Raw genomic sequence first — 57,671 nt, 5'->3', positions numbered from 1 at the left:
CAAAGGGGAGGTCACCAGTGTATGAAATGGTAGTACTCGACCAATCGTGGAATCAGGGAAATGTGAAGGAAGTGGACATATCGGGTCGGCAGAAGGAAGGCGGTGAACGTACGGGGGCATCTGAGGATTCCTACCAATACCCGGACAAGTTGCATTACGAATCCGTGGACACCTTAACAAAAAGCTCAACGGAACAATTACCGGACCCATCCTTTGACCAATTACCGGACGAATCCCGGACCATACTTAAACAAAAACAAAAGAGAAGAAGAGGAGAGGCGTCACCAGATCCTTTTACATTTTACAATCAAAACTTTTCAGCCTTAAGACCGGCTTCTCGTAAGGTCATTGCTAGCTGGTGTGATGCGAGTGATGCACGACTTGTGTTAGAAGCAATGCAGGTTGCTGTTATGCATGGAGGAAGAACCTTAAAATACATCGAGAGAATTTTAAACGAATGGTCCCGTGCTGGGCTGAGCGATTTGGATCAAGTACGGAGTTTTGTAAAAGAAAAAGAGTCGATGCAGGAGCGGAAATGGTCGGTCCCATTCTGGAAAAAAGTCCAGTCAGAAAACAAATCTGTGCTTCATAAATTAAAAGAGGAGATGTTGTCATGACAAAGGAAGAGGCGTTTGATGTACTAGATGCGATTCAGGAATTTTACCCAAGTGTTAAGCTCGGGGAAAGGAAGATAAGAGTATTCATACCGCAGCTGCTAAAGATGGATTATGAAGGTGTGATAAGCAACTTGAATGCCCACGTTATTAGTCACCAATACGCTCCAACGCTTACGGAAATAGCGGCATATCCAGTGGAGCCGAATGGGCATTTAGAGGAGCTGCGTGCTTGGCAGGAGGAGGCGGCAAAGGTCCCTGAAGAGACGAAGCGCCGTTTTCAGGAGGCATTAACTAAATTGGTGGAGGGATGTCGCCATGTCGATTGACAATTATGAGGCTGAAGTGGCGGTGCTTGGTTCCGTGCTGCTTGATGGAACGTTTTTTAAGGATCTGGGAGTGCAGGAGGAGCACTTCCATGATCCTCGGCATAAAGCGATTTATCGGGCAATGAAACGCGCATCGGATCAAGGGGAGTTCATCGACATGGTTGTTGTAACTACGAGGCTTGGAGATGCAATCGAACAGGTTGGAAACACCTCCTATTTGCTGGCAATGACGGAAACCGTGGCGAGTACGGCAGCTATCAAGCATCATGAGCGGCTTATTTTCGAAGCATACCGACTACGAAAATCACGGGAGGGTGTGATGCAGTATTTGCGAAATCCGTCTGATGAGGAACTAAACATGCTGATTGAGCAACTGAAGACCTTTCAAGAGACAGGGGCAGTTACCCAGGAAAAAGCTGTCTATGATTACCTGATGGAAATTGCCGATGATATGTTCCATCCAGACCGAGTACAGCAAGGATGCCTCACGTCGTATGAGCAGCTTGATAATATGACCGGTGGCTTGCAGCGTGGCGATCTATTGATTGTCGCAGCGAGGCCATCCGTTGGCAAGACAGCATTTGCACTGAACTTGGCTGCAGGGCACTCTAAGCAAGGTGGATCGACATCGATTTTCAGTTTAGAGATGGGGACGAAACAATTATTGCAGCGATTGTTATCTGCGGAAGGTGCTATCAATGGTCGGAAGTGGGGGACAGCATCGTTTTCTGAGGAAGATTATGAACGGGCAGTCCGGGCGATTGGTGTGATATCCAATTGGGATCTCGATGTCTATGACAAGAAGCGAACACTATTTGAAATACGCTCCGCTATCCGGAAAAAGCTCCACGATGATCCAGGGAGGAATCACCTTGTAATCATTGACTACCTGCAGTTAATTACGCCAGCAAAGCAGCGCGAACGAAGGGATCTCGAGGTCGGGGAAATCACTCGTGAGCTGAAGCTGTTGGCGATTGAGTTAAATATACCCATTCTACTAATCTCCCAACTATCCCGGAATGTCGAGTCGCGTCAAGATAAACGCCCACTCATGTCTGACTTACGCGAGTCGGGCAATATTGAACAGGATGCAGATGTTATTTTCTTTCTCTATCGTGAGGATTACTATGATCGGAATACAGAGAAGGGTAATCACATGGAAGTCATTATTTCCAAACACCGAAATGGGCCGACTGGAACGGTGGAGTTGGTGTTTGAGAAGGAATATGGATGGTTTGGAGAGGTGGGGTAGGTTGGATGAGTTGGATCCAGAGGGACAGGTTTCCCGTCCAAAAAGGCTTATCTTAGCGTTGGACCAAGGTGCCTGTCCCTGTTGGTCCACAGATTATTCCCATAGGGATGACGGAACACATGCTATACCAGTAGCACTATATGAATTAGAGCGATACATTGCGGTTGATAATCCAATGGTAACAGTAGAATCGGGACTTGTACATCCAGAGTTTAGCACTTATCCTACTATCGCTTTAAGAGAATTTTTATTTAATGCATTTGGTCATCGAGATTACCGGATGAATGGAACTATTATGTTGAAGCAATATAAGGATAAGTTAATACTTACCAATCCTGGAGAGTTTATCGGCGGGATTACACCTCAGAATATCTTTATCATCCACCAGTAGCAAGGAATAATCATTTAATGGAGTTGTTAGACAGATTAAAGTTGGTAAACCGTTCAAATTTAGAGGTATTAAGGATATTTCGCTCATTGTTAATTGAAGGAAAAGAACCACCGATTTATAGAGAAGTTGGTAGCAACATTGAACTCACTTTTATATCTTCACCTTTAAATAAGGACTTTTAAAATTTAATTAACCATATGACGCAGGAAAACAATCACGTTGACGTTGACCACTTGCTTATATTGCAATACCTAATAAGGCATGAAGAAATTGATACTGCAATAGCTGCTGAAGTTACGCAAAGAAGTATGGAGCAAGCACGTGAATTGCTAAGTAAGATGAAAAATGAATTTAACTTATTAGAATCAGTTGGTCGTGGTAAAGGGAGATACTTTACACTTTCACGTAGTGCTTATGAATTGTTAAAAGGTGACATGCAATATGAAAGGCAGCAGAGTTTAGACAAGGAAGCAGTGAAAATTCGTATATTGTCTATACTTAAAATAGATCGAAGTTTGACTAACAAGGAAATAAGGCAATTAACTGGTATGAACCGCAAGCAAGTACAACGTTTGATAAAAGAATTAGAACTTGATGATGTAAAGGTTGTAGGAAGAGGCGCTGGAACAAAATATATCTATGCTCCTTAAAATAGGGACAAAAAGGGACAAAATTGGGAATTCAATCCTTTATATTTAAAGTGCCAAGGGGTAAATAGGGACAAAAATAGGGACATTAAGAGAAAATTTTGGATGGTCATTGACTTAAGTCAATGGAGTGTAAAATTGTGAAGGTTATTAAGGTGCTGTGAAGAGCCTCATAATAAGTTAAATCAGGACTTTGAATCAATCAAATTGCGGTTATCCTCCATTTAAAGTAGAAAAAGCAAAGAAAAACGTGCTAGACTAAAACAAACTGTTTATTTACATCAAACAAAAACATAAAAGGATGAATAGCATGGAAACATCTTATATATACGAAATGCGTAAACCAGAAACAGAAGAAACAGGAAAACTCTATCCTGCCATATTCCTCATGCATGGAATGGGCAGCAATGAAAAGGATATTATGTCGCTGGTAAGTGGGCTAGAGAAGGATGCTTACATATTTGGCATTCGCGGTTCCATTACACAGCCACCTGGATTTGCTTACTTCACGATTGAGGGATTTGGAAAACCTCATCGTTCTGTATATGATGAAACAGTTCAGAATCTGGAAGCATTTATTGACAATGCTTTAAGCACATATGCAATTGACCAAGATAAGGTATTCCTTGGAGGCTTTAGCCAGGGGGCTATTCTATCCATGACTCTTGGTTTAACGATGGGTAGTAAGATTAAGGGGATAATAGTCTTTAGCGGTTACATTCCAGCATTTGTCGTAGAAGAGTATTCCAAAAAGGATGTATGCGATCTACATGTATTTATTTCCCATGGTCAAAAGGATCCGGTGTTTCCGCTCGCATGGGGTGAAGCGAATCGGGATTATTTCAACCGATTAGGTGCAACTGTTAGCTATCATGCTTATCCAGAGGGGCATACAATTTCGCTGGAAAATTACCATGACTTCCGAGCATGGTTAGATCAGCAACTATTAAACAAATAAATCCTGTAAAGTTGATATAGAGAAAGGGCTTAACTAGAAATTGCCCAGTTATAATAATTAGTAAATGATAAAACACCTTAATTATAGTTTAAGGTGTTTTTTGTATTTATGGAAAAAAACACATGTAAAAATTCTCGGGTCTCTCCCTAATTTTCTAAAGATAAAAGGGAAGATGTTAAGTTCAGATCAGCTTGGTAAATGGGACACTTAATTTGTGAATGATTTCACTTATGCTGACGGGTGCCACTCGACAAGTTCTGTTCTAAGCGTTCTAAACGTGAAAGCATTTAATCTTAATTATATAACCGAGGATGAGAATGATAGAGCCACGTTTCTTTAATCTTCCCGTCAATACTGTGCTTAGATTTAAAATAAGGGTTTGCAAGAAATAGGGCGATTAGGTATATTAAACATTAATAACAAAATATAATGAAAATAAAGAATAGGGAAAGGGGAATGAAAATGGATGTAAGGTACCCAATTGGAAAATTACAAGTACCCGAAAAGGTAACATTTGGAAATATTCAAGAATGGTTAATGCAAATCGAAACTTACACGACTCGATTAAGAGAAACGGTAGACTCATTAAGTGATGAGGAATTAAGTAAAACGTATCGTGACGGTAGCTGGACAGTTCGCGGGCTAGTTCATCATATTGCTGACTCTCAGTTGAACATGTATCAACGTTTGAAGCTGGCTTTAACAGATGAGAGTCCAACAGTCCCAGCTTTTGATGAAGAAAAGTGGGCTATTCAACCGGATACCAAGCTCCCTGTAGAATGTTCTATAAAAATGTTGGAAGGTATAAATGAGCGTATCGTATCTTTGGGTCAAAGTTTAACGGAAGAGCAATTAAATCGAGATTTTGTTCATCAGACAAACGGTAAAATAACAGTTGAAACAAAGGTTGCAAAATTAGCTTGGCATGAAGAACACCACTTAGCTCATATAAAAATCGCATTATCAAAATAGCATCATATATTAAGAATTGAAAACAAGAGTCAGTTCCTCCATTTCACTAACACTTTAGCGAAGTGAGGGACTGACCCTTTTCACTTTTCCAAGGGTTAGTCCCCCATGCTTCACTATATTTTAGTGAGTTCCTACATCCAAACAAAAAGGTATACGAAAAATCCTAGTAGGTATAAAATAGGAAAGTTAGCATTTGGGTGTAGGAAGGGTGATACATATGTTGAAAGCATATGCTTGGCTAACATTTTGTGTAATGGTGTGGGGAAGCAATTTTGTATTTGGAAAGATGTTAGTCCAAGATTTCTCCCCAGCTCTGTTAACGATGCTTAGACTTTTGTTTATTGTACTATTTTTAATTGGATTATCCTCATTCAAGAGACACCTTAAACGAGTTAATAAATCCGATTTACTCGCAATTTTTTTTCTGGGGGTTATTGGTGTTTTCATAAATCAGTGGTCTTTTTTTGCAGGATTACAAACAGCCGATCCAACAACATCTGCATTAATTTTGGCAACTACCCCTATTTTAACTAGCGTATTAGCTGCCATTTTTTTAAAAGAAAAATTAACCATTCGTATGTTAATTGGGTCTATTGTGGCAATCATAGGTATTTATTTTGTTGTAGCAAAAGGGGATTTATCTTCTTTACATATCGATAAAGGTCTATTATGGATTGTTATAACGATGATTACATTCGCCATTATGATTATCATGACGAGGCTTCTTTCTAATAGAATAGATCCACTTACCATTACGTTATATTCAAATGTGGTAGGATTAACGGTGTCGATTCCTTTTGCTTTTTTACTAGATACTCCCTTACAAATAAGTTCTAAGGCGTCGGATTGGTTATTTTTGATTGGTACTGCCGTTGTTGTACACGGTATCGCAACATTGGTTTGGAATAACAACATTAGACATGTGGATGCTTCCAAGGCTGCAATATTATCTAATTTAGAACCTTTTGTGGCAATGATAATGGGAGTGATATTGCTATACAAACCAATAACGGGAGCAGAAATTATCGGGGCATTATTTATCGTAGGTGGAGTAGTACTATCTACGTATCAGCGCAAAAAGCTAAATAGCCGATTTTGAGGACCACCGGGACAGGCAGAGACCACTTGAATACTCGCTTACTGAGCAAGGAGAAAAACTTTTACCGATTTTAGATGCCATGTATGAATGGGGCAAAGATTATATAGAGAATGTATTGGAAAAGGAAACAGATGACTTAGTTAATAAGTAGAGCCAGAGGAAAAAAGAGCCAGAGGGACAGGTTCATCGGCCCGGTAAACTTATCTTAGCAGTGGACTGAGGTGCCTGTCTCTGTGGTTCTCTAACCTGGTGGTGTAAAGGTTGTAGATTTTTAAAGCACTGACTCTTGAGGATATTCCAATATATGGACAAAAGGATAATATATCAAATGCATATATACAAACAAAAAAATAAAAGACTCCCTTAAACAAGATAATATCGCTGTTCTAGGGGAGTTCTTTAGGCGTTAAAGACAGAAAATCTGTATTAAAGTTATTTAATTAATTCATTATCGCAACAAGTCTTCCTGCTACTTCATGACGTTCTAATTTTAGAAGGCCTTCCCAAATTTCATCAAATGTTATTTCAGAGATGGTAGGGTCAATATCACCAGAAGCCATTAGCTTGTAAACTTCTGCAATATCATTGACATCGCCACCAACACTACCTTTTAATGTTGCGGCCTTTAGAATAAGAGGATCGGTGTTAATTGTTGATTCTAATTTACCCATGCCAACAAGGACAACTGTTCCGCCTGGAGCAATTACGTCAATAGCTCCCGCAGTAGTCGTACCAAATCCAGCATAGTCAACGATTAAGTCGGGTGCGATATCTGCCAATTCTTTAACATCTTCAAAAACCTCTTTAACACCAAGTTCTTTTGCAAGTTCACGTGCTTTGGGGCTAACGTCCACTGCATATACTTCAATACCTTTTACGACCGCAGCGCGTGCTGCAATTTGCCCAAGACCTCCAATACCAATGACACCAACCTTCATACCTGGTTTTGCACCACCAGTTTGAAACATAGCATGATAAGAAGTCATTCCAGCATCTGTACCAGCTGCAGCCTGTGCGAAAGTAATTCCTTCTGGCATAGGAACTAAGTCAACGGCAGGGGCAGATACTAGATCTGCGTAACCACCATCATAGCCATAACCAGGGCCTAATCCAATTTTACTTACAGGACAAACACCTACTCGATCGCCGACCTTATAATCGGTAACACCTGGGCCAACTTCTTTAATTACACCAGCAACTTCATGGCCCATAATAATTGGTGTATGCTCAATAATGTTCAACCATTTTTCATCACGTAATGCACCAACATCTGAGTGACATAGTCCAGCCGCCTTCACTTCAATTAATACACGGCCTTCTGTAGCTTTAGGGTCTGGTTTTTCTACCAGTTTCAATGGTTCATTTGTTGTAGTAAATTCCCAACCTTTCATTTCTAATCCCCCTTTTTATTTTACTCTTATATTATATTCTAGTTTGAGATTGCTAGCAATTTATCAGTTTATACAGATTAGAAAATAATAGATTAATCAATCTTTAACCTATTCATGTTATGTAGAACTGTACCACCTTAAGAGCAAAAATAAAAGAGACCTCATCGTTCCTTTTTAATTACTATTTCTAGGCGTAATACCTATTTTTTCGTTAAACATTATTTAAAGTAAGCATCCACTTCCCAACGTAATAATGCTTTTTATTCTCTTTAAAGCCCACTATTTGCATTCTAAACAAAAAGTACCACTATCTAGAATTATCGGTTAACAGCAAAATTAACATTTTTCAGAAGATATATAGAATTATTCCTTAACTTATGCTATTCTAATTTTTAACCTGCCAAAAAAGCTTTACTATAATAAATTTTTGACAAATAGGAGGAATAAAAATGAGGAAAAGGAAAGTTCTTACACTAATATCAATATTATTTGTAACACTTATGCTAGTAGCCTGTGGACAAGAATCAACTGTTGATTCTTCAGATACAAATGCTAACTCTGAAGCAGATCAAACAGAACTAGTACCAGTTGAAATTGGGATGTTGAAATTGACAAGTTCAGCTCCATTTTTTATTGCACTTGAAAAGGGTTTCTTTGAAGAAGAAGGAATTGATGCCCAGGTGAGCTGGTTTGAGGCGGCACAACCAATATCAGTAGCAACGGCTGGTGGAGACGTTGATGTTGGAGCAACAGGCATTACAGCAAGTCTATATAATATGGTTGCGGGTGGTGAAGAATTACTTATTGTTGCTGACAAAGGTAGAGAACAGGAAGGTTATTCATCCACTGCTTTATTGGTACATAGTGATTCGGATGTAGAAAGTATGGAAGAATTAAAAGGGAAAAAGATTGGGATTACCCAAACAGGATCAACCTTCCATTACATGGCTGGTAGATTACTAGAAGAGAATGGGTTAACTACGGATGATGTTGAATTAGTACCAGTCAACAGTATCCCGGGTCTAATGGAAACATTGGAAAGTAAACAGGTTGATGCGGTACTGTTAAATGAACCTAATATTACAAGAGTTCTAGAAGATGGATATGGCAAGGTGGTCACGCAAGTAGGTGACGTCATTGATTATCAGGTTTCAGGAGTATTTTTCTCTAAGTCTTTTGCAGAGGATACAGAAACGGCTACAAAACTACTAAAAGCATATGTGAGAGCAACCCAATATTATTATGATGCTGTTCTTACAAAAGAAGATGGGGAACTTGTACCAGGGGATAATTATGATGAGGTTATAAATATTATTGCAGAATATACCGATCAGGAACCGGCTATTATTGAACAGGGCTTGCCATATATGGACCGTAATGGAGAGTTACTTGCATCAGACATTCAAACACAAATCGATTGGTATGCAAAAGAAGAATTAATAGAATCATCCTTTGATGCCGGGGAAATTGTAAATACAGAATTATTTGAGAATGTACTGAATGAATTGGAGTAGTGACAACGATGAATATCGTCATTGAGAATGTGGGAAAGAAGTTTACTGATTCTAAAAAGAATGAAGTAACGGCGTTAGAGAATATAAATTTTTCTATTAAGGAAGAAGAATTTGTTGTGCTGGTAGGGCCGAGTGGATGCGGGAAATCAACGCTGTTGAACATTGTAGGCGGTTTAATGTCTCCAACTAGTGGTAGTGTTTACTTTGAAGGAATTGAGAAAAAGACTCCTAATTTAGGGATCGTTTTTCAAGAAATTGCTTTGTTACCATGGCGTACCGTTTACGAGAATGTAATTTACGGTCTCGAAGAAAGAGGAATAGGGAAAAAAGAGCAAAAAGAAATAGGAAATTATTATATTGATATGGTTGGTTTAAGTGAATTTAAGGATGCTTTTCCAAAACAATTATCGGGTGGCATGAAGCAGAGGGCTGGAATTGCCAGGGCACTTGCTGTTGAACCGGATTTATTATTGATGGACGAGCCCTTTTCAGCTTTAGATGCACAAACCAGGACCCTCATGCAGGAGGAGTTATTGACCATTTGGAATCGTACAAAATTAAGCACGCTTTATGTAACCCATAACATTCAAGAGGCAGTTTATTTAGCAGACCGGGTTATTGTATTATCCAGACATCCTGGCCAAATTAAACGTATTATTAACATTGATTTGCCCAAGACTGGCAGAAATGAAGATAAATATCGTGAAAAATCCAATCAATATGCAGATGAAATTTGGCAACTAATTCGTCATGATGCACAAGAGGCATTAAAGGAGTGAGCATGAATGGAAAAACATAAACAAGTCATTACGAATCGTGTTGCTTTTCTTGATAAAAAGGTACCATTCTATGCTTCCTTTTTAGGTATAGCGGGACTTCTTTTGCTATGGGAATTGATATCTAGATTGGGTATTGTTTCTCCGTTATTTCTTCCTTCTCCGTCCAGTATCATTATAACGGGATGGGAAATGCTTATAAGTGGTGAAATATATGGCAATCTTACTGCAAGTCTCTATCGAATCGTCATTGGATATGCCATTGGGGCAGCTTTCGGTATTCTAATTGGTCTGATTCTTGGCTTCTTTAAGTTGGCAGATGCCATCGGAACGCCGATTGTTTATTCTATTTACCCAATCCCGAAAATTGCCCTATTGCCATTATTTATTCTATGGCTAGGTATCGGCGAATTATCAAAGGTAACAATTATTGCATTAGGTGTATTTTTTCCAGTTGTCATTAATACATTTTCTGGTGTGAAAAATGTTGATCCCATGTTGGTTAAAGCTGCAGTAACGTTTGGGTCCAACCGAGTGAATGTTATTCGTAAAGTAATTTTACCTGGATCACTCCCTATGATATTTGCTGGCCTCAAGCTTGCTGCTGGAACATCATTACTTTTACTTGTATCAGCAGAAATGATTGCTGCTCAACAAGGTATCGGTTCCATGGTACTTCATTACGGTAACTTAATGATTACATCAAAACTTATGGTAGGGGTTTTAATCTTGTCTCTTCTAGGATTAACGTTTAATAGAGGTCTAAAGTGGCTGGAAACGAAGCTTATACCATGGAAATAGAATGAAGAGGCATCTGGGATAGAAACTTTTGGTCTAATCCTTAACTTTAAGGTACCTGTCTGGTCCTCGATTTTGGTGTCAGTCCCCCACTTCACTAAAGTGAAAGATGAGTGGGGGACTGATACCTTTTTTCTGCTCATCTTAGTAGTGGACCAAGGTACTAGCCCCTATTGGTCTAAGCCCGACTCCTTACAAGGGAAAAATCTTAAGCAATAAAGATTTTTCATATAAAGCTTAACTCAGGCTTAACGAAGGTTTGTTATAATAAAAACAACGATTCACTCCTTAACTGACTATCAGCATTATAGGAAAGTGGTGATTGTGTTGTTAAAGATAGGTTTAAAATGTTCATCTGATCCGGAACAATTGTATGATCGATTAAGATATAACCCGGATATTATAGAACTGCATTTAAATGAAGACGATCTGTTTGGAGAAAAAAGAAAACAATTAGAAAGTACGATCTCCATGTTATTGAGCCAGGGGCGTGATGTATACTTACACCACCCCACAAAATTTAATGGTCGACATTTAGATATTATCCACGAACAGAAAGAAGATTATCTTTTTTATCATTTATCTACTAGAATTCTTGCTGATATATGTATATCCTACTCTATCAAATGTGTAATTCATCCACACTATTTGCTGACTGCCACTTCTGCAATAAGGAAAGAGAATATGGATAATATGGTAAAGGAGATAAAACATATCTTGTCATATGGAAAAGATGTTTTCTTATGGGAAAATTCCATTAATGGTATTTTTAGTGCTCAAAACCCGAATTGGTTCGAGGACATGGTTAAGCCATTACATTTACCATTGGCATATGATATTAGCCACGCCTTTATCTCTTTCCAAGGTGATAATCGATTATTGTTAGAGCAGATACAAAAATTAGATTCCTATATTCAATATTTCCACGTTGTAGATAGCGAAGGAAAGGAACATGACGGATTAGCATTAGGAACGGGTAGGATTCATTGGGGGCCTATTCTTCCGTTTTTAACGAGCAGACCGTATATATACGAAATTAATCTTAGAGATCTAAAGGATGCAGCCGAAATGCATGAAAGTCATCTCTATTTAGTTCATCTATCAAAATATAGTGAGTATCAGAATGTGCCGGTAGAGAAAAAGTGAACAATGGAAACATGTAAGCGGATATTCCTCCTTAATTTTTAGAATCATGTAGGTGAAGCACCTTTTGGGTGTATGTTCATAGGATGATAAGTAACCTGGATTGATGAAGGAGGAGTAGCTCTAAATGGACTAATATGTTCGAAAGGTCTTCCAGTTGGTATGCAATTCATTGGAAATCATTTATCGGAACCACTGCTATTTCAAATAGGAAGTGCGTGGGAGAAAGTAATCCACCAGACATAAAATATAGAATCAGGGGGAGGAATGGAAAGTTCACCTTCCCATGATAAGTGGGCTGTTTCTTTTGCTTATTATTTTTGCTTAAAAACCAGAACCACTTCTACATAGAACTTAAATTTAGAGAGTACAATACCAAGCGTTTATCAAGGTATTGTACTCTTTATTTGTTTTGAACTAATAAAGGGACATTTTATTTTTTATACTTCGTCCTGGGACAAGGGACCTAATCCCTTGTCCCTCGAGGATATGATAGTATATGTAACTTTTTATGAGGATTTCTACAATATACATAGATTAATAAGATTAATCTCAAAAAATAGAAAAATATCATCATAAACCGAGATTTTTCTAATTTTTAAATGTTTAAACATATCGATATAATTAATAATGTCGTTTTGACAACAAATACATTTTTGCAGGGGGCTTATCATAAATGATTAAACAACAAAAGAAAAACACTTTTGTTAATAAGATGGTAATGGTTGTTTTAGTTGGAATCATTGCATTTGCATTAGCAGGTTGTAGTACAGATGAAGTAAATAGTGAATCTTCGGGTGAAACAAAACAGGAAATTACAGTTGCAGTGGTGCAGGACTATCCACCATTTGAATATAAAGTAGATGAAGAATTGACTGGTTTCGATGTCGAATTAGTCGAAGCAGTTGCTGAGGAAGCAGGTTTAACTGTTAACTGGAATATTATGAAGTTTGACGGTATTATCCCAGCGCTTCAAGCTAATCAAGTCGATGCAGCCGTATCCGCAATTGGAATAAGAGAGGACCGTTTAGAAGTAGTAGACTTCTCAGATCCATATTTTGAATCTGGTTTATCCTTAGTTACTTTAAAAGATAGTGCTATTGAAGACGAAGAAGACCTACAGGGAAAAACAATTGTTGCCAAACAAGGAACATCTAGTTTGGAACTAGCCAACGAACTTGCTGAAAAATATAATGGCGAGGTTACGAAACTCCAAGATGATGCCACCATGTATATGGAATTAGAAAACGGTAATGCCGATGTTGTCATCAATGATTATCCTAGTGTTGCGTATAAGATCAATCAAGACGGTGAAGCATCTCAACTTCGAATAGTTGGTGATAAGTATCCAAGTGAAGATTATGGAATTGCTATTTCAAAAGGTAGCGAAGGTTTAGTAGAAAAAATTAATACCGGACTCGGAGAGCTAAAAGATAGTGGTGAGTTTGACGAAATTTATAGCAAATATTTCTCAGAAGAATAATGTATATAACAATCTAATCGAATAAAAGGTGTGGCATAGTTTTGTCACACCTTTTCTAAAAGAAAGAGGGAAGTCACGCATGATGGAAACGATTAATATTATTCTTGAAGGATTACCCACTCTATTAAAAGGGATGGGATTGACAATAGAAATAACGGTCATATCACTTATTTTAGCAATGTTTATTGGACTAATACTAGGTGTGTTTAGTATAACAAAGAGTAAGATCCTACGAACAATTTCAACTGCCTTTGTTGATATCATTCGAGGAACACCATTACTCGTTCAAATACTATTCATTTATTTCGGTTTGCCAAGTGTAATGGATATTAACTTAACAGCATTTTCTGCGGGTGTAATAGCGATTACAGTCAATGCTGCAGCCTATTTAGTAGAAATTTTCCGTGCTGGAATCAATTCTATTGATAAAGGACAAATGGAAGCCGGAAGAACAATTGGTTTTTCTTATGGCCAAACTATGCGTTTAATTATATTACCTCAAGCAATCCGTCGCATGATTCCCGCATTCGTCAATCAATTTATTGTAAGCATTAAAGATACTTCACTACTTTCCGCGATAGGATTGGCTGAGCTTACGTTATCTGGCCAATCCATTTATGCAGCTAATTTCCGTGCTTTTGAAATATTATTTGCTGTTGGAGTTCTGTATTTCATCATTATTTATTCATTAAGCCTATTCTCACGTTGGCTTGAAAGGAGATTAGATGTAGCATGAAAATGATTGAAGTAAATAATCTAAAAAAGTCATTTGGTAAATTAGAGGTTCTTAAAGATATAAATATCGATGTTAACTCACAAGAAGTAGTTTGTGTGATTGGCCCTTCAGGTTCAGGAAAAAGTACACTTTTACGTTGTATGAATCTATTGGAAGAACCCACTGGTGGAGATATTCTTATTGAAGGAGATAATCTCACCGCACCTAAAACGAATATTAATGAATTACGCCAAAGAATGGGAATGGTATTCCAACAGTTTAATTTGTTTCCACACATGACGGTAATGGAAAATGTTACTCTTGGACCTAAAAGATTAAAAGGCAAATCACAATCAGAAGCAAAAGAATTAGGAACACAGCTACTTGATAAAGTTGGGTTAGTAGACAAGGCAGATGTATACCCGGACAACTTATCCGGCGGGCAAAAACAACGTGTAGCAATGGCTCGTGCTTTAGCCATGGAACCAAATATTATGTTGTTTGACGAGCCTACCTCAGCCTTAGACCCGGAAATGGTCGGAGAAGTACTACAGGTCATGAAGGATTTGGCTGAAGAAGGAATGACGATGACAATCGTGACTCATGAAATGGGCTTTGCAAAGGAAGTCGCCGATCGTGTTATCTTTATGGATGAAGGTTTTATCGTAGAACAAGGTACACCAGATGAACTATTTGGCAATCCGCAAAACGAAAGAACCCAAGCATTTTTATCAAAAGTATTGTAACTATTAAAATATTAAACCAAAAAGCTTAGAGGACCTCTAAGCTTTTTTAAAATTAGGATATTTTATAAAAGGTTGTGAAGTGATTATTTGAAGGACATGTAGATTCCTTTTGGAGAAGTAGCTATCAGCAGGGGGTAACCACATTCCCAAAAGTGAGACCTTGCCGATGAGCCTGTGTATTCTAGTAACATTTTGAAGTATTATTTTTCATGAGATATTTGTCAGCAAATTTTGGGATTTGTATTCTATGTAATCAGTCACCTTTTCAGATCTTTTAGAGAATCATAGTGATTGTGAATCAGATGGAAGTGAAAGAATAAACCATATAAATAGACCATTTTCCGGTAATCCAATTAGGAAAATGGTATTTTTATGTTTTTCTATATGAACGATTAACTAGAAAAAATTATAAAAAGTAAAGAGTAAATTAACACAATTTAAACTTATTATTAATATTGATTTGTTATTATTAAAAATACTGATAAATAAGTTTAATTAAAGCGCAACTTAGGTGGGGATTTGTATTAGCAAGGGTTGGAGGTTTTTTTATAATATATGTGATTGGTCTTTAAAACTCGCAACTATTAATTTAATGTGGGTATTTTGTACAATCTTAGGATTAAGTATTTTGGGGGTATTCCCTTCAACAATAGCAATGATCTCAGTTATACGTCGATGGACGCTGGGTGAGATTGATACGCCTATTATAAAGACATTTTGGATTTATTTTGTAAGTGAAATTAAAAAAGGTAACATTCTTGGATTGTTTCTATTGCTTATAGGACTGATAATATTTTTTAATATTAATTTTTATCATTCTTTTGAACACCCAATATTTGACTTAATTAGCATTATGTTTATACTATTTTCTGTTTTTTACGGTATTATTATACTTCACTTATTGCCAATTTACGCTAACTATAATTTTACAATAGTTAATTACATAAAGTTTTCCTTCATGACCGCAATTAAACACCCGATTGTATCTATCCTGATGGTTATCATACTAGCCATTATAAATATTTTACTAGTATATATACCTGGTCTAATTCTGTTTTTTGGTGTAAGTCTATCAGCAACTGCACTAACTGTAATAGCAAATCATTTTATCCATTTTAAAAAATGAGATTTATACATACAATTAATCTTTTATGGAGGAAGAATAAATGAATAATAATATAAATTCGTGTTGTTCAATAAGAAGAGATTCGACCCTAGAAAAGAAAAGGCCTTTGAATCACTTCAAAGAAAATACTATAAAAAGTGACTATAACCAAATGGTGCTCATAGAAGGTGGAACTTTTCTTATGGGAACTGAAGATAAGAATCAAAATAAACTTGATGGTGAGGGCCCGATTAGAAAAGTGACTGTGGATTCGTTTTATATGGATGCTCATGCTGTCACGAATAGAGAATTTGAAAAGTTCGTTAGGGAAACAAACTATAAAACGGAAGCAGAATTATTTGGAAACTCGTTTGTGTTCTATCAATTCGTAAGTCAGAATGTCCAGAGGGAAATTAAGCATAGAGTTCAACAGACGCCTTGGTGGCTGGTTGTGGAAAGTGCAAGCTGGTTCCAGCCTGAAGGAATAGATTCCAATATTGATGATCGAATGGATCATCCTGTTGTACATATATCCTGGAATGATGCTGTTGCTTATTGCAATTGGGCTGGTAAGAGACTTCCTACAGAAGCGGAATGGGAGTATGCGGCGAGAGGAGGGTTAGAACAAAACCTTTATCCATGGGGAAATGAACTTGTCCCAAACGGGAAACACCAATGTAATATTTGGCAAGGGGAATTTCCTGTTCAAAATGATGCTGAGGACGGTTACAGTGGTACTGCTCCAGTAAATAGTTATGAACCAAATGGATATGGCCTTTACAATATGTCTGGTAATGTGTGGGAATGGTGTACAGATTGGTTCACTAGAGATAGAAATATAAGAACCGATAGTATAAATCCAAAAGGACCTGAGCATGGAGAAATGCGAGTTATTCGTGGTGGGTCCTATCTCTGTCATGAATCCTATTGTAATCGCTATAGAGTGTCTGCAAGAACGGCTAATACACCAGATAGTTCTACTGGTAATATGGGATTTCGTTGTGTTAAAGATATTTAGTCATTAGTTAAATTGAGATATAACGAAAATAGTAATAATTTACATAATAATTACATATCTACACAAGAAAATTAATGTAGTACATATAGAATATTAAGAGTGGTGTGAAAAAAGTCTTTATTTATAAAAGAAAGTATAGAAAGGGATGACTGTTTAGAGTGGATAAAAACAAACCTAATATTGTTTTAATAATGAGTGATCAACATAGAAGCGATTGCTTAGGTTCCTATGGGAATCAAGACGTAGATACCCATCATATCGACCAATTGGCTGAAGATGGTGTGCTTTTTGAGAATAGTTTTTGCGCTTCCCCAGTATGTACACCATCTCGCTATTCCTTATTAACCAGTATGTATCCACATCAACATCAAGGATATACGAACGAATCAACCATTCCAAGTGGCATTGAAACTTTCCCAAGACTGTTGAAGAATAATGGTTACCAAACGAAGGTCGTTGGAAAAATGCATGTTACACCAACATACCTGGATGTTGGGTTTCATGAGATGATGTTGGCAGAACAAACAGAACCAGGAAGAGATCAGGATGATTATCATAGGTTTTTAAAAGAAAATGATCTAATTGATGAAGTAGATTTAATGGATCAAGTAGAAGAATACCGTAATCAAGCACCGAAACATTATTGGGAAACATTTGGAGCGTTAGAATCTAATTTACCAGAGGAATACTATTCAACTTCATGGATTGGGGAACAAGCTCTCCGTTCAATTGAGCAATGGCAAGATGACCAAAATCTTTTAATGGTTAGCTTTATTAAACCACATCACCCCTTTGATCCTCCTTTTCCATGGAGTGAAATGTATAATCCAGATGATTTGTCTTTATTACCGGGTTGGACTCAAGAATGTTTAGAGGATGACTTAAAGGTTCATCAAGGATATTTCCCTCATGAGGATCTAACAGAAATAAAACTTAAAAATGTTATGGCAAAATACTATGGGACTATCTCGCATATTGATCATTATGTCGGGAAAATAACGCAGCTACTTAAAGAAAAAGGAGTATATGATAATACTTTAATTATATATACAAGTGATCATGGTGAATATATGGGTTATCATCATCTACTATTAAAGAGCAATCACATGTACGATCCTCTTATGAAAGTACCTTTAATTATTAAATACCCTAATCAATATAACAAGGGGTCGAAATCAAGTATGTTAGTTAATAACATTGATATAGGTTCTACCATACTTGATGTAGCACAATGTCAAAATGGGAAGTATATGTCAGGTAAGAGCTTACTAAATGATTCTATCAACAGGGATTTTGTCTTTTCTGAAGATGGAAGAGGAAAGGAGTATATGGTACGCTCCGAGGAATTTAAGCTTTTGCTTAGAAAGGATCAAGAAAATAGCATGTTTTTTGATTTAGAAAAAGATCCATTGGAATTGAATAACTTATATGATTATCCTGAGTATCAAGAACAAATTAATGAATATAAAGATATATTAAGTCAATTTATTTTATTTGATTCCCCTTCTCCAGTACATCTGGATGAGAATGCGGCAAGATTAAAGGATAATACAAATACTGAACTAAGGGAATGGGTAAATAATAAAGCAAGTTTTCTAAAGAGTTAATAAGACTATTAAGGTTTTTAAGGAATTGGGAGGATATTCAATATGACAGATTTAAAACCAATATTAACCGGTGGAAATAAACCATACATAGAAGGTCATAGAGGTGCACCAACTCTTTGTCCAGAAAATACAATATCGGCTTTTAATAAAGCCGTTGAGGTAAAAGCCGATCTAATAGAAATAGATGTTCAGCTCTCCAAAGATAATGAAATTGTTGTTTTTCACGATGAGAAGTTAGATAAAAAGTCAGATGGTACAGGTTTTCTAAGGGACTACACTTTATCAGAACTACAAAGGCTGGATGTCGGTTCTTGGTTTTCTCCAGCTTTTACCGGAGAACGTATGCCTACTTTAGAAGAAGTATTAGATTGGGGTAAAGGGAAAATATGGTTGAGTATAGAGTTGAAAAATATTGAAAACTCGAAGCATTTATTAGTAAAAAAAGCTGTTGAATTAGTTCAATCCTATGCAATGGAGGAACAAGTTCAGATTATTTCCTTTAATCATGATATGTTGGCACAAGTAAGAAAGTACAGTAAAACAATTATGACTAGTGCTATTACACCTTGTAGACTTGTAGATCCGGTTAAATACTTAAAGTCTTTTGATGCTCAAGTTTTAAATGGACCTGGTGAGTACTTAACAAAAGAGCTAGTAGATGAGATTCATCATGCAGGTTTATATGTGAATGGCGGTATGGTGAATGATATCGAGCTGTGGAAAAAATTAGAAGGTTATGGTGTCGATTTAATGTGCACGAATTTACCAGAAACGATGAAGGGCGAATAGAATAAGAGAGTTGTAATAGCTAATAATATGGCTATCGCAACTCTCTTTTTTTAGTGGGTTGAGGTTCTTTTCTATAAGCTTGGATGCACATATTTTGAAATATTATTAATATTGTTTTTTATATTCCATGTAAACAAAATAAGCGAAAAACGCAATAGATTTAACATTTTTTACAAAATCACATTTATTTAGGAATATTTTTACAAATAAATATAATTACATTTAAACAAATTTAATAATAAATAAGTATCATGTTGAATAGACCAGTCAGAAAAGGAGGAACAACATGATTAATAATTAAGTTCTATTTTTTCGTGAACTTATAACTAGAACCATTAAATAATTTATAAAAGGGTGTGTATAAATGAATAAGAAAATTATATTAGCTTTAACAAGTATTGCAATGCTTGTATTATTGGCAGCCTGTGGAAATGCAGATGCGAATACAGCATCTGGAACTGAAGATAGTGGAAAAGTAACACTAACGATGTGGTATTGGGGTGACGAAAGTCCTGAAATAGAAGCTAAGGTAAATGAACAATTCGATAATGTTGAACTTAAAGTGGAAAAACTACCTTCTGGTGAAGATTTTAAAACACGTCTACAAACAACCTTAGCAGGTGGCGGAGAAGGACCTGATATTGTTGCGATGGACAGCTGGATTTCTGAATTTCTACCACATCATGATATGTTTGTTGATTTATATGATTATGGTGCGGAAGAACTTGAGGATACTTACCTAGAATGGAAATTAGAAATGGCTACTGCCAAAACTGACGATGGTGATAAACTAATTGCGCTTCCTATAGATATAGGTCCTATTGCATTATACTATCGAGCTGATTTATTTGAACAGGCTGGGCTTCCTAGTGAACCTGAAGACGTAGCAAAAGAGATTCAAAATTGGGATGATTACATAGCGGCATCCAAAAAAGTATATGAAGCAACTGGCGCAAAAATGTATACCATTGATGAGATCTATCGTAATGTTATTGGTCAATCAGACAAATTATACTTCGACGAGAATGATAATTTTATAGCTGATCAAGAGCATGTTAAGAATGCTTTTGACACTGCTGTAAGAGCATATCAAGAAGGATTAACATTTGTTAGTGAATCTGGTAGTGAAAAAAGAGCTGCTATGAATACTGGTGATGTGGGATCGTTAATTCATGCAATGTGGTTTAAAGGTGATGTCGTAAACTCTGCTCCTGATCATGCTGGGAATTGGAGAATCGCATTTCCTCCTGGTGGAGGTGGAAACCAAGGTGGATCTTTCATGGGAATTCTAAATTCTTCTGAACATCCAGAAGAAGCCTATGAAGTTCTTAAATGGTACTTAAATCCAGAAAACCAATTGGATAATTTAGTGAATCATGGCTTGTTCCCTTCAACACCTGAAGTATATGATGCACCAGAGATGCAGGTTGAGGAAGAATTCTTCGGTGGACAAGTAGTAAACGAAGTATTTGCTCAATCTGCTGAGGATGTAAAAATTGCATATCGTAGTCCTAATGATTCATTAGTAGAATCTTCCATCCTGGAACAGTTTCAATTAATTGTAAATGAAAATAAAGATCCGGAAAAAGCATGGAACGATGCGATTGATAGAGCAAAATCCCAACTTTCTAAATAAATCCAAATAATAATTTTTTTAAATTAAATTAAATATTTTTCTTACTGGTGCTCTTCGCTTCTTTAATAAACTATAAGGATTGTAAAGGGATGTCAAATCATTATCCTTAATAAATCTACGGTTATAGAAGCGAAGAGTAAATATTATTTATAGGAGGGTTTTAATGGAAGCTGGCAGATACGGTTTGAAAACCGATAAAAAATTGCAAACGCGGCGTGCTGAATCAACACTATGGAAAGATATAGTTCGTTCTAGAACTTTATATTTATTTATTTCTCCTTTTTATCTTTTATTCATTGTATTTGGCATTTTTCCCATTCTCTTCTCAATATTTCTTTCCTTTCATAGTTGGGATGGTATTGGAGACATGAGTTTTGTTGGATTGAATAATTTTACCTCGCTTTTTAGTGATGGTGTTTTTTGGAGATCTATTATTAATACGTTTATTATTTGGATCATCTCAGTTGTGCCTAGTATTATTTTGGGGTTAATCATTGCAAATTTAATCAATAGCCCTATTACTAGATTTAAAGATTTTTTTAAGGTTACATATTTCTTACCTAATGTAACTGCAGCTGTAGCAGTAGCCATTGTATTTTCTTCTGTATTTTCAACTCATTTTGGGTTAATAAACTTCTTTTTAGAATCAATAGGATTGGAAAGAATACGATGGTTGACCTCTTCTGTGGGAATTAAAGTAGTTATCGCCCTTATGGTAATTTGGGGAAGTGTTGGGTATAATTCAATTCTTTATTTAGCTGGTTTACAAAGAATACCGAAAGAGTTGTATGAGGCGGCTCAAATTGATGGTGCGAACTCGTTACAGATATTTACGAAAGTAACATTGCCATTAATGAAGCCTATTATACTATTTACAGTTATTATGTCTACCATTAGTGGATTACAAATATTTACAGAGCCTCAAATACTTGCAGAAGGTCGTCCTATTCAAGGTTCAATGACAATAGTCTTGTATTTATATGAACAATCATTTAAATTTAATCAATTTGGTTATGGTGCTGCTATTTCATGGGTGCTATTTATAATAATACTATTCTTTTCCATTCTTAATTGGAAGTTCTTCCAAAAGCCTAAAAACGAAGGGAAGAAGCTAAATCATGGATCGTAAATTATCATTTAAAAGTATTATTTTACATTTTATCTTATTTCTTGGTATCTTCATTTCGCTCTTTCCATTCTTTTGGATGGTAGTAATGGCAACGAATGAAACCAGTGCAGTTTATAGTGTTCCTCCAAAACTGACTTTTGGAACAGAACTATTCAACAATATAATAGAGGTTTTTGAAAGTACTAATTTTATAGGTTCGTTTATGAATACCGTGTTCGTTTCTGTTGTTGCTACAGTGTTAAAGTTGTTTTTTGCTTCACTTGCAGGCTTTGCATTTGCTAAGTTCCATTTTCCGGGAAAGAATTTTTTGTTCTTTTTCCTTTTAGCAACGATGATGATTCCCTCTCAACTCTCTTTAGTGCCAAACTTTATCGTTATGGAGACGCTCGGCTGGTTAGGAACGTTTAAGGCACTGATAATTCCTGATATGGCTAGTGCTTTTGGTATTTTCTTAATTAAGCAATATGCTGAAGAAGCTATTCATAACGAGTTAATGGATGCGGGTAGAATGGATGGATGTAATACGTTTCGTTTATATTGGAACATCGCATTACCTATATTAAGACCTATATTAGCATTCTTTGGAATGGTTACATTCATGGGGGTGTGGCAGGATTATCTATGGCCATTAATCGTAATGACAGATACATCCAAATTCACATTGATGATTGAGCTAGCCCAGCTTAAATCTCTATATGCTACAGACTATGCCTTAGTAATGACAGGTTCGGTGTTAGCTACAATTCCGCTAATAATAGTGTTCTTACTATTCAGTAAGCAATTTATTGCAGGTATTGCAGATGGTGCTGTGAAAAGTTAACTTTTTAAGAGTATGTATCATGTGACAAATGAGGAGAGATACAGTTGTTCTCAGAAGTAATAAAAGATGCTAACGATATTATTCGAGAAAATATAAAAGATAATAAAGTAATTGAAATGTTTCATGTTTGTTTTGAAGATACTTTATTAAAAACTGTTAAATGGTTAGATGATGGAACGGTTTTTATGGTAACTGGTGATATACCTGCCATGTGGTTAAGAGATTCTTCATGTCAACTTAGGCCCTATTTAAACTTCTTAGGGAAAAGTGAAAATCTAGATAGCATGGTAGAAGGAGTAATTCACCGCCAGTTCTCATATATTATAGAAGATCCATACGCTAATGCATTTAACGAGACAGCAAACGGAAATAGATGGGACGATGATATTCCATTACAAGATCCAATTGTTTGGGAACGTAAGTACGAGATTGATTCCCTGTGTTATCCATTTCAACTTGCATACCAATATTGGAAATACACAGGTAAAACTAATATTTTTACAGACAAATTTAGAGAAGTTGCTACGACAGTTATTTCTTTGTGGAAGGTAGAACAAAACCATCATAAGTTTTCTACTTACCGATTTCAGAGACCAGGGAGAAAAATGCTAATAAATAACGGTAGTGGCTCACCTGTAGGATATACAGGTATGACGTGGTCCGGATTTAGACCAAGTGATGATGCATGTAAATACCATTACTTAATCCCTAGTAATCTTTTTGCTATTAGAGTATTAGATATTATTTCAACTATTTCAGAAGAAGTATTGAAAGATCCTATATTAAAAAAAGCCGCAGATAATTTAAGGGGAGAGATTACTTTAGGTGTAAATACATATGGAATACTTGAAAACGGCGATGGTCAAAAAATGTATGCATATGAAGTAAATGGATTAGGTGACCATTTATTGATGGATGATAGTAATATGCCTAGCTTATTATCATTGCCAATGTTAACCAATATTTCTAAAGACGATGAGATTTATCTTAACACTCGAAAGTTTATCTTAAGTAATAATAACCCTTTCTATTATGAGGGGGCGAGGGCAGTTGGAGTTGGAAGTCCACACACCCCCGCTGGTAATGTATGGCCAATTGCTATAGCTGTAGAGGGAATAACGGACGTATGTATGGATAAAAAGTGGGAAAAGATTAAACTCATTTCAAATAATGATGCAAATACAAATCAGGTCCATGAATCTTTCAACCCTAATAACCCTTTTGAATATACAAGAGAATGGTTTTCCTGGGGAAACGCTATGTTTTGTGAATTAGTATTGAATTACTGTGGCTATGAGGTTATTCACTAGACATTGAGCATTAAAGTTAGATGATTAATTTTTTATATAGGCAAAGAAAAGAGGGATTCTTTGTTTCACTCAATAGAAAAACTGAAAAGAAGAACGAAAGAGTTAGATCAATATCGATATATTGATAGAAGACCTATAACAGACTGGGTTTTTAAAGAAGATGCAACGAAATCAGAAAAATACCCTCCTCTAAATGGTGAGTTAGTGGGTTCCAACTTTATTACGCCCGGTAGTACTTGGTCTGGTAGGGATTATTACTTATGGCTTATTACCAATCAGTTTATACCAAATACAACAACTATAGATTATGATATAGTACTTTTATTTGATTTTGGAAAAACAAATAGTGGGAATAACTCCGGCTTTGAATCTTTATTATTCATTAATAAAGTCCCTTATCAGGGAGTTGACTCAAATCATAAAGAAGTATTTTTGGATAAAAAGTATCATGGAAAAGAAGTTCAGCTGGCTTTAAAATTATGGTCCGGTCTCGAAGGTGGAGGACATCCTAGAGATATTAAGCATGAGTTTAAATATAGTGATATAGCATATCTCCATCGAGACGTGGATGATTTAATTATTACAGCAGAAATGATTATTAAGACTATAGAAATTTTAAATAGTCATAACCCAACAAGAATTCATTTAGAACGAATACTTAATAAGGTTCTAAATCATATAGACTGGTCTGTTCCTGGAAGTAACGCGTTTTATAATTCGTGTGTGAGGGCTAATACCTTATTACATAAGGAACTTAATGCTATTGAAAAACATACGGATATTGAAGTTACCGTCATTGGACATACTCATATAGATGTAGCATGGCTTTGGAGGACAAAGCATACAAGAGAGAAAATAGCTAGATCATTTTCTACTGTCTTGAGATTGATGGAAAAGTATCCTGAATATATATTCTTACAGACACAACCCCAATTATATTCTTATATAAAAGAAGATTATCCTGAGATTTATAAGCAAATTAAAGATAGAGTCAATAAAGGTGTTTGGGAAGTGGATGGTGGAATGTGGCTTGAAGCCGATTGTAATATTCCTTCAGGTGAATCATTAGTAAGACAAATTATGTACGGTATTAAGTTCATGAGAAAAGAATTTGGTAAATCACCAAGTTACTTGTGGCTGCCGGATGTATTTGGATATTCATGGTCCTTGCCTCAAATTTTAAAGAAATTTAATATAAATACCTTTATGACTACAAAAATAAGTTGGAATCAATATAACCGGTTACCTCATGATACATTTTGGTGGAGAGGGATTGACGGTAGTGAAGTACTTACACATTTTATAACTACTCCCGAACCAGTAGACTATGATACGGATTCATTTCATGCTACCTATAATGGAGTGTTAGAGCCTAAGACAGTAAGTGGTGTTTATGAAAAGTATGCTGACAAAAAGCTAAACTCTCATCTGTTATTGTCCTATGGTTATGGTGATGGTGGAGGCGGGGTAAATAGAGAAATGTTAGAGAATAGAAGGAGAATGGATAAGCTACCTGGACTACCCTTTGTAAAAACGGGTACCGCAAAAGAGTTCTTTAACAGCTTACATCATACTGTTAATGATTCAGATGAATATGTCCACGTTTGGGACGGTGAAATATATTTAGAATATCATCGTGGAACCTATACATCTCAAGCTTTTATTAAAGAAAAAAATAGGAAACTTGAATTTGCATATAGAAAAATCGAAATTGAAAATGTTTGGGCAGAATTAGAAATCAGTGATTGGAATTATCCTAAACAAAAAATCGATAATGGTTGGGAGATTATCTTAAGGAACCAATTTCATGATATTATTCCTGGTTCATCCATTCATGAGGTATATGAAGATACAAAGCAAGAATATAAGGAAGCAGATAAAATTATAGAAGAAATACAGAGTTCATTATACGAACGGATTTTCAATTTAAAATCGTTTTGTTGGACCGTGTTTAATCATAATGCTTGGAAACGGGATGATTATGTTTTTATTAAAGAAAAACGTCAGATCAATAACTTTACGGACCAAGATAATAATAAATTAGAATTCACTAAATGTGAAGAAGGCTATTTAGTGTATGTAACAGATATACCAGCTTTAGGTTTTAAGATTATTAATGGACTGATAGATGGAGAATATAAGAGTGAGGAAGAAACGTTTCAAATAAAAGAAAGTAAAGTAGAAACGCCTTTTTATACTATTACATGGAATGATTTTGGACATTTATTAGAGATATATGACAAAAAGGCAGATAGACAAGTATTGGCTTCTAAGGGTAATGTATTTCAAATATTTGAGGACAAGCCTTTAAGTTTCGATGCTTGGGATATTGATATCTATTATTTAGAAAAAATGACTGAGATTAATGCCTGTAACATTAAAATAAAAGAAGTTAATTCGCTATTTACAGAAATAGAGTTTTATTATGAATTTGGGAATTCCTCTATAGTACAATCTATGATTTTATATTCTAAAACTCGAAGGATAGATTTTAAAACCCTTATTAATTGGAATGAACGTCAGAGATTACTAAAAGTAGCTTTTCCGGTAAATATAAGAGCAGTAGAGGCAACATACGATATTCAATTTGGTAATGTTAAACGGCCAACTCATTGGAATACAAGTTGGGATATGGCTCGTTTTGAAAGTGTCGCTCATCAGTGGGTAGACATAGGAGAGTATAATTATGGTGTTAGTCTTCTTAATAATTGTAAATACGGTCACGATATAAAAGATAACATAATAAGGCTAACCTTGTTAAAAGGCAGTAAATATCCTGATCCTGAGGCAGATATAGGAATTCATGAATTTACTTACAGCCTTTTTCCACACACAGGTAATTTTCTAGAGGCTGGCACAGTACAAGCAGCGTGGAGCATAAATAACCCATTACAAGCTGTACGAGGAAATACTAGATTCAATAAGCCTATGTTCGAAATAAAAGGAAACCAATATATTTATATCGATGCAATAAAAAAGTCTGAATCTGGTAATGGTGTAATATTTAGGTTACATGACTATTCGGGTGGCACACAAAAAGTAAATTTTCAGCCTAATTTTCATTATAGTTCCTGGGTTGAAACAGACTTAATGGAAGAACCATTAGGTGATGGAAACAAAGGACCTGTGGAAGTAGTATTAAAACCATACGAAATCAAGACTATATTATTCACTAATTAAGGATTCACCCCAAATGGCATGTCTATTGTACAATATTGAAATTATATACGGAGGTAACTCTATGATAGTTAAATTAAGTAATTTGGAATACGAACGGTATATATTTATAAATGGAAACTAATAGAACTACTACATTTAAAGCTTTATTTATCCCCATTCTAGTCGAACAACTTTTTATTTTACTGTTACAAAACATGGATATCTTAATGTTAAGTCAGTATTCTGATGAAAGTGTCGCTGCTGTGGGACTAGCAAATCAACTTATTATTGTTGCAACAATGGTATATGGATTTATAAATATCGGAACTACAATACAACTCACTCAGCTTTCGGGAGCAAATAATAAAGAACAAAGTGGAAAGATTATTTGTCAATCTATATATTTAAACCTGTTGTTTACTATGATCCTTACTATTGGTATGTCCTTTTTTAGTGGGAATCTGCTTACATTAATTCAAACTCCTAGTGGTTTAATGATAGAATCAACTACTTATTTAACTATTATCGCAATTGGATTTTTCTTTCAATCCATTATGGGGGTTTTTAGTAGTATTTTTAAGAGTTTTTCAATGGTTAAAATAGTAATGAATGTTACTGTTCTAACCAATATTATAAACATCATTCTTAACTATCTTGTATTATTTACTCCATTTTCCTTGATTGGTGAAGGAGTATTTGGTGTTGCGATTGCTACTAATATTAGTCGATTAATCGGTGCTATTTTAATGGTTGCTTACTTTATTTTTCATAAAAAAGGTTTAGTCGGGGTACTGAATTGGAAAAAAATCGAGCTAGGTGTAATGAAAAAAATATTAGTGCTCGGTATTCCTTCAGCCGGGGAACATGTATCTTATAATTTATCACAACTAGTAATTACTGGTTTTATAGCAAGCCTGGGAGCGGCTGCTGTTACATCCAAAATATATGCCCAAACAACGACTTCTATAGTATTCACTTGTTCAATGGCTATTTCGCAAGCTTCACAAATATTAATAGGAAAATTAATTGGAGGGGAGGAGAAGGATAAAGCCTATTATTTTTCTTTATTAACGCTAAAAAATGGTATATTTTTGTCTACAGCCTTTACTGTTTTGATTGCATTGTTATCATTTGGTATCGTTCCTTTCTTTACTTCAAATGAAGATATTATTAAACTCACGATACAGCTTGTGTTTTTGAGTGTTTTCTGGGAATCAGCTAGAACAGCTAATGTTATTCTTGTTTCAGCACTCAACGTAGCAGGCGATGTAAAATATCCAGTTCTCATTAGCGTTTTAGTAATGTGGGTATTTGTAATTCCTTTGAGTTTTGTAATTGGTGTCTGGCTTGGGTATGGCTTAGTGGGTATTTGGATTGTCTTCATACTAGATGAATGGTTAAGAGCTTTCCTACTATACATTAGATGGAAAAAAGGAAATTGGAGAAAAATATCTGTAATTGATGTAAAAGCTTATAGCTAAGCTCCTTGAAAAGATATGCTTATTGATTATCTAGTGATAAACAAGTAAGGGACTTCCTTATGGACCAAAAGAAGAAGAAGCTATCTGTTGAGATTTGAGGAGATAGTAAATACTGCAATACAAGTGCTCAAATGCTTATGAGAGTTGAAAATGTATAAAACTGGGAAGGGCTCCTTATTAATCTAAAAAAGAAAAAATAGAGATAGTTTACTGGTGGGATGAATTGGGGAAATGTATAAAATAAAAATGTTCAACTTTTATATTTTCATTAGGCGGGAGCTTTACTTCTCTCGTCTATATTTTTGCCCTATTAAATGGCCAAGAACCAGAGGGGCAGGTTAAGATCGCTGAAAAAAGAACCTTTTTGTTAGGTGCTCCTTTGTGAATTTATGTACACACTTTCTTGGATTATCTATTTCCGTGTGCACTTTTCAAAATATTAATAGAATTGGAATATTAATGCATATGCCGTTAATTTTTGTTTATAAGGCTACTTCTCTAAGTAGTTAATTATTTAATAAAAAACGACAAAATTCGGGAAGTGACAGGCACCTCTAAAAGTCATGGTTATTTTGTATGAGGAATATTCACAGAAAATTATTTGTAAATTAATCGCTTCTATATATTAGTTCTCTATACTTTACTTTGTAGGATTTGTAGGAAAGTAGAGGAGGAGAAATATGTTAGAGAAAGAGAGATTTGGAAAAAAAGTAGCTATCGTAGTTAGTGCTGTTCTATTATTGTCGTTGTTATCTCTCCAAACTAGTCAAGCATCACCAAAAAAAGATGTTACATCAAGTGAAAGTAAAGATGTTTTAGCACATTGGAAGTTCTCTAAGGACTACGTGAAATCCGGTTCCATTGAATCTGGAGACCTTTTATTAGAAGATGCTAGTGGTAATGGGAATACTTTAGCCCTGGAAACGGTTGGAGATGCTTCCTCAGAGGAAATGGAAGATATGGTGAGATGGTCTGAGGATGATTATGCAAATGATGAAACTATCCAAAGTATAGAGTTTGGAAACTATAAACAAGCTCCAGTTGGGCGCTACTTTAGAACAACAGATGATGCACCTATTAACTCAGAAAAGTTTGAAGATGGATTTACGATAGAAGTGATTATGAAAATGCCTCAGGATTTTGCTCCTGAGAAACATTCTTGGATGGGAATTTTAACTAGACAGGGCCAAGCCGCAGATATCAATAAAACAGAGGGTGAAAAAGAGATTCTTTCTACACTATCTGTTTCCAATTTGAAAGAATTGCAATGGACAAGCCATCCGACGAACTTAAATTATAATCAAACAAACTGGTCTTTCTCGTTAGATAGTAAAGAAGACTGGTATCATGTTGCGATAGTAAATGATGGTACTCATTCAAAGTTATATGTGAATGGTGTTACTGATTTTCGTAATACAGATGAAGTAATGATTGGAATTGACGCAGTGGAAGGAAAAGGCTGGAATATTGGTGCTTCTGAATGGGCAAACGAATTAGATGCGCTATTCGCTGGGAAAATCCAGGAAATTAGAATGACCAATCAAGCCCTTAATCAGGAAAATTGGTTAATAGATGGTGTACAGGAAAATTATGTGGAATATGGAACCAATGAGAAAATCCCTTTATTAACCGATAAAGACAATTATAATTTTGTTTTTGTACCAGATCCGCAAAAAATGGTGCGTTATCAGGATGAAATTTTTTATGAGCAAATGAAATGGATTGCTACGAACAAAAATAGTCATAACATCACCATGACGGCTTTTGTAGGGGATATGGTTGACAGGAGCAATGTTTTAGATGAATGGATCGCATCTGATAGAGGTGTGGACTTACTTGATAGGCAGCGCGTTCCTTATCTTGTTACTGCTGGTAACCATGATTATGGATTGGATGACCCTTACTTGGATTATTATGGGGAGCTTCGCTTTAGAGAGAAAGATTATTTTAAAGAAAGTTCCCCGTCTGGATATAGTTCATATGGTATCGTACCAGCTGGAAATTATGAATATTTATTTTTGATGGTGGATATGAAACATGCCGAAGAGGACAGCGATTGGGCAAAACAAGTATTAAACAATCATCCTAACTTCCCAACTATATTAGTATCACATGAAATACTTGCCGTTTCCGGAGACGGTAATTCAGCAGTGGATTCAGCCCGAGGTGATTTTATTTGGGATGAATTAATTAATGATTATAACCAAGTATTTATGACAGTAAGCGGCCACAATCATGGTGCACTGCACCGCGTTAAGGAAAATGCAAAAGGTAATGACGTTATTCAAATACTAGTAGACTATCAATCTAGTTATGCTGGAGGAAATGGTTGGTTACGTTTTGCGGAGTTTGATGAGCAAGATAATCAAATTAATTTTAAAACCTATTCCCCTTGGGTGGAGAAATTACCAAAACCACAACGGACCTACTTTGATGTGAAATATCTAAACTCTGAAAATGATCAGTTTGAAATTGATTTTAATTTTGAAGAACGTTTTGATTTTAATGGTGAAAAGTAATTGAAATTAAATGTATGAGTAAAACGCCCGGAAAAAGTCTTTTCCGGGCGTTTTAAGGTTCTGAGTATAAATCTCATTGAAAAATAGGTCGGAATGGTGGTGTGAAAGTTAGACAAGTGATAAAGCGAATAGTTTAAAGCTAAAGCATCTTCTTTGTAATAAAGGAATGCTTTTTAATTTTGTCTAAAATCCAAAGTGCATAACAATAAAAAAATAGTGATATTAAATAAAAATATATTGTTTAACGATAAATTACATGTTAATATCAGATAGAAAATAAATGAGAGAGGTGCATCTTATGAAACGAGGTTCAACGTTGTTTTTAAAATTAGCACTTATTATTATTGGAATTCCAGTTCTCGCTTTATGCATATATATGCTACCAATAATAGTAAGGAATTTGGCAGAAGGCATGTCGGGGTTGGATTATGTGATACTTGGCATTTTAATAATTATGTATGTAACGGCAATCCCATTTTACGTTGCATTATATCAGGCATTTAAACTGTTAAGCTATATCGATGGGAATAAAGCGTTCTCGGAATTGTCTGTAAGAGCATTAAAGAAAATAAAAAACTGCGCAATCACCATCGGCGGTTTGTATATACTTAGTTTGCCACTTTTCTATATCTTTGCGGAGCTAGACGACGCTCCTGGTGTTGTAATTATCGGGATGATGCTTGTTTTTGCCCCGATGGTAATCGCAGTCTTTGCTGCTGTTCTCCAAAGGCTTTTACAAGAAGCTATTCATATAAAATCAGAAAATGATTTAACGGTCTGAGGTGATAACAATGGCGATAATAATTCATATTGATGTGATGTTAGCTAAACGGAAAATGAGCGTTACCGAACTTTCTGAGAGGGTTGGAATAACGATGGCTAATCTTTCTATATTGAAAAATGGAAAGGCAAAAGCGATTCGTTTTTCAACTTTAGAAGCAATTTGTAAGGCATTGGATTGCCAACCAGGGGATATTTTAGAATACCGAAATGATGATGAAATCGAGGATTAAATAAATATAAAATAGTCAGGTTTGTGAGGAAGGCATCGTTTTGTTTCACGTAAGGACGGTATGAAATTATAAGGAAGGTATAAAATTTCTCGAGGACTTTAGGAGTTGAAAATAATGGATGCAAAAAGTAATGGTTATAGAACACCTCAGTGAACGTTTTAAAACATGCATGAAAGAAAAGAATGACAGTTTAATTCGATTTTGATATTATCCAAGGTCTTAAAAATTTATATGATGTATTGGGGAAAATGAAATAAAAGTAAAAGCGATGCAACTGATGGAAATGGAAGAGATAGTAAATACAAAAGAAATTGAAAAAGTTTGGAAGTAAAGCACCAGAGGGGCAGGTTCACCGGACCAATAAGCTAACCCCAGTAGTGGGCCAAGGAGCCTGTCCTTGTTGACCTCAAATGAAAGCGCCGCCTTTTTAAAAAGTGAAAAGATTATAGAAAAATGTCGAAAAAGTCATTGATTTTTATTACTTTTCGGTATATCATTATATTTAAATTTTTTAGAAAAAAAGGGGGGGGTTCAGCGGTGGTTACTTTTATAGCATCCATCTTGTTGTTAATTGTTGGTTATATCGTTTACGGAAAGGTGGTTGAACGGATTTTTGGCATTAATGACCAGAATCCAACACCTGCTTATACAAGCAATGATGGTCTTGATTATATGCCAATGAGTTGGTGGAAAGCGAGCTTGATTCAGCTTCTAAATATCGCTGGAACTGGTCCGATTTTTGGCGCAATAATGGGTGCACTTTATGGTCCTATAGCATTTATATGGATTGTTATCGGTTGTATTTTTGCTGGTGCGGTACATGATTACTTTTCAGGTATGGTATCACTTAGACATAATGGAGCACAATTTCCGACACTTGTCGGTAAATACTTAGGCGGAAAAATGAAATTCGCTACAACAATTGTTTCTATCATTCTAATGATTTTGGTAGCAGCAGCATTTACGGCAGCACCTGCTCAGTTATTAACGGAAATCACACCGCTTAGCTTTACGACTTGGTTAGTTATTATATTCGCTTATCTGATTATTGCGGCGATTTTACCGATTAATAAAATCATTGGTAGAGTTTATCCGATCTTTGGAGCAATTCTAATATTTATGGCGGTATCGATTGGAATCGGGATGTTCTCTTTTGACAATCCGATCCCCAATTTAACGTTAAGTAATTTACACCCTGGGGAGATGCCAATCTGGCCATTATTAATGGTAACCATATCCTGTGGAGCGATTTCAGGATTTCATAGTACACAAAGTCCTATCTTAGCTCGAACATTGAAAAAAGAGAGTGAAGGTAGAAAGGTATTCTATGGAGCAATGATTGGTGAAGGGGTTATTGCAATGGTTTGGGCAGCGGCGGGGATGACCTTTTTCGGTAGTACAGGTGCATTGAACGCTGCACTAGAGGCAGGAGGTCCTGCTGGAGTCGTGAATGAAATCAGTCTAACCACGCTTGGAACATTTGGCGGAATACTTGCGATATTGGGTATTGTTGTTCTCCCGATTACGACTGGTGATACGGCATTACGTTCTTCCCGGATGATGCTTGCGGAATTATTGACGCAACTAACGAAGAAAGACTTTAACGGAAAAGGGAAATTAGCTTTACTTATTGTACCGGTAGCAGGAACAACGCTATACCTAACGACGATTGATTATAGTTTCCTTTGGCGCTATGTTGGTGGGACGAATCAGATTGTTGCTGCGGTTATGTTATGGACGGGAGCCATGTATCTCCTGAAAAATAACAAGTTCCATTGGATTTGTAGCATTCCAGCTTTATTCATGACGGCTGTAGTAAGTACGTATTTCTTGTATGCACCAGAAGGATTTAACTTGGAATATGGTACTTCACTGATTTTAGGTATGGTTATTTGGCTAGTAGTATTTGCTTGGTTTGTAAGGCAGCTTATGAAACATAAAAAAGCTGGCAACTATGAAGATTCAGAATTGAAAGCAGGATAAATATAGAGTTGAATGTAGGATACTGGAAGCTAATCCAGTATCCTATTTTTTTGCTCCTTTAAATACATTTAAAGATAAGATTTTCTTTCATTGATGTTTTTAAGCGGAACATAATGGAGTTGAAGATTTCATACTTGTAAACAGTTAATAATGCACGGTCTGTATACAGATAATAAAGAAAAAGTTCCACCTGCTTTAATACATATCGATGGATTTGTTCTTCATAAAAAAATATTTTGTTACGTATTTTTGTTTTAATATCCTCACTAGTTGAAATAATGAATTTCAAAATAGATCTTTCTCCATTCACGTTTGGCATATTCATATGTTTCCCCCTAAGTTTTCTATTTATCGCAGGTCTTGTTAAATGGACATGCGTCTGATAAAAAAGAAATTAAAGAATATTATTAATATAATAACAGCATTTAGGAAAATATGATATGGGCAAATAGTCAAAGTTAAAAACAGGAGGAAAGTACTTATTAATGGTGCCTGTTACTTCCCGGATTTTGTCAGTTTTTGTCGCTTTTCTCAAGTTCAAGAGGGTCTATTGCAAAATCAAGCGACAGTTACCCAGCTCTACCCTATGATGGGTGAGTGGACCGTGTGCCTGTCCCTGTGGGATCCACCCAAAATCGAACGAGCCTATCGCCGAATCTAGCGGCAGCCACCCTGCTCCAGCCCTAAGTCGAACCTCGTGAACCGGCGTGCCTGTCCCCGCGTTCCGCCAGCACTCGCTCTAATTCCTCTAAAAACAAAGGAATGGCAGGATTTTTATTTTTCTTTTGATGATAGACTAAAATGTCTGTCTTATATGCTTCCCCCTCTAATTCCACCAAACGTATAGAAGAAGTTGCATACATTTTTAAATAATTAGGTAGGATGGATATTCCAATACCCGAATCAATAAATAAAAATACGGTTTCGATTCTTTTCGTTTGACTCACTATCTTCGGGGTAAAGTTACTTTCTCTACATATGGATAAAGTATAATCGTACCACTGTGGCGATTCCTCCCAATGCCGCATAATAAATGATTCATTGGAAAGTTCAGGGAGTGTAACGGATGATTTTTCTGCTAAAGGATGTTGTTGATGAACATATACACATGTAGAATCAGATGAAAGGATATGGCAATTTAGGTCACTAAGGTTCTTAATTCCAGTAATGATAGTAAAGACAATGTCTAAGTCATCAGATTTATTAGGATCATTGAGGTAGGCTATTGGTAAATGGTTTAACTCTATTTCTACATTAGGGTACTTGACCTTAAAATTTCGTATCACTTCAGGTAGAAATTCTCTTACAGGAGCAATTAAAAAACCAATCTTTAATTTTCCTATCGTTCCAGCGTCCGCTTTTTTCGCTTTATCAACAGCTTGCCGGGATTTTTCTAAAATGGACATAGCTTCATCATAAAAAACCTGTCCAGCATTAGTTAATTGTACCGTTCGTTTTGAACGATAAAACAACTTCACTCCGATTTCTTCTTCCAGTTTTGAAATCTGTTGACTAACCGACGATTGGTCTACATACAAGGATCTTGCTGCATGAGTAAAATTTAAATGCTCTGCAACGGCAATAAAATAGTGAAGATGACGAAGCTCCATTTTTTCCCTCCTTTTTGTATTTTAACTCAAATAAGAAAAACTCATGGTCCAAATACGAATAATTACTTTTACTAATTACTGATATTATATTTTATAATTTCAAAATATTCAATAACTAGATTATACTAATAAATAAGAGGAAGGGAATGGAGGGGGAAGAGTTGAAGACAGAAAGTAAACCAAAAGAGGCAGAGATTCGTGATGGAATGAAAATACTGTGGGACGTTCCTATTACAATGAGTGATGGGATTACGCTTCGTGCAGATGTATTTCTCCCTGTTGAAGAGGGAGCATATCCAACCATTATGACATATGGTCCTTATAGTAAAGGACAGTTATTTCAAGAGGCATATGCAAGACAGTGGGAAGTCATGACGAATGATTTTCCTGAGATATTGGAGGGTTCCTCTAATAAGTATCAGAACTGGGAAACGACAGATCCGGAACGCTGGGTACCAGACGGTTATGCAGTAGTGCGGGTAGATTCCCGCGGGGCTGGTACTTCGGAAGGTATTCAACATCTCTGGTCCAAACAAGAGGCAAATGACTTTTATGAATGTATTGAATGGGCAGCAGGAGAACCTTGGAGTAATGGCAATATTGGCCTCTTAGGTATTTCCTATTATGCGGCCAACCAGTGGCTTGTGGCAGCGATGCAACCAAAGCACTTAAAAGCAATCATACCATGGGAAGGAACGTCAGATTGGTATCGGGAGTTCTATTATCATGGCGGTATTAGATCGACATTTTTAGATAGTTGGTTACCTAAACAGCTGCAGATGCAGCATGGATACGGGAAACGTGGAAGAAAGAATCCACATACAGGTGAATGGGTAGCTGGACCAGAAACATTTTCAACGGAAGAATTAGAAAGAAATCGTGTGGACCTTTTACGTGAGATAAAGAGTCATCCACTTAACGATGAATATTATGAGGATATTACAGTCGATTGGTCAAAAGTGAACATACCGATTCTATCGGCCGCAAACTGGGGTGGCGAGGGACTTCACCTTCGTGGAAATATAGAAGGCTTTCTTCAAGCAGCTTCCAAAGATAAATATTTGGAAGTACATGGTTTTGAACATTGGACTCACTTTTATACGAATTATGGGCTGAATTTGCAGAAGCAATTTTTCGATTACTGTTTGAAGGAAGAAGAAAATGGATGGGGTGAGAAGCCAAAGGTACAATTGCAGATACGGCATGTCGGGAATAAATTTGTGCAAAGAAGCGAATCAGATTGGCCTATACCAAGAACAGAATGGACGAAATATTATCTAGATGCTGAAAATAAGACGCTTGATAGAAAGACTCCTAATAAGGCGGAGAAAGTGACTTATACAGCATTAAATGAAAACGTTATCTTCTATTTGCCAAAAGCAGAAAAGGAAACGGAAATAACGGGTCCATTAGCGGCAAAATTATTTGTCAGTTCGGAAACAGAAGATACAGATTTGTTTTTAACGGTTTGTTTATTCTCAAATGATGGAGAAGAGGTTTCCTTCCGCGGTGCCATGGATGCGAATGCTCCGGTCGCACAAGGCTGGCTAAGAGCTTCCCATCGAAAATTAGATAAAGGAAAAAGCCTATTCTATCGACCTTATCATACACATGATGAGAAACAGCCATTATCCCCTGGTGAGGTCTATGAATTAGATATTGAAATTTGGCCAACTTCCATTGTCATTCCGGAGGGCTATCAATTGGCATTAAAAATTAGTGGGAAGGACCACGAATATTCTGGAGAAATCACAGAGGAGTCTAAGAAATTCCATCGCTACCCGTCTAAGGGGTGTGGGCCATTTCTTCACGAGGATCCATCCGACAGACCGGAGGAAATTTATGGTGGTGAGGTCACGATTCATACAGGCCCAGAGTATTCATCTTATTTATTGTTACCTATTATACCTGAAAAATAAAATGGAGGGATGATTAGAATGAAACAGCCAAATCGAGCTATTCAATTTAAGTCTAGTAATGAGGTAGAACTTTTGGAAAAGGATTATCAAGAGCCGAACATGGATGTAGCTCAATTAGCGCATGTAGAGATTTTTTCACCGAAACCAGAGGAATCTGTGGATTTTTTCCGTAGAATTTTAGGAATGGATGTTGTTCATCAGGAAGGACAGTCCGTCTATATGCGTGCATATGAAGATACCTATCATAACACATTGAAAATTACCGAAAGTTTTGAAGCAGGACTGGGACATGCTGCTTGGAGGGCAAGATCGCCACATGCACTACTACGACGAGTAGAAGCACTGGAGAAGACAGGTCTTGGGTTAGGGTGGATAGAAGGAGATATTGGTCATGGTGCTGCCTATCAATTCCAAACGCCAGATGGACATAAAATGGAGATTCTATGGGATGTCGATTACTACATGCCACCAGAAGAACAGCATACAGTATTGTTAAATCGTGCTCAAAAACGACCAGACCGAGGAGTTCCTGTACGACGCCTTGATCATATTAATCTAATGAATTCGGACACAAAGAAAAACACGGATTTTCTTATGGATGCACTAGGTATGCGCTTAACAGAAAAGATTGTGACAGATGAGGGGGATGTATTGGGTACATGGCTAAGTGTATCGAATATTGTCCATGAATTAGCATTTATGAACGACCCATCCAATGCAAAAGGCAGACTGCATCATGTTTGTTATTGGTATGGTATCCCACAGAATCTATTTGATGTTGCCGATCTTTGTAAAGAAAATAACATTCATGTGGAACTCGGACCTAGAAAACATTCTATCAGTCAGGCATTTTGCTTATATGTCTATGAACCAGGCGGCAACCGAATTGAATTGTTCGGTGATGCTGGGTACCTGATCTTTGACCCAAGCTGGAATCCAGTCATCTGGAGTGATTTGCAAACCGTATCTGACCGTGGAGTGGGGGCTGGTTTTACAGAGTCTTATTGGAATTACGGAACACCAGATGTGAAAGCGAGAGTGCATATGGATTAATTATATCAGGTTGAAAAATGCATAGTAAAAAGTAAATGAAGATGATTTCGTGGGCCCTATCTAAAAACCGGGTTTTCTGAAAGCTTGTTAATATCCTGGTTAAAAAGTTACTATTCTTAAAAACTTAATAAAGGAGAGTATTATTTTGGATTTTAAAGAATTTAGAAAGTGTATGGGGCATTTTGCTACAGGGGTTACTATTATTACGAGTGAAACTGACTCTGGAACGCATGGTTTTACGGCAAATTCATTTACTTCCATCTCACTTGATCCAATGCTTGTTTTAGTTTCCGTAGATAAGAGCACGAAAGCTATGCGTATTCTTAAAAATAATAATTTTATTGTTAACATACTAAAAGAAGACCAACAAGATACTGCGTTACATTTTGCGGGAAGGACAATGGGGCAGCTACCTTTTAAGTGGGAGAAGGGGTTGCTTGGTAACAGAATCAAAGACTCGTTAGCATATATTGAATGTGTTCCATGGAGAGAATACGAGGGAGGTGACCATGTATTATATCTAGGAGAAGTTAAAAGCTTTGAATATAGAAAAGGGGCTCCTTTAGCGTATTATGGCGGTAAATTTTCGGAAGTAGTCACAAAATAAGATTGAATAGGAGGATTTAGAATGGGAAATTATAAAAATAGATTACCATTGACTGGCGAGGAGTATTTAGAAAGTTTAAGAGATAATAGAGAAGTTTGGATAAATGGTGAAAAAGTTAAAGATGTTACAACACATCCAGCCTTTCGAAATTCAGCAAGATCAATTGCTCGTATGTATGATGCGCTTCATGATGGAAAAACAAAAAGTATTTTAACAAGAGAGACGGATACAGACAATAATGGATATACACACAAGTTTTTTCGATTTGATAAAACACGCGAAGAACTTTTGCAAACTAGAGATTCCATTGCGGAATGGGCAAAAATGTCATATGGTCAGATGGGGAGATCCCCTGACTATAAAGCCTCTTTTATGGCAACCTTAGGTGCGGATCCAGATTATTATGCACCATATGAAGATAATGCTAGGTTCTGGTATAAAGAAGCTCAAGAAAGAAACTGGTTTTTTAACCATGCTATTGTTAATCCACCGGTAGATCGTAACAAACCTCTGGAAGCAGTAAAAGATATTTTTATTAAGGCAGAAAAAGAAACGAACGAAGGAATCATTGTTAGTGGTGCGAAAATGGTAGCAACGGGCTCTGCTTTAACAAACTTCAATTTTGTTGCTCATTATGGCGCGGTTCCAATCGGAAGTGAGGATATGGCATTAGTATTCATAGCACCACTGGACAGTCCAGGGGTAAAGCTAATATGTCGTCAATCCTATGAAATGCAAGCATCTGTTATGGGAAGTCCATTCGATTATCCATTAAGTAGTCGGTTTGATGAAAATGATGCTGTACTTGTCTTTGATGAAGTGCTTATTCCTTGGGAGAACGTTCTAGTTTATCGTAATGTTGAAAAAGCAAATAATTTTGTGAAACATAGTGGTTTCCAATATCGTTTGACATTGCATGGAGCAACTAGATTAGCAGTAAAACTGGATTTTGTAAGCGGTTTATTAATGAAAGCTGTTAAAACAAGTGGTACAGACCAATTCCGTGGAGTTCAGGCGAACGTTGGAGAAGTTATTGCCTGGAGAAATATGTTATGGGCTTTAAGTGACTCAATGGCAATGAATCCAGATCAAGGACCGAATGACACGCTAATCCCAAATATGGATTCCAGTTTATCTTACCGTGTATTTGCGGCAGAAGGATGGTCAAAAGTTAAAAATATTATTCACAATGTAGTTGCTGGTAACTTAATTGTTCAACCTTCCAGTGCGTTAGATTTTAAAAATCCTGAATTAAAACCTTTACTTGATAGATTGTACCGAGGATCTAATGACATTACTGCCCATGATAAAGTTAAATTAATTAAATTACTTTGGGAAGTAGTAGGTTCTGAATATGCTGGTCGTCATGAATTGTATGAACGGAATTATACGGGAAACCACGAAAATATTAGATTAGAGAACTTACTTATTGCCCAAGCTACTGGAAAAGCAGATGACTTTGTTTCCTTTGCAGAACAGTGTATGGCAGATTACGATATTGATGGATGGGTTAATGATACTTGGGTTAATCCAGAAGATGTAAGCTACATTATTAGGCAAAAAGAGTTGAGATAAACTTGTGTTGGGGTATTCTTCCAGAGTCAGGTGCGATATGAATTCTTTTTGCTAAGCACAAAGGCAACAGGAAAAGGTGAAGTGAAGGAAGTCGTTAAAATATTTATAAGTATCCATGATATAATAAAGCAATCTTATTGTGAATCAATTCACAATATGTTAAAATGAAGGTAGCAATGTAACGATTCCCAAATATATTAAAGAAAGTGAATCATCAATTAGCGGGGATTTTTCCACTGATTATTAGTGCCACAAGGGTATGACCTAAGACCTCTGAATGAATTAGGAGTTTACAGGCTACTCACCCCCGCTTATCTTTCTAGAAGTATCTCGGATTCTTCTCGTTAAGGGTCTTACAGCCAGTTCATCACGAGATAAATTCAGTGAACAAAAAATAAGAGTGGGAAAATAGTAATATTCCCACTCCTAAAATTACATATTCAATTCCAATCATATAGATTTCTATTTTGTGTCCATATTTCCCATAGTTTAGCAATAATGCAATATGTGATTGGATTTGAATTTATGATATTATTCTCCACCAGTAACACCAAGTGCCTCCCCGGTGATTGCTGCAGCACCGTCTGAAGCTAAGAATAGCGCAGTAGCCGCAATTTCTGAAGGTTCAAGTAAACGTTTCAGCCATTGATTCCCTATGATGTGGTGATTTAATGCTTCTTCCACAGTTGTTCCATCTTTTTCTGCAAGTTTTGGTAACTGTTTTTCAATTAATGATGTACGAGTAGGTCCAGGTAAGATTGAATTAGCTGTAATACCATATTTTGCATTTTCCATTGCTACTACGTTTGTAAATCCAATTTGACCATATTTTGCAGCAACATAAGCAGATTTGTAAGCATCTGGTCTTCTACCATGGCCGGAAGATATGGTGATGACACGACCTTTTTTTTGTTTCTGCATAGCAGGAAGGACATGTTTCGTTGTTAAGAATGTCCCTTTGAGAATGACATCGACAACAAGGTCCCATTTTTCATCTGGGAACTCTTCAACTGGAGAAATAAACTGAACTCCTGCGTTGTTTATGAGGACATCAACTGTTCCACGTTCGGCAATGACCTTTTCAACCGCCGATTTAACGCTTTCTTCATCTGCTACATTTACTTCATAACCATTTGCATTTCCTAATTTTTCAGCGGCACTTTTTGCAGCTTCTTCATTTAAATCGAATATTGCAACAAAGTCTCCATTGTTATGAAATTCTTCTGCAATAGCATAGCCAATTCCTTGGGCTGCTCCGGTAACGATTACTGTACGTTCATTTTTAGTTGTCATTAGTAAATCCTCCTAAGTATGTTTTTTTCATCTAATATATAACATTTACTATTAAGTACTAGAAAAAGTGTTTACGATTTTCCTTTATCAAAAACACCTCCTTAAAGGGAAAGCCTACAAAAAATAAAAGTAGTCTTCACTTTTTTAAAAACAATTAATAAATCAAAATGGCTGTAATTAATACCGCAATTAGGGCAAGTACATTTGCCCCTGTTACCGCAATAAATTGATATTTAAAGCCATTTTTGTGAGTAAGTCCGGTTAAAGCAAGGAATGTCAGCACAGCACCATTATGTGGCATAAGTGTTATTGTTGACGATGCAATTGCTGATACTCTATGGATGACATCCGGATTAAGTCCCATTTCAAGATAACTTTGACCGAAAGCTTCCATGACGATCCCTAGTGCTCCGGAAGCAGAACCTGTTATCCCCCCAAAAAGAGCTGATGCAACAGACAAGCTGATAAGGGGATCGCCCGGGATATTTAGAATGAAATCAGAAATATAATTGAACCCAGGTGCAATGGTAATGACGACGCCAAAAGCTACTGCGGATGATGTTAAGAAAACTGGCATGATAGATCCACTGGCACCTTCATTTATAACCTCCTTTTGGTTTGGAATGTATTTATGGAATAGAATGGCTGAAGCGATTACAGAAACAGCTAAACCAATCACAATAATATTAGGTATTTCCAAAATACTTCCTACCAAAATAACTGCAATTAAAAGAACGATAGGTAGAATACTAATGATAAAAGGAGGAATATTGCTTTTTAATACTTTACTTGCTTCTTCATCATCTTCTTCTACATTAAAATCGCTGAATGTTTCTCCTCTATCCAAGCTTTTATTTAATGTAAATTTCATATACCATAGGCCAAAAACAATGGCCACAACAGAACCTATAATTCCCAATAGTGGTGCTGCCGTCAGGGTTGTCCCAAGATAAGCTGTTGGCACAACGTTTTGAATAGATGGTGTTGCAGGCAACATAGTCATGGTAAAAGTACCTAAGCCAAGCTGAATAGGAATCGTCACCAGATTCCATGCAATATTTAGTTGTTTAAATAATGGTTTGGCAAGTGGGATAAGCACGAATACAACAACAAACAGACTAACACCGCCATATGTTAAAATAGCTGTAATAAGGAGCAGTGCTACTAACACGGAAAACGGATTTTTTGTCCCCGTTTTATTTAGGATTTTTTGTGCAATGGATTGTGCAGCTCCACTTTTATCGATATACTTTGCTAAAATTGATCCTAAAAGAAAGACAGCAAAGAAATTAATGATAAATCCAGTAAGACCGGTCATATAGGAATTCTCTGTACCTATTAAAGAAGAGAAAAAGTCTAACTGATTTGTTACTATCACTATAATGGATGCAATCGGAGCAACAATCAAAATGCTATAGCCTTTCATTGCTCCAAAAATGATTGTTATGATTCCAAGCAATATACCTAAAACTTCAATGAACTCCATAATTCTTTTCACCTCAAAATTTTTCTGGTTGTCAGTTATTTTGCTGATTAATAACCAAAATATTCCTCATAGTACTATATTGTAAAGTTCTTAATTAAAATATCTTTATTTAAAGATATTTACCCCCAAAAAAATACCTATAATATATGTAATTGCTACTCTTAAAGGATTTGTTCTGCGGTGTAATTTCTCCATTACGTATATTTCCAGTTTTTGGCTACATAAGCAATTAAATGTATACTAGACATTTTCTAGTGGTCTTCTAATCTCTATAATATTCCTCCTAAAGTAATATATTTTTTCCATAATCTAGTATGTCACAGATTATTCACATTATGAAATACCATTTTCGTTATAATATTTATACTTAATATGTTATAACTTTATAAGGTTTTAATATTCTTCTTAAAATACAATTAATAAAGTGATATACCTATTGGTAATAGAATGTATGTAAATATGGTATAAGGAGTTTAGAAATATGAAAGATCTTTCTGGAAAATATGTAAAAGCTATTGCAGAATACGGGAATTTCTCACAGGCAGCGAAAGCTTTATACATATCACAGCCATACCTCAGCAAATATATTAAGAATTTGGAAGACGAGCTTGGAATTGAGATCGTGAACCGAAAAGTGCATCCAATATCATTAACGTATGCTGGGGAACGCTATTTATCTTATATGAATGAAATGGAACAGACGTATACAAAAATGCAACATGAGATGGAGTCGATTTCCAATTTGGAAAAAGGGCGGCTAAAGCTTGGTATTAACCCAATATTAGGTTCTCATACTCTTTACAATGTTTTACCGGATTTCATATTAAATTATCCTGGTATTGAGATTGAGCTTGTTGAGGAATCTGCAAATGATATGGAATCATTACTTTTAGAGGGGAAAATTGATATTTGTTTAAACATGCTCCCTATATTTAATCCGGACATTATTTATGAAACCCTTTATGAAGAAAGGCTATATCTCGTCGTTCCTCCTAGCCATAAATTTTATAATCCCAATAAGAAACCCATTAACCACATTCCATTTCACCCCCGTCTTCTAGACGGAGAGAAATTTATTTTGCTTAAACAAGGACTTGGTTTAAGAAGACTTACAGACGTTATATTCAATGAATACTCGATTACTCCAAATATCGTCATTGAAACACAAAATATCGAAAGTGCATTTCGATTAGCTAATAGAGGGGTTGGATTAACGATTATTCCGGAAAGTGTTATTACCCGAAACAATATCGTTAATGATTCCATTTTTTACACTTTAGGTAATCCGATTTATAAAAATCATGTAGTCGTTAGTTATAAAAAAGGAGAATCCTTATCCGCTCCTGCTCTCTCTTTTCTAAATATGGCAAAGGAAAAGTATAAACAATTTTAATCTAAAAAGAACTCTCACTGTTAAACAGCCAATAAAAGGACTTAGATTCTTTCTAAGTCCTTTTATCATGCTTATAAATTCAACTCATTTCATGTAGTAAAGCACGGGCACGATTCTAATGCTCCATGCACAAACAGTTTGAAGCAAAAGAACCGCCCCCCCGCGTTTTTAGGGCATTATTAAAAGAACCACAATGCGAAAACTACCGTAACCAGCAGGCCAATGATGACAGGGAAAAAGCTTCTTCGGACTAAATCTATGACAGATATTTTGGCAAAGCCGGCGATGGCGACGATTGGTGACCATGCGATAAGGGTACCTCCACCAACCCAAATGGAACCGATTTGTCCGATAGAAGCAAGGGTTGTTGGGTCTATACCTGCGGAGGGGGCCAATGCCTCTGAAAGCGAACCAATTAGTGGTAGAGCAGAGAAGCCAGAGCCGTCAAGACCAGATAACATCCCTAAGATCAATACACCAAACGCTGTGAAAAACTCGTTAGTTGGAATATAAGCCTGACCTTCCTCGACTAAGTCAAATAGGAAAGAAGGTGTAGAATCAGGATTTGTACCGAAAATCTGTCCAGCTAACTCCCCACTTCCGATAAAGAAGAAGGCGGCAACAGGAATCACTAGCCCCATTACTCGAAAGGCATAGACGAAGCCGTTTAAGATATGGTCACTGACTTCCTGTAACGTTTTTTTGTAGTTACGGAACAGAGACATGATAATAATCAAAATAACCGCTGTACCGCCTACAATAGCTGAACCAGCCCCGTCTTCAATTGCTGGTACCGCATCAGAATAAGTAGCCACAACTACGTACGTGACAATGATTAAAAAGATGAAAGGTACAAGAAATGAAAATATTGGACTGTACTTTCCCTTTTTAATGTCCATGTCATTCGGTTTTAAGTTTAATTCATTATCACCACTTTTTTTCCATTCAGTAAGATTTTCTTTGGATGGTTTCTTTATAGATTTACGTATCATAAAAAAAGCAATAGTTAGGGAAATAGCACCGGTGACAAGAGATAAAATGAAGGTTTGCTCTCCAATTGCATGAACATCCAGTGCCGGGCTGCTTGAAGCTGTTAATTTCGGTGCAACCTGTAATATAAAATCGGATGATAGTGCCATCCCATGTCCTGCAAGGGAAATCGCAATGGCTGTGCCTATTGGTGGAAGTCCAGCTTGGATAGCTACTGGAATTAACAGTGCGCCAATGAGTGGAACAGCTGGTGCTGGCCAAAAGAATAGCGATAAGAAGTACGTGACGGCAACTAGTACCCAATAAGCTAAAGTGCCATTGCGCATCACCATTTGGAATGGTTTTACCATTTGTTCATCAGCGCCGATCGACTGAATCGACCTAAGTAGTGCAGTCATAATGGCAATAATTAAAAAGATATGAAACAGCTCCGTTGCGGCAGTTAAGTTTGCATTAAAAATGGCTTGAACCCCATCTAAAAAAGATCCAGTAAAGGACCAAGCTACAAGAAAAATCATGACTAATGCTGGTACAACAACATTCTGTCTAGATACCATCGTTAGAATAATGATCAATGTTCCGACTAAATATAACCAATGTGCTACTGTAAGTTCCATATATATCTCCTTTACCTTGGGATATACAACTATTTTATGTGATTTTTAGGTGGATGTGAGAAGCGTACAAAGCATGGGGAAAGTTCTTTTGCTTCATGTTTGTGCAGTTTGAAGCGAAAGAAGAAGGAGATTTAATCCTTGATGTCGGGCTATATAATATAATAAAAAAACGTCCGCTTGCGCTTTTCTAATTTTCATCCATTATCCCAAAGCATTTCAACCCCTCTTAAATCCGCACAACCATAAATTTGGTTATGCTTTCTATAAAATCAGGTTAAATAAACCATGTCAGATTTCCTTACAAGTTAGTTGTGCGAACATTTCAAATATAGTAAGTTAACAAATAACAAAAGATGTTAAAAAAACTAACAAAGGGAGAGAAGGAAATGGAAATAGTTCTAATGGACAATTTATGGGTAATCATTGGTACATTTTTAGTTTTTCTGATGATTGGTGGATTTATTTTACTTGAAGCTGGATCAACGAGAATGAAAAATGCTGGTCATATTGCTGGTAAAACGATATTCACTGCTGGGATTGGCTCACTCGTGTTCTGGGCTGTTGGCTGGGGGTTTATTTACGGTGAAGGGAACGCCTTGATTGGTTTATCAGACTTCTTTTATGGAGATGCCTCCATTAGTGAGGAAGGACTAGCTCCAGCTGTAGACTTTATGTTTCAAATGATGTTTGCTTTAGTTGCGTTGACTATTGCGTTTGGTGGATTTGCTGAACGTGCGAAATTATCTTCATATGTTATTTTTGCAGTGTTATTCTCAGCTTTGATTTATCCAGTTGTCGCACATTGGATTTGGGGGGGCGGCTGGTTAGCGGATCATGGAAAACAGGACTTTGCAGGTTCAACGGTTGTTCATTTAACAGGTGCAATGGCAGCACTTGCTGCAACGATTATCTTAAAGCCGCGTATTGGTAAATATAACAAAGATGGTTCCCCCAATGAGCTTGCCGGTCACAATCAAGTCTATACAGCATTAGGTGTTTTGCTTCTATGGGTAGGCTGGTTTGGATTTAATGGTGCTAGTACATTTGAAGTTGCAGATGCCTTCTTTGGATTCGTGGTTCTTAATACTCAAGTAGCGGCAGCAGCTGGTGCAGTGACAGCGATGTTTGTAGCCTGGGCTTTAACTGGAAAAGCGGATGTGCCGACAACATTAAATGGTGCATTAGCAGGGCTTGTGGCGATTACAGCTCCTGCGGGTTTTGTGGAACCATGGGCTGCCGTGATTATTGGGATGATTGGTGGAATCATTGTCGTCTTTAGTATGAGGCTGTTTGATAAGGCTAAGATTGATGATCCAATTTTTGCATTATCCGTTCATGGTACGGTAGGTGTTTGGGGGACACTTGCTTGTGGATTGTTCGCTGTCCCTGCATTTTCTTCAGAGATTGGCTGGGGTCAACCAGGATTATTCTATGGTGGCGGATTTACGCAATTAGGCGTTCAAACCATGGGTGTCGTTGCTAGTGGTATATATGCATTCGTTGTAGCTTTTATCATCTTGAAGGTAATGGATAAAGTAATGGGCGGAATTCGTGTATCTGAGGAGGAAGAAATGGTTGGACTTGACCTAAGTGAACACGGTGGATATGGATACCCGGAAAACATTCCGAATCCTAATGATCAAAAAGGAGCATAATGGCATGATATGATTAGTTGAAACAAGGGGGTCGACTATTTTGAACAGGTACGTCGAACTGAAAAATTGGCGACAAAAATATATAAAGATGGTATCAACTAATCATGATGAGTTAAATCACTTCCATGATGAATTGATGAGGAAAACGGTTGAATGCGCGATGGAGAAAATACAAAGGGAGTGGGGGAATCCTCCTGCCCCTTTTTCCTTCTTTTTAATGGGAAGTGCTGGCCGGTTCGAGCAGTCGGTGTGGAGCGACCAGGATCATGGACTAATATTTGATGGGGATAGAGAGTGTGAAGACTATTTTTTAAAATTGGGAAAGGAAATCGCACATGGTTTAAATATAGTAGGCTACCCATTGTGTGATGGAAATGTGATGGCATCCAATCCACTGTGGTGTCAGTCGCTTCATCGTTGGAAACAGCAAATATCGGAATGGTTAATGGAAGCCAGCTGGACATCACTGCGCCATTTTTGTACGTTCTTTGACTCCAGGGTATTAATTGGTGACCGGCAATTTTTAACAGATATGAAAAGTCATGCGATTACCATGATCAACAGTCATCCCAAGTTATATTTACGCTTTGTGGAAAATGTTGATTTTATCAAAAAGGGAATCGGTATATTCGGTCAATTATTGCCAGAATCCTATGGGGAGCAGTCCGGCAGCATACAGCTGAAACAAACGACCATCTTTCCATATGTTAATTCACTGCGATTGCTAGCCGTAAAAGAGGGGATTTTAGATTCGTCCACCCTCTCCAGATTTCACAAAATAAAGGATATATATCCATCCATTTATCGTTTTGAGAAATATTTTGTTCAGTTGCTTCATTTCCGACTTCATTTCCAACAGGATGCCCAAAGCTATCAGCAAGTTCACCTTATACCAATAGGTCATTTGACGAGAAACGATAAGAAGGAGCTTAAATTATTCATGAAAAAAGGTTATGAGCTTTTTTCTCATACAAAAAAACGAATAGTAAATGAGTGGCAGGCATGGTGATGCATCAGTTGCTTCAATTTGTCAGACAAATGACAGGCCGATTTCATTCCGATGCTTATGCTTCTATATCTGATCCGAAACAGCTCGCATATATTAGGGACTTACACCGGGAAATAAAGAAGCGGGACGTGTTACATATTCCGTTTGATGAGCTGCGCGTTGTTGTTTTTGATATAGAAACTACGGGATTTTATCCTTATAAAGGGGATCGAATATTAACGATTGGTGCTGTGAAAATGAAAGGCGACCATATTTTAAATGAGAACACCTTTTATTCTGCCATTTACAGTGATAGGGGTCCTTCCGAAGAGATAGAGAAATTAACTGGTATTACGAAAGAACAACTAGTAGTGGCTCCTCCGATAAGAGATGTTTTACAACGATTTTACCAGTTTGTTGGGAGTGATGCGCTCGTTGCACACCACTCCAGCCATGAGAAACAATTTATGAAACATGCAAACTGGCTGGCATTACGAACAGCTTTTCACCATCGAATTCTTGATACATCCTTCCTTACCGAAGTCACTCATCCCGGCTTAGGTCTTCACACACTGGATGAATACTGTGATTACTATGGGATTATAAATCAGCAAAGACACCATGCTTTGCATGATGCCATAGCAACGGCAAAACTCTGGTCGGAAAGTATTCGCCAAGTAAAGCAATTCGGTTATACTCATTTAAAGGATGTGTATACACAGTTAGCAAAGATGAAATAGTGGATTACGAAATCAAATAGCACCCGCTGTTCTTCATTGTGTATTTAAAAAGGTGTTAACAAAGTATATTATTGGTGAAACTTTTTTAATAAATGATTATAAAATTCCCCACCGAACGGTAAAATACTCTTAAGGTGGTGAAAACATGACTGTTATAAATCAAGTACAGCAAGCTCTGGCCAATGCAAAGAGTGCTCAAGCAAGTTTTGAATCGTATTCATTAAAAACACAGGATGAATCAGCTAAAGAAATGTATATAAATGCAGCTGGCCAACTACAAACTATCATTGATGGGCTCGAAAACCGTTTGAAAGAAATTGAACGGGATGAACCTTCTTATTTAAAGTAACTCCCATTACATCTATAATGGTTACTCTATAATGGGTAGCCTGCTCTTTAGAGATTATAAATCAAATGGAGCCGGTGTATAATTTGATCCAGACTAACTTTGGATTCATACTCATCCTCTTCTTTCAAGCTTTCTTTTAATGCTAAAATCTCCAGTTCAATTTCTTTATAATCTTCCAGTTCACCCAATAATTGTAGTTTCCATTTGCGCTTATTATAAAGTTCTTCAAATTCATCTATTGTAGATATAGCCTGACCCCATTCTTTTTTATTAATTTGCTCTTCTAACAGAGTGACGGAGCTAAATAATAATTCATCTTTTTCTGTTTTAACCAAATCGCAGCCAGAGGTTAGGATAAAAATAAATACCAAAGCTGAAAGTAATTTAATCTTCCCCACTATTAATAACACCTTCTTCTATTTCAATTAAAAATAAAGTATGGTTACTATAAGTTTTGCCTAATAATGTAGTGAATAGTACGGAAAATAATAAAAGGGGTAAAAATAGTGAATGATTTAACATATGTTTTTATAAGAGGGTTAGTTGCATTCATTTTAATGTTCATCTTGGCGCGTCTTATGGGAAAAAGGCAAATCACTCAAGTTACATATTTTGATTATATTGTAGGTATTACGATTGGTAGTATTGCTGCCGAATTAACGTTTAGTCCACATATCAGAATGTCTAATTTTATTTTAGGAATGTTCATTTGGGCATTTATACCAATCTTAATTTCCAAATTGGAATTGAAGTCAAAACGTTTTCGAAATATTATGGAGGGGAATTCTACTACTTTAATAAAGGATGGTAAGATTCTAGAAAAAAATTTAAGAAAGGAGAAACTAACCATTGATGAAATGATGGTTCTTCTTAGAAAAAAGGATGTTTACAAGCTTTCCGACATAGAGTCAGCAGTTATGGAGAAAAATGGGGAAATTTCAATTTTAAAGAAGAGTGAGCTTCAGCCCTTAACTCCGGTAGATATGGGGATGGTTGTTGAAAAGGAACATCTTCCATGTATTGTTATTATAGATGGAAATCTTTTAGATAAAACATTGGCTGACTATGGGTATACAGAAGAATGGCTGTTAGGGGAAATACAGAAACAAGGTGCAGAAAAGATATCTGATGTATTTGTAGCACAAATCGATTCAATGGGTAATGTGTATGTGGATTTATATAATGATAACGTAAAGAGTCAGCAAATTAAGGATAAGCTGTTAGTAGCAGCGAATATCAAGCAGCTTCAAACCAATCTTGTTAACTTCTCCTTACAAACGCAAAATAAAGAAGCTAAGGATATGTATAGTCAATATGCCAAACAAATGGATAAACTGATAGAGGACATGTCCGTGTATTTAAAAGAGTAATTGATAAGGAAGAATGGAAGTAAAACAACAGGTTTATATGGTCTGCCTCTTTATTTCTAAACAGCAAACTTATTATTTGGACTTAATTATTATAAAATACTGTTCACCATTTTCTCTAAGTTATTGAAGACCAACATACACTAATGGCTCATTTTCCTCAAATAGTGTATAATTAAATGCTGTTGTCTTTTTGTATCATCAAGTACTAATTTTGCAAATTCATCAGCATTTCCATCGAATCACCAAATGCCCATGCCTCATAATCCTTCGATGTATTTGGGTTCATTTTCCGATAGTCTTCCCATATTTGAATAATTGATTGAATCATTACTTATATATTTAAAATCTGCTTTCTATTTTTTAAATAATACTTTAGATTTGTACTTCTCGATAACCATGCAGTAACTCGGGGGAGTTGCTTTCCTAAAAGCCGTGCAAATGAGAGTTTTTCTAAGGGAACAACCTTATAAAAAAATAAGTAGATTTTAGTTAAATAATTAGTTAATTTAAGTTATCATAAACGAAAATGGTTAAGACATAAGAAAGAAATAATATGAAATATTAAAATATAGATGTTTAAGGAGGGAATTTATGTTCCAATTTCCACTTGAAGAGCCGGTCATTATTTTTGCCATAGCTATGGTTATCTTTTTCCTATCGCCTATTATTATGAACAAACTCCGAATTCCAGGAATTATAGGACCCATATTAGCTGGAGTTATAGTTGGCCCCAATGGATTAAATCTGTTGGCTAGAGACCAAACCATAGTATTATTAGGTACGGTAGGGCTCCTATTTATTATATTTATTGCCGGACTTGAATTAGATATAGATGGTTTTAAGAAATATCGTAACCGCAGTATTATATTTGGGCTGCTATCATTTAATATTCCACTTATCTTAGGGACCGTGGTTAGTTTGCTGCTTGGTTATAATTTAATGGCTTCCATATTAATTGGTTCTATTGTTGGCTCCCATACGCTATTGGCATATCCGATTGCGAGCCGACTGGGTGTTGCAAAGAAAAAGGCCGTAACAACAGCAGTTGGTGGGACGTTATTAACGGATACCCTTGCATTATTGATACTGGCTGTGATAACTGGAGCGGCAGAGGGGCAGTTATCCTTTGCGTTTTGGAGTGAAATGGTTGTCTCCTTAACCATCTTTGTGTTTATTGTGCTTTGGGGAACACCCATTATTTCAAAGTGGTATTTTCGTAATTCCTTAAATGAGGGAATTGCTAATTTCACATTTGTCATGGTTATCCTCTTTACTGCAGCATGTATAGCAGTTGTCATCAACATGCAACCAATAATTGGTGCATTCTTAGCGGGATTAGCATTGAATCGTTACGTACTCGATCATGGAACATTGATGAATCGAATTCGTTTTATCGGAAATGCGCTGTTTATTCCATTTTTCCTGCTATCTGTAGGTATGTTAATGGACTTGAAGGTGTTATTTACGAATCCTAAAGCTTGGATTGTAACACTTGCCATATTATTTGCTGTATTTATTGGAAAATGGTTAGCTTCTCTTATTACGAGTAAGGTTTACGGATATTCCTCTAATGAAAAAAATGTCATTTTTGGATTAACCATTCCACAGGCTGCTGCAACACTTGCATCGACACTTGTTGGTTTTGAAGTTGGTCTGTTAGATCAATCCACTGTCAACGCAGTAATTATTATGATTTTAATTACATGCTTTATGGGGCCATATTTAGTTGAAAAGTACAGTAGGGAAATAGCACTAAAAGAGGAAACAAAGGCACCTGATCAGAATCGGGTACCAGAGCGTATTCTTATTCCTTTATCCAATCCTGAAACAGCCGAAGCACTTATGGACTTGTCTTTTTTAATTAAGCAGCCGAATACAGATGATCAGCCGTTATATCCGTTAAAGGTTGTGTTAAAGGATATGAAGTCAGTGGAAGCAGAAGTCGCGAACGCAGAGAAAATGTTAAGTCATTCCTTAGAACATGCAGCAAGTGCAGAGGTTCCGGTCAGATTAGTTACAAAAGTGGATAATAACGTTTCAGACGGAATTATTCGGGCAATTGCTGAGGAGAGAATTAACACAGTAGTAATAGGCTGGAATGCAGAAAGGACATCAAATAAATTATTTGGGAGTGTGCTTGATCGTCTTATTGATCAAACGGGTCAGACCGTTCTAGTTACAAAGCTTGGTCACCCATTAAACACAACCAATCGAATTGTTTTGATTATTCCTTTTGGAGCGGATCATAAACCAGGATTTTATGAAGCGCTTGGAAGAATCAAAATGCTGACAAGTAAACTAAATGCATCTTTATTTGTGTATGTTATTAAAGGTTCGGTTGATATTTATGAAAGACATATGAAGGAAGTAAAACCAAATCCTCCAACCGAAGTAGAACATGTTAGCGGATGGTCTGATTTAAGGGAAGAATATCAAAATGAATTGAAGGATGATGATCTTGTTATCATATTAAGTGCGAGAAAAGGGACGGTTGCCTGGCATCCTCAACTGGAAGAGTTGCCAAAACAATTATCAGCCGTTAAACCGGAGAGCTTTATCATTTATTATCCAAGAGAAGAAATGGAAGTCGATATAAGAGGATCCAGAGGCTTGGACGTTCCGAAAGAAATATTAAGGAAGAAAGATTACGATTATAGCTAATAACCAGGAATGCTAGGAGCGGTTTTTATATAAAAGGCTTCTAAAAAAACAGTTACAGAATCAGTGAAAGGTTATTAAAAATGTGTTAAATTTTTTCGTAATCATAAAAGAATAGGTTGATTGCTTTTTGTAGATTTGTTAAGATAAGTAATAATTAAAAAAGGCTATGTGTAACTGGCGAACACGGATAACCGTGAGGGAGCACATAGTATCGAATAGCCGTTCGCCTGGGCAGAGGTAAGGGGTTCAAATCCCTTACCTCTTTATGCTTATTAACATGAGATAATCAATAAATGTCATTCTAGTAAGAGATTTTGGATTATTAATAATATTAATACCTTTGATTACTATGTTTTTATTTTAATAGATTAAATCTAAGAAAAAGATAAGGGTGTGAATGTGAATATGAACAGAGTCTACAATTTTTCGGCAGGTCCCTCTATGCTTCCGTTGCCGGTATTGGAAAAGGCACAAAAAGAACTGGTTAATTATGCAAACTCTGGTATGTCTGTCATGGAATTGAGTCATCGATCAGGACTCTTTACAGAAATTATTACAGAAGCAGAACAGCTTTTAAGAGAATTAATGCGTATACCGGAAAACTACAAAGTTCTATTCCTTCAAGGAGGAGCATCACAGCAATTTGCATCAGTACCAATGAATTTGTTTGGTGAGAACGGAAAGGCATATTATATTCATACAGGTTCATGGTCTAAAAAGGCGATTAAGGAAGCGAATAAATTTGGAAGCATTCGCGTTATTGCCTCATCCGAAGATAAGAATTTTAGTTACATTCCTTCTGTTGATCAAAGTATGATTGATCCAGAGGCAGATTATGTGCATATCACAACGAATAATACGATTGAAGGAACTACATTTCATGAGATTCCGGATACAGGCGATGTACCTTTAGTAGCTGATATGTCCTCCAATATTTTGTCAGAGGAAGTGGATGTCTCTAAATTCGGCTTAATTTATGCAGGTGCACAGAAAAATATTGGTCCAGCTGGATTGACCGTTGTTATTATACGTGAAGATTTAATAGGAAAAGCATCAGATAGTTGTCCAACCATGCTTAACTATCAAACACATAGTGAGAGTGGTTCTTTATATAATACCCCACCAACGTTTTCTATCTATATGGCAAAGTTAGTTTTTGAATGGTTAAAAGGTCTTGGCGGCTTGAAGGAAATCGGAAAAATAAACCGGGAAAAGGCAAATATCTTATATCAATTTATTGATGAATCAAAGATGTTTACTTCCCCAGTTGAAAAAGAATCTCGTTCTATGATGAACATTCCTTTTATTAGTCCATCTGCTGAACTGGATGCTTCATTTTTAGAGAAAGCCAAAGTAGCGGGATTGGAAACATTAAAGGGCCACCGTTCAGTCGGGGGCATGCGAGCAAGTATTTATAATGCGATGCCTGTTGAGGGAGTTCAATCACTAGTTGAATGTATGAAGGATTTTGAAAAAAATTATAAATAAAGTGAGGGGAAACCATGAGTACCATAACATCAAATAAAGTAAAGACTATCAAAACGTTAAATCAGATAGCAGATAGTGGTCTACAAGTTTTCGATGAAGAAAATTACAAGATAGATAATGATAGTGAAAGCCCGGATGCTATTTTAGCCCGCAGCTATAACATGCATGGAATGGAGTTTGACAATCCATTAAAAGCGATTGCCCGAGCAGGAGCAGGTGTTAATAATATTCCAGTAGATAAGTGCACGGAACAAGGGATTGCGGTGTTTAATACACCTGGTGCGAATGCGAATGCAGTGAAGGAGCTAGTGATTACTTCTCTAATGGCATCCTCTCGAAACTTATTTGACGGAGTGAAATGGGTAAAATCATTAGAGAATGAAGGAGAACAAATTCCGAAGCTGGTGGAAGCAGGGAAGAAGCAATTTGTTGGTAAAGAAATTAAGGGAAAAACGTTAGGTGTCATCGGTTTGGGAGCAGTTGGGTCATTAGTAGCAAACGATGTACTGAATTTAGATATGGATGTTATTGGATTTGATCCGTTTATTTCCGTAAATACAGCATGGAATCTATCCCGAAATGTACAACGCGCTATGTCCATGGAAGAAGTATTCGAAAACTCGGATTATATTACGGTTCATGTGCCATTGACAAATGATACCAGAGGGATGTTTAATGAACAAGCCTTTAAGGTGATGAAAAAAGGAGTTCATATTTTAAACTTCTCTCGTGGTGAGCTGGTCAATGAAACAGATATGGCTGTTGCGCTGGAAAGTGGGAAAGTAGGGAAATATATTACAGATTTCCCGAATGAAAATGTATTGAAGATGGAAAATGCGATTTCTGTCCCACATCTTGGTGCTTCAACAAAGGAATCGGAGGAGAACTGTGCCATTATGGCAGCTCGACAAGTAAAAGAGTTTCTGGAAACAGGAAACATCAAAAACTCAGTCAATTTCCCAAATGCATCTCTTCCTTATACAGGTAAACGCCGTGTTGCAGCATTTCACCAAAATGTTCCAAATATGGTTGGGCAAATTACGTCTGCTATATCCAATTATCATTTAAACATAGCTGACATGGTGAACAGAAGCAGAAATGATTATGCATACACGATGATTGATATTGATGATAAAGTGAATGGAGATATTATTCCTGAATTAGTGGAGGATATCAAAAATATAGAAGGAATCGTTACAGTACGTGTTATATAATAAGAGGTAAAAATTGTTCGATACTGATGAAAAAGCACCTTTTTTAAAAAGGTGCTTTTTCAAGTGGTCTCGGACAGGTTCAACGTACTCGAATAGGTTCAGGAATTATTCAAGAGGTCACGTGGAAGGAATCTAGGTGCCCGGATGAACTTAAGAATCGTTCGAGGGGGAACGTAGAAAGGTTCTAGATGCCCGAAAGAGTTTAGGAATCAATGAAAAGGTCGCGTAGAAAGGTTCTAGTTGCCCGAATGAACTGGAGAATCCAT

The 57,671-nt window shown here is 36.4% G+C and carries 49 protein-coding genes, 1 pseudogene and 1 riboswitch (1 of these 51 running past the window's edge); of the genes and pseudogenes, 43 read left to right on the top strand and 7 right to left on the bottom strand.

The window, feature by feature from the left end; genetic code table 11:
- From GMJ66_RS08315 to GMJ66_RS08280, 9 genes and pseudogenes are all read left to right on the top strand, one after another.
- Nucleotides 1-617, top strand: the 3' portion of a protein-coding gene (locus GMJ66_RS08315) for a DnaD domain-containing protein (protein ID WP_156289857.1). 238 nt of this gene lie to the left of the window's left edge; the window shows 617 of its 855 coding nt (coding positions 239-855); its start codon lies beyond the left edge, outside the window; it ends in the stop codon at nucleotides 615-617.
- Nucleotides 614-943, top strand: coding sequence for a hypothetical protein (locus GMJ66_RS08310; RefSeq protein ID WP_156289856.1), 330 nt, complete (start codon nucleotides 614-616; stop codon nucleotides 941-943). Before GMJ66_RS08315 ends, GMJ66_RS08310 begins: the two co-directional genes overlap by 4 nt.
- Nucleotides 933-2,195: a replicative DNA helicase gene (gene dnaB / locus GMJ66_RS08305; protein WP_156289855.1), complete on the top strand. Its 1,263-nt coding sequence runs from the start codon at nucleotides 933-935 to the stop codon at nucleotides 2,193-2,195. Before GMJ66_RS08310 ends, dnaB begins: the two co-directional genes overlap by 11 nt.
- 1 nt (nucleotide 2,196) lies before the next feature.
- Nucleotides 2,197-2,586, top strand: a complete 390-nt coding sequence (locus tag GMJ66_RS20650; RefSeq protein ID WP_231514877.1) for a hypothetical protein — start codon at nucleotides 2,197-2,199, stop codon at nucleotides 2,584-2,586.
- Between the two features lie 233 nt (nucleotides 2,587-2,819).
- Nucleotides 2,820-3,236, top strand: coding sequence for a hypothetical protein (locus GMJ66_RS20645; protein ID WP_231514876.1), 417 nt, complete (start codon nucleotides 2,820-2,822; stop codon nucleotides 3,234-3,236).
- A 307-nt stretch (nucleotides 3,237-3,543) separates the two neighbouring features.
- Entirely contained in the window at nucleotides 3,544-4,191 is a 648-nt protein-coding gene (locus tag GMJ66_RS08295; RefSeq protein WP_156289854.1) for an alpha/beta hydrolase, read from the top strand.
- A 462-nt stretch (nucleotides 4,192-4,653) separates the two neighbouring features.
- Entirely contained in the window at nucleotides 4,654-5,163 is a 510-nt protein-coding gene (locus GMJ66_RS08290) for a YfiT family bacillithiol transferase (RefSeq protein ID WP_156289853.1), read from the top strand.
- 217 nt (nucleotides 5,164-5,380) lie between these two features.
- Nucleotides 5,381-6,262 carry a DMT family transporter gene (locus tag GMJ66_RS08285; protein ID WP_156289852.1) on the top strand — a complete coding sequence of 294 codons (882 nt, stop codon included), beginning with the start codon at nucleotides 5,381-5,383 and terminating at the stop codon, nucleotides 6,260-6,262.
- A 25-nt stretch (nucleotides 6,263-6,287) separates the two neighbouring features.
- Nucleotides 6,288-6,413 (top strand): annotated as a pseudogene (locus GMJ66_RS08280) (winged helix-turn-helix transcriptional regulator); the annotation flags it as partial.
- A gap of 289 nt (nucleotides 6,414-6,702) precedes the next feature.
- Here the strand turns inward: GMJ66_RS08280 and GMJ66_RS08275 are convergent.
- Nucleotides 6,703-7,653 (bottom strand): zinc-binding dehydrogenase, encoded by a 951-nt coding sequence (locus GMJ66_RS08275; protein ID WP_156289851.1) that lies wholly within the window; start codon nucleotides 7,651-7,653, stop codon nucleotides 6,703-6,705.
- Nucleotides 7,654-8,102: 449 nt separating this feature from the next.
- Here GMJ66_RS08275 and GMJ66_RS08270 point away from each other — a divergent pair, with 449 nt between their 5' ends.
- The 21 genes from GMJ66_RS08270 to GMJ66_RS08170 all read left to right on the top strand — a co-directional run bounded on the left by GMJ66_RS08270 (nucleotide 8,103) and on the right by GMJ66_RS08170 (nucleotide 34,397).
- Nucleotides 8,103-9,167: an ABC transporter substrate-binding protein gene (locus GMJ66_RS08270; protein ID WP_156289850.1), complete on the top strand. Its 1,065-nt coding sequence runs from the start codon at nucleotides 8,103-8,105 to the stop codon at nucleotides 9,165-9,167.
- An 8-nt stretch (nucleotides 9,168-9,175) separates the two neighbouring features.
- On the top strand, nucleotides 9,176-9,946 hold the full coding sequence (locus GMJ66_RS08265; RefSeq protein ID WP_156289849.1) for an ABC transporter ATP-binding protein: 771 nt from the start codon (nucleotides 9,176-9,178) through the stop codon (nucleotides 9,944-9,946).
- 6 nt (nucleotides 9,947-9,952) lie between these two features.
- Nucleotides 9,953-10,744 carry an ABC transporter permease gene (locus tag GMJ66_RS08260; protein ID WP_156289848.1) on the top strand — a complete coding sequence of 264 codons (792 nt, stop codon included), beginning with the start codon at nucleotides 9,953-9,955 and terminating at the stop codon, nucleotides 10,742-10,744.
- A gap of 324 nt (nucleotides 10,745-11,068) precedes the next feature.
- A complete protein-coding gene (locus GMJ66_RS08255) occupies nucleotides 11,069-11,887 on the top strand; it encodes an apurinic/apyrimidinic endonuclease family protein (protein ID WP_156289847.1) in 819 nt (272 codons plus the stop codon).
- 673 nt (nucleotides 11,888-12,560) lie between these two features.
- Nucleotides 12,561-13,367: a transporter substrate-binding domain-containing protein gene (locus tag GMJ66_RS08250; RefSeq protein ID WP_156289846.1), complete on the top strand. Its 807-nt coding sequence runs from the start codon at nucleotides 12,561-12,563 to the stop codon at nucleotides 13,365-13,367.
- 79 nt (nucleotides 13,368-13,446) lie between these two features.
- On the top strand, nucleotides 13,447-14,103 hold the full coding sequence (locus tag GMJ66_RS08245) for an amino acid ABC transporter permease (RefSeq protein ID WP_156289845.1): 657 nt from the start codon (nucleotides 13,447-13,449) through the stop codon (nucleotides 14,101-14,103).
- A 2-nt stretch (nucleotides 14,104-14,105) separates the two neighbouring features.
- Nucleotides 14,106-14,828, top strand: coding sequence for an amino acid ABC transporter ATP-binding protein (locus GMJ66_RS08240; RefSeq protein ID WP_156290021.1), 723 nt, complete (start codon nucleotides 14,106-14,108; stop codon nucleotides 14,826-14,828).
- A gap of 511 nt (nucleotides 14,829-15,339) precedes the next feature.
- A complete protein-coding gene (locus tag GMJ66_RS21175; RefSeq protein WP_156289844.1) occupies nucleotides 15,340-15,954 on the top strand; it encodes a YesL family protein in 615 nt (204 codons plus the stop codon).
- A 40-nt stretch (nucleotides 15,955-15,994) separates the two neighbouring features.
- Nucleotides 15,995-16,951: a formylglycine-generating enzyme family protein gene (locus GMJ66_RS08230; RefSeq protein ID WP_156289843.1), complete on the top strand. Its 957-nt coding sequence runs from the start codon at nucleotides 15,995-15,997 to the stop codon at nucleotides 16,949-16,951.
- A 158-nt stretch (nucleotides 16,952-17,109) separates the two neighbouring features.
- Nucleotides 17,110-18,558 (top strand): sulfatase family protein, encoded by a 1,449-nt coding sequence (locus tag GMJ66_RS08225; protein ID WP_156289842.1) that lies wholly within the window; start codon nucleotides 17,110-17,112, stop codon nucleotides 18,556-18,558.
- Nucleotides 18,559-18,600: 42 nt separating this feature from the next.
- The gene (locus tag GMJ66_RS08220) at nucleotides 18,601-19,347 is read left to right on the top strand and encodes a glycerophosphodiester phosphodiesterase (RefSeq protein WP_156289841.1); all 747 of its coding nucleotides are present in this window, start codon (nucleotides 18,601-18,603) and stop codon (nucleotides 19,345-19,347) included.
- 364 nt (nucleotides 19,348-19,711) lie between these two features.
- Nucleotides 19,712-20,983, top strand: a complete 1,272-nt coding sequence (locus tag GMJ66_RS08215; RefSeq protein WP_156289840.1) for an ABC transporter substrate-binding protein — start codon at nucleotides 19,712-19,714, stop codon at nucleotides 20,981-20,983.
- 163 nt (nucleotides 20,984-21,146) lie between these two features.
- Nucleotides 21,147-22,112, top strand: a complete 966-nt coding sequence (locus GMJ66_RS08210; protein WP_156289839.1) for a carbohydrate ABC transporter permease — start codon at nucleotides 21,147-21,149, stop codon at nucleotides 22,110-22,112.
- Nucleotides 22,102-22,932: a carbohydrate ABC transporter permease gene (locus tag GMJ66_RS08205; RefSeq protein ID WP_156289838.1), complete on the top strand. Its 831-nt coding sequence runs from the start codon at nucleotides 22,102-22,104 to the stop codon at nucleotides 22,930-22,932. The genes GMJ66_RS08210 and GMJ66_RS08205 overlap by 11 nt, the downstream gene beginning before the upstream one ends.
- A 44-nt stretch (nucleotides 22,933-22,976) precedes the next feature.
- Complete coding sequence (locus GMJ66_RS08200) at nucleotides 22,977-24,242, top strand: glycoside hydrolase family 125 protein (RefSeq protein WP_156289837.1); 1,266 nt, start codon at nucleotides 22,977-22,979, stop codon at nucleotides 24,240-24,242.
- A 60-nt stretch (nucleotides 24,243-24,302) separates the two neighbouring features.
- Entirely contained in the window at nucleotides 24,303-27,422 is a 3,120-nt protein-coding gene (locus GMJ66_RS08195) for an alpha-mannosidase (RefSeq protein WP_156289836.1), read from the top strand.
- A 110-nt stretch (nucleotides 27,423-27,532) separates the two neighbouring features.
- Nucleotides 27,533-28,882, top strand: a complete 1,350-nt coding sequence (locus tag GMJ66_RS08190) for an MATE family efflux transporter (protein WP_156289835.1) — start codon at nucleotides 27,533-27,535, stop codon at nucleotides 28,880-28,882.
- Between the two features lie 680 nt (nucleotides 28,883-29,562).
- Entirely contained in the window at nucleotides 29,563-31,401 is a 1,839-nt protein-coding gene (locus tag GMJ66_RS08185) for a LamG-like jellyroll fold domain-containing protein (RefSeq protein WP_231514875.1), read from the top strand.
- A 298-nt stretch (nucleotides 31,402-31,699) separates the two neighbouring features.
- Nucleotides 31,700-32,182: a DUF2975 domain-containing protein gene (locus GMJ66_RS08180; protein WP_156289834.1), complete on the top strand. Its 483-nt coding sequence runs from the start codon at nucleotides 31,700-31,702 to the stop codon at nucleotides 32,180-32,182.
- 10 nt (nucleotides 32,183-32,192) lie between these two features.
- The gene (locus GMJ66_RS08175; protein WP_156289833.1) at nucleotides 32,193-32,414 is read left to right on the top strand and encodes a helix-turn-helix domain-containing protein; all 222 of its coding nucleotides are present in this window, start codon (nucleotides 32,193-32,195) and stop codon (nucleotides 32,412-32,414) included.
- Nucleotides 32,415-32,951: 537 nt separating this feature from the next.
- Nucleotides 32,952-34,397: a carbon starvation CstA family protein gene (locus tag GMJ66_RS08170; protein ID WP_156289832.1), complete on the top strand. Its 1,446-nt coding sequence runs from the start codon at nucleotides 32,952-32,954 to the stop codon at nucleotides 34,395-34,397.
- Nucleotides 34,398-34,455: 58 nt separating this feature from the next.
- Here GMJ66_RS08170 and GMJ66_RS08165 read toward each other — a convergent pair whose 3' ends face one another.
- Nucleotides 34,456-34,722 (bottom strand): hypothetical protein, encoded by a 267-nt coding sequence (locus GMJ66_RS08165; RefSeq protein ID WP_156289831.1) that lies wholly within the window; start codon nucleotides 34,720-34,722, stop codon nucleotides 34,456-34,458.
- 358 nt (nucleotides 34,723-35,080) lie between these two features.
- Nucleotides 35,081-36,007, bottom strand: a complete 927-nt coding sequence (locus tag GMJ66_RS08160; protein ID WP_156289830.1) for a LysR family transcriptional regulator — start codon at nucleotides 36,005-36,007, stop codon at nucleotides 35,081-35,083.
- Between the two features lie 161 nt (nucleotides 36,008-36,168).
- Between GMJ66_RS08160 and GMJ66_RS08155 the strand changes: the two genes are divergently transcribed.
- The 4 genes from GMJ66_RS08155 to GMJ66_RS08140 all read left to right on the top strand — a co-directional run bounded on the left by GMJ66_RS08155 (nucleotide 36,169) and on the right by GMJ66_RS08140 (nucleotide 41,161).
- Nucleotides 36,169-37,926, top strand: coding sequence for a CocE/NonD family hydrolase (locus GMJ66_RS08155; RefSeq protein WP_197046649.1), 1,758 nt, complete (start codon nucleotides 36,169-36,171; stop codon nucleotides 37,924-37,926).
- Between the two features lie 18 nt (nucleotides 37,927-37,944).
- Nucleotides 37,945-38,979, top strand: coding sequence for a catechol 2,3-dioxygenase (locus tag GMJ66_RS08150; protein ID WP_197046648.1), 1,035 nt, complete (start codon nucleotides 37,945-37,947; stop codon nucleotides 38,977-38,979).
- A gap of 145 nt (nucleotides 38,980-39,124) precedes the next feature.
- The gene (locus GMJ66_RS08145; RefSeq protein ID WP_156289829.1) at nucleotides 39,125-39,586 is read left to right on the top strand and encodes a flavin reductase family protein; all 462 of its coding nucleotides are present in this window, start codon (nucleotides 39,125-39,127) and stop codon (nucleotides 39,584-39,586) included.
- Nucleotides 39,587-39,607: 21 nt separating this feature from the next.
- Nucleotides 39,608-41,161 carry a 4-hydroxyphenylacetate 3-hydroxylase N-terminal domain-containing protein gene (locus GMJ66_RS08140; RefSeq protein ID WP_156289828.1) on the top strand — a complete coding sequence of 518 codons (1,554 nt, stop codon included), beginning with the start codon at nucleotides 39,608-39,610 and terminating at the stop codon, nucleotides 41,159-41,161.
- 531 nt (nucleotides 41,162-41,692) lie between these two features.
- Here GMJ66_RS08140 and GMJ66_RS08135 read toward each other — a convergent pair.
- Both GMJ66_RS08135 and GMJ66_RS08130 read right to left on the bottom strand, forming a co-directional pair.
- Nucleotides 41,693-42,454, bottom strand: coding sequence for a 3-hydroxybutyrate dehydrogenase (locus tag GMJ66_RS08135; RefSeq protein WP_156289827.1), 762 nt, complete (start codon nucleotides 42,452-42,454; stop codon nucleotides 41,693-41,695).
- Between the two features lie 154 nt (nucleotides 42,455-42,608).
- A complete protein-coding gene (locus GMJ66_RS08130) occupies nucleotides 42,609-43,940 on the bottom strand; it encodes a GntP family permease (protein WP_156289826.1) in 1,332 nt (443 codons plus the stop codon).
- 481 nt (nucleotides 43,941-44,421) lie between these two features.
- On the opposite strand from GMJ66_RS08130, the gene GMJ66_RS08125 reads away from it, so the two are divergent.
- Complete coding sequence (locus GMJ66_RS08125) at nucleotides 44,422-45,333, top strand: LysR family transcriptional regulator (protein WP_156289825.1); 912 nt, start codon at nucleotides 44,422-44,424, stop codon at nucleotides 45,331-45,333.
- Between the two features lie 179 nt (nucleotides 45,334-45,512).
- On the opposite strand, the gene GMJ66_RS08120 is transcribed toward GMJ66_RS08125, so the two are convergent.
- Nucleotides 45,513-46,940, bottom strand: coding sequence for a hypothetical protein (locus GMJ66_RS08120; protein WP_156289824.1), 1,428 nt, complete (start codon nucleotides 46,938-46,940; stop codon nucleotides 45,513-45,515).
- 386 nt (nucleotides 46,941-47,326) lie between these two features.
- On the opposite strand from GMJ66_RS08120, the gene GMJ66_RS08115 reads away from it, so the two are divergent.
- From GMJ66_RS08115 to GMJ66_RS08100, 4 genes are all read left to right on the top strand, one after another.
- Complete coding sequence (locus tag GMJ66_RS08115; protein ID WP_156289823.1) at nucleotides 47,327-48,595, top strand: ammonium transporter; 1,269 nt, start codon at nucleotides 47,327-47,329, stop codon at nucleotides 48,593-48,595.
- Between the two features lie 40 nt (nucleotides 48,596-48,635).
- Complete coding sequence (locus GMJ66_RS08110; protein WP_231514874.1) at nucleotides 48,636-49,604, top strand: DUF294 nucleotidyltransferase-like domain-containing protein; 969 nt, start codon at nucleotides 48,636-48,638, stop codon at nucleotides 49,602-49,604.
- On the top strand, nucleotides 49,598-50,323 hold the full coding sequence (locus GMJ66_RS08105) for an exonuclease domain-containing protein (protein WP_156289822.1): 726 nt from the start codon (nucleotides 49,598-49,600) through the stop codon (nucleotides 50,321-50,323). Before GMJ66_RS08110 ends, GMJ66_RS08105 begins: the two co-directional genes overlap by 7 nt.
- Nucleotides 50,324-50,468: 145 nt before the next feature.
- Nucleotides 50,469-50,672, top strand: coding sequence for a DUF1657 domain-containing protein (locus GMJ66_RS08100; RefSeq protein WP_156289821.1), 204 nt, complete (start codon nucleotides 50,469-50,471; stop codon nucleotides 50,670-50,672).
- A gap of 47 nt (nucleotides 50,673-50,719) precedes the next feature.
- Here GMJ66_RS08100 and GMJ66_RS08095 read toward each other — a convergent pair whose 3' ends face one another.
- Nucleotides 50,720-51,070, bottom strand: coding sequence for a DUF4363 family protein (locus GMJ66_RS08095; protein WP_197046647.1), 351 nt, complete (start codon nucleotides 51,068-51,070; stop codon nucleotides 50,720-50,722).
- A gap of 108 nt (nucleotides 51,071-51,178) precedes the next feature.
- Between GMJ66_RS08095 and GMJ66_RS08090 the strand changes: the two genes are divergently transcribed.
- The 4 genes from GMJ66_RS08090 (at nucleotide 51,179) to GMJ66_RS08075 (ending at nucleotide 57,405) form a co-directional block, all read left to right on the top strand.
- On the top strand, nucleotides 51,179-52,042 hold the full coding sequence (locus GMJ66_RS08090; RefSeq protein ID WP_156289819.1) for a DUF421 domain-containing protein: 864 nt from the start codon (nucleotides 51,179-51,181) through the stop codon (nucleotides 52,040-52,042).
- 591 nt (nucleotides 52,043-52,633) lie between these two features.
- Entirely contained in the window at nucleotides 52,634-54,703 is a 2,070-nt protein-coding gene (locus GMJ66_RS08085; RefSeq protein WP_156289818.1) for a cation:proton antiporter, read from the top strand.
- Between the two features lie 160 nt (nucleotides 54,704-54,863).
- Nucleotides 54,864-54,943: riboswitch (ZMP/ZTP riboswitch) on the top strand.
- Nucleotides 54,944-55,108: 165 nt separating this feature from the next.
- A complete protein-coding gene (gene serC / locus GMJ66_RS08080) occupies nucleotides 55,109-56,191 on the top strand; it encodes a 3-phosphoserine/phosphohydroxythreonine transaminase (RefSeq protein ID WP_156289817.1) in 1,083 nt (360 codons plus the stop codon).
- A gap of 14 nt (nucleotides 56,192-56,205) precedes the next feature.
- Nucleotides 56,206-57,405, top strand: coding sequence for a phosphoglycerate dehydrogenase (locus tag GMJ66_RS08075; RefSeq protein WP_156289816.1), 1,200 nt, complete (start codon nucleotides 56,206-56,208; stop codon nucleotides 57,403-57,405).
- Nucleotides 57,406-57,671: the final 266 nt, after the last annotated feature.

Source organism: Oceanobacillus salinisoli, from assembly GCF_009733865.1.
GTDB classification, from domain to species: Bacteria; Bacillota; Bacilli; order Bacillales; family Amphibacillaceae; genus Oceanobacillus; species Oceanobacillus salinisoli.
This window is presented reverse-complemented; position numbering and strand designations above follow the sequence as displayed.

What these genes read in the sequence shown, in the direction of transcription:
- GMJ66_RS08310 (WP_156289856.1), top strand. Translation starts at nt 614, where the DNA reads ATGACAAAGGAAGAGGCGTTTGATGTACTAGATGCGATTCAGGAATTT.
- GMJ66_RS08075 (WP_156289816.1), top strand. Translation starts at nt 56,206, where the DNA reads ATGAGTACCATAACATCAAATAAAGTAAAGACTATCAAAACGTTAAAT.
- GMJ66_RS08105 (WP_156289822.1), top strand. Translation starts at nt 49,598, where the DNA reads ATGGTGATGCATCAGTTGCTTCAATTTGTCAGACAAATGACAGGCCGA.
- GMJ66_RS08130 (WP_156289826.1), bottom strand. Translation starts at nt 43,940, where the DNA reads ATGGAGTTCATTGAAGTTTTAGGTATATTGCTTGGAATCATAACAATC.
- GMJ66_RS08150 (WP_197046648.1), top strand. Translation starts at nt 37,945, where the DNA reads ATGAAACAGCCAAATCGAGCTATTCAATTTAAGTCTAGTAATGAGGTA.
- GMJ66_RS08245 (WP_156289845.1), top strand. Translation starts at nt 13,447, where the DNA reads ATGATGGAAACGATTAATATTATTCTTGAAGGATTACCCACTCTATTA.
- GMJ66_RS08270 (WP_156289850.1), top strand. Translation starts at nt 8,103, where the DNA reads ATGAGGAAAAGGAAAGTTCTTACACTAATATCAATATTATTTGTAACA.
- GMJ66_RS08205 (WP_156289838.1), top strand. Translation starts at nt 22,102, where the DNA reads ATGGATCGTAAATTATCATTTAAAAGTATTATTTTACATTTTATCTTA.
- GMJ66_RS08260 (WP_156289848.1), top strand. Translation starts at nt 9,953, where the DNA reads ATGGAAAAACATAAACAAGTCATTACGAATCGTGTTGCTTTTCTTGAT.
- GMJ66_RS08265 (WP_156289849.1), top strand. Translation starts at nt 9,176, where the DNA reads ATGAATATCGTCATTGAGAATGTGGGAAAGAAGTTTACTGATTCTAAA.
- GMJ66_RS08250 (WP_156289846.1), top strand. Translation starts at nt 12,561, where the DNA reads ATGATTAAACAACAAAAGAAAAACACTTTTGTTAATAAGATGGTAATG.
- GMJ66_RS08230 (WP_156289843.1), top strand. Translation starts at nt 15,995, where the DNA reads ATGAATAATAATATAAATTCGTGTTGTTCAATAAGAAGAGATTCGACC.
- GMJ66_RS08275 (WP_156289851.1), bottom strand. Translation starts at nt 7,653, where the DNA reads ATGAAAGGTTGGGAATTTACTACAACAAATGAACCATTGAAACTGGTA.
- GMJ66_RS08100 (WP_156289821.1), top strand. Translation starts at nt 50,469, where the DNA reads ATGACTGTTATAAATCAAGTACAGCAAGCTCTGGCCAATGCAAAGAGT.
- dnaB (WP_156289855.1), top strand. Translation starts at nt 933, where the DNA reads ATGTCGATTGACAATTATGAGGCTGAAGTGGCGGTGCTTGGTTCCGTG.
- GMJ66_RS08190 (WP_156289835.1), top strand. Translation starts at nt 27,533, where the DNA reads ATGGAAACTAATAGAACTACTACATTTAAAGCTTTATTTATCCCCATT.
- GMJ66_RS08160 (WP_156289830.1), bottom strand. Translation starts at nt 36,007, where the DNA reads ATGGAGCTTCGTCATCTTCACTATTTTATTGCCGTTGCAGAGCATTTA.
- GMJ66_RS08285 (WP_156289852.1), top strand. Translation starts at nt 5,381, where the DNA reads ATGTTGAAAGCATATGCTTGGCTAACATTTTGTGTAATGGTGTGGGGA.
- GMJ66_RS08290 (WP_156289853.1), top strand. Translation starts at nt 4,654, where the DNA reads ATGGATGTAAGGTACCCAATTGGAAAATTACAAGTACCCGAAAAGGTA.
- GMJ66_RS08120 (WP_156289824.1), bottom strand. Translation starts at nt 46,940, where the DNA reads ATGGAACTTACAGTAGCACATTGGTTATATTTAGTCGGAACATTGATC.
- GMJ66_RS08185 (WP_231514875.1), top strand. Translation starts at nt 29,563, where the DNA reads ATGTTAGAGAAAGAGAGATTTGGAAAAAAAGTAGCTATCGTAGTTAGT.
- GMJ66_RS08085 (WP_156289818.1), top strand. Translation starts at nt 52,634, where the DNA reads ATGTTCCAATTTCCACTTGAAGAGCCGGTCATTATTTTTGCCATAGCT.
- GMJ66_RS08135 (WP_156289827.1), bottom strand. Translation starts at nt 42,454, where the DNA reads ATGACAACTAAAAATGAACGTACAGTAATCGTTACCGGAGCAGCCCAA.
- GMJ66_RS08125 (WP_156289825.1), top strand. Translation starts at nt 44,422, where the DNA reads ATGAAAGATCTTTCTGGAAAATATGTAAAAGCTATTGCAGAATACGGG.
- GMJ66_RS08295 (WP_156289854.1), top strand. Translation starts at nt 3,544, where the DNA reads ATGGAAACATCTTATATATACGAAATGCGTAAACCAGAAACAGAAGAA.
- GMJ66_RS08165 (WP_156289831.1), bottom strand. Translation starts at nt 34,722, where the DNA reads ATGAATATGCCAAACGTGAATGGAGAAAGATCTATTTTGAAATTCATT.
- GMJ66_RS08240 (WP_156290021.1), top strand. Translation starts at nt 14,106, where the DNA reads ATGATTGAAGTAAATAATCTAAAAAAGTCATTTGGTAAATTAGAGGTT.
- GMJ66_RS08140 (WP_156289828.1), top strand. Translation starts at nt 39,608, where the DNA reads ATGGGAAATTATAAAAATAGATTACCATTGACTGGCGAGGAGTATTTA.
- GMJ66_RS08180 (WP_156289834.1), top strand. Translation starts at nt 31,700, where the DNA reads ATGAAACGAGGTTCAACGTTGTTTTTAAAATTAGCACTTATTATTATT.
- GMJ66_RS08220 (WP_156289841.1), top strand. Translation starts at nt 18,601, where the DNA reads ATGACAGATTTAAAACCAATATTAACCGGTGGAAATAAACCATACATA.
- GMJ66_RS08215 (WP_156289840.1), top strand. Translation starts at nt 19,712, where the DNA reads ATGAATAAGAAAATTATATTAGCTTTAACAAGTATTGCAATGCTTGTA.
- GMJ66_RS08175 (WP_156289833.1), top strand. Translation starts at nt 32,193, where the DNA reads ATGGCGATAATAATTCATATTGATGTGATGTTAGCTAAACGGAAAATG.
- GMJ66_RS08115 (WP_156289823.1), top strand. Translation starts at nt 47,327, where the DNA reads ATGGAAATAGTTCTAATGGACAATTTATGGGTAATCATTGGTACATTT.
- serC (WP_156289817.1), top strand. Translation starts at nt 55,109, where the DNA reads ATGAACAGAGTCTACAATTTTTCGGCAGGTCCCTCTATGCTTCCGTTG.
- GMJ66_RS08210 (WP_156289839.1), top strand. Translation starts at nt 21,147, where the DNA reads ATGGAAGCTGGCAGATACGGTTTGAAAACCGATAAAAAATTGCAAACG.